61 protein-coding genes, 1 tRNA gene, 1 riboswitch and 1 other annotated feature (2 of these 64 cut by a window edge) are annotated in these 57,671 nt (G+C 32.6%); of the genes, 3 read left to right on the forward strand and 59 right to left on the reverse strand.

The window, feature by feature from the left end:
- The 24 genes from fmt to miaA form a co-directional block, all read right to left on the reverse strand.
- Nucleotides 1-31, reverse strand: partial view of a methionyl-tRNA formyltransferase gene (fmt, locus tag AC3B6G_RS00585; protein ID WP_489848521.1) — the beginning only. The gene continues 923 nt to the left of window position 1, outside the view; only the first 31 of its 954 coding nucleotides appear in the window; the start codon lies at nucleotides 29-31; its stop codon lies beyond the left edge, outside the window.
- Between the two features lie 12 nt (nucleotides 32-43).
- Entirely contained in the window at nucleotides 44-2,449 is a 2,406-nt protein-coding gene (gene priA / locus AC3B6G_RS00590; RefSeq protein WP_489848522.1) for a primosomal protein N', read from the reverse strand.
- Nucleotides 2,450-2,463: 14 nt separating this feature from the next.
- On the reverse strand, nucleotides 2,464-3,666 hold the full coding sequence (gene coaBC / locus AC3B6G_RS00595) for a bifunctional phosphopantothenoylcysteine decarboxylase/phosphopantothenate--cysteine ligase CoaBC (protein WP_489848523.1): 1,203 nt from the start codon (nucleotides 3,664-3,666) through the stop codon (nucleotides 2,464-2,466).
- Between the two features lie 70 nt (nucleotides 3,667-3,736).
- The gene (gene rpoZ / locus AC3B6G_RS00600; RefSeq protein WP_489848524.1) at nucleotides 3,737-3,931 is read right to left on the reverse strand and encodes a DNA-directed RNA polymerase subunit omega; all 195 of its coding nucleotides are present in this window, start codon (nucleotides 3,929-3,931) and stop codon (nucleotides 3,737-3,739) included.
- Entirely contained in the window at nucleotides 3,931-4,548 is a 618-nt protein-coding gene (gmk, locus tag AC3B6G_RS00605; protein WP_489849547.1) for a guanylate kinase, read from the reverse strand. Before gmk ends, rpoZ begins: the two co-directional genes overlap by 1 nt.
- 74 nt (nucleotides 4,549-4,622) lie before the next feature.
- Nucleotides 4,623-6,317, reverse strand: a complete 1,695-nt coding sequence (gene recN / locus AC3B6G_RS00610; RefSeq protein WP_489848525.1) for a DNA repair protein RecN — start codon at nucleotides 6,315-6,317, stop codon at nucleotides 4,623-4,625.
- Nucleotides 6,318-6,338: 21 nt separating this feature from the next.
- The gene (locus AC3B6G_RS00615) at nucleotides 6,339-7,157 is read right to left on the reverse strand and encodes a TlyA family RNA methyltransferase (protein ID WP_489848526.1); all 819 of its coding nucleotides are present in this window, start codon (nucleotides 7,155-7,157) and stop codon (nucleotides 6,339-6,341) included.
- Between the two features lie 16 nt (nucleotides 7,158-7,173).
- Complete coding sequence (locus AC3B6G_RS00620; protein ID WP_489848527.1) at nucleotides 7,174-8,061, reverse strand: polyprenyl synthetase family protein; 888 nt, start codon at nucleotides 8,059-8,061, stop codon at nucleotides 7,174-7,176.
- The gene (locus AC3B6G_RS00625; protein ID WP_489848528.1) at nucleotides 8,051-8,287 is read right to left on the reverse strand and encodes an exodeoxyribonuclease VII small subunit; all 237 of its coding nucleotides are present in this window, start codon (nucleotides 8,285-8,287) and stop codon (nucleotides 8,051-8,053) included. The genes AC3B6G_RS00620 and AC3B6G_RS00625 overlap by 11 nt, the downstream gene beginning before the upstream one ends.
- The gene (xseA, locus tag AC3B6G_RS00630; RefSeq protein WP_489848529.1) at nucleotides 8,287-9,630 is read right to left on the reverse strand and encodes an exodeoxyribonuclease VII large subunit; all 1,344 of its coding nucleotides are present in this window, start codon (nucleotides 9,628-9,630) and stop codon (nucleotides 8,287-8,289) included. Before xseA ends, AC3B6G_RS00625 begins: the two co-directional genes overlap by 1 nt.
- Nucleotides 9,630-10,490 (reverse strand): bifunctional 5,10-methylenetetrahydrofolate dehydrogenase/5,10-methenyltetrahydrofolate cyclohydrolase, encoded by an 861-nt coding sequence (locus tag AC3B6G_RS00635; RefSeq protein ID WP_489848530.1) that lies wholly within the window; start codon nucleotides 10,488-10,490, stop codon nucleotides 9,630-9,632. Before AC3B6G_RS00635 ends, xseA begins: the two co-directional genes overlap by 1 nt.
- A gap of 45 nt (nucleotides 10,491-10,535) precedes the next feature.
- Nucleotides 10,536-10,955 (reverse strand): transcription antitermination factor NusB, encoded by a 420-nt coding sequence (gene nusB / locus AC3B6G_RS00640; protein WP_489848531.1) that lies wholly within the window; start codon nucleotides 10,953-10,955, stop codon nucleotides 10,536-10,538.
- Nucleotides 10,956-10,978: 23 nt separating this feature from the next.
- Nucleotides 10,979-11,353: an Asp23/Gls24 family envelope stress response protein gene (locus AC3B6G_RS00645; RefSeq protein ID WP_489848532.1), complete on the reverse strand. Its 375-nt coding sequence runs from the start codon at nucleotides 11,351-11,353 to the stop codon at nucleotides 10,979-10,981.
- Nucleotides 11,354-11,378: 25 nt separating this feature from the next.
- A complete protein-coding gene (gene efp / locus AC3B6G_RS00650) occupies nucleotides 11,379-11,942 on the reverse strand; it encodes an elongation factor P (RefSeq protein WP_489848533.1) in 564 nt (187 codons plus the stop codon).
- 106 nt (nucleotides 11,943-12,048) lie between these two features.
- The gene (gene rpmA, locus AC3B6G_RS00655; RefSeq protein ID WP_489848534.1) at nucleotides 12,049-12,345 is read right to left on the reverse strand and encodes a 50S ribosomal protein L27; all 297 of its coding nucleotides are present in this window, start codon (nucleotides 12,343-12,345) and stop codon (nucleotides 12,049-12,051) included.
- 25 nt (nucleotides 12,346-12,370) lie between these two features.
- Nucleotides 12,371-12,706: a ribosomal-processing cysteine protease Prp gene (locus AC3B6G_RS00660; protein ID WP_489848535.1), complete on the reverse strand. Its 336-nt coding sequence runs from the start codon at nucleotides 12,704-12,706 to the stop codon at nucleotides 12,371-12,373.
- 2 nt (nucleotides 12,707-12,708) lie between these two features.
- Nucleotides 12,709-13,017: a 50S ribosomal protein L21 gene (gene rplU, locus AC3B6G_RS00665; RefSeq protein WP_489848536.1), complete on the reverse strand. Its 309-nt coding sequence runs from the start codon at nucleotides 13,015-13,017 to the stop codon at nucleotides 12,709-12,711.
- A 19-nt stretch (nucleotides 13,018-13,036) separates the two neighbouring features.
- Nucleotides 13,037-13,111 (reverse strand) — a sequence feature (ribosomal protein L21 leader region).
- A 99-nt stretch (nucleotides 13,112-13,210) separates the two neighbouring features.
- Nucleotides 13,211-13,284 (reverse strand) — tRNA-Arg (locus AC3B6G_RS00670).
- Nucleotides 13,285-13,336: 52 nt separating this feature from the next.
- Nucleotides 13,337-13,828: a hypothetical protein gene (locus AC3B6G_RS00675; protein WP_489848537.1), complete on the reverse strand. Its 492-nt coding sequence runs from the start codon at nucleotides 13,826-13,828 to the stop codon at nucleotides 13,337-13,339.
- A 13-nt stretch (nucleotides 13,829-13,841) separates the two neighbouring features.
- A complete protein-coding gene (locus AC3B6G_RS00680) occupies nucleotides 13,842-14,750 on the reverse strand; it encodes a hypothetical protein (RefSeq protein ID WP_489848538.1) in 909 nt (302 codons plus the stop codon).
- Nucleotides 14,743-15,624, reverse strand: a complete 882-nt coding sequence (locus AC3B6G_RS00685; protein WP_489848539.1) for an exonuclease SbcC — start codon at nucleotides 15,622-15,624, stop codon at nucleotides 14,743-14,745. Before AC3B6G_RS00685 ends, AC3B6G_RS00680 begins: the two co-directional genes overlap by 8 nt.
- A gap of 148 nt (nucleotides 15,625-15,772) precedes the next feature.
- On the reverse strand, nucleotides 15,773-17,116 hold the full coding sequence (glnA, locus tag AC3B6G_RS00690; RefSeq protein ID WP_489848540.1) for a type I glutamate--ammonia ligase: 1,344 nt from the start codon (nucleotides 17,114-17,116) through the stop codon (nucleotides 15,773-15,775).
- A gap of 41 nt (nucleotides 17,117-17,157) precedes the next feature.
- Nucleotides 17,158-17,529, reverse strand: coding sequence for a MerR family transcriptional regulator (locus tag AC3B6G_RS00695; protein ID WP_489848541.1), 372 nt, complete (start codon nucleotides 17,527-17,529; stop codon nucleotides 17,158-17,160).
- Nucleotides 17,530-17,623: 94 nt separating this feature from the next.
- Nucleotides 17,624-18,547, reverse strand: a complete 924-nt coding sequence (gene miaA, locus AC3B6G_RS00700; RefSeq protein WP_489848542.1) for a tRNA (adenosine(37)-N6)-dimethylallyltransferase MiaA — start codon at nucleotides 18,545-18,547, stop codon at nucleotides 17,624-17,626.
- A 103-nt stretch (nucleotides 18,548-18,650) separates the two neighbouring features.
- Between miaA and AC3B6G_RS00705 the strand changes: the two genes are divergently transcribed.
- Nucleotides 18,651-18,827, forward strand: a complete 177-nt coding sequence (locus tag AC3B6G_RS00705; protein ID WP_489848543.1) for a DUF3042 family protein — start codon at nucleotides 18,651-18,653, stop codon at nucleotides 18,825-18,827.
- Between the two features lie 32 nt (nucleotides 18,828-18,859).
- Here AC3B6G_RS00705 and AC3B6G_RS00710 read toward each other — a convergent pair whose 3' ends face one another.
- The 7 genes from AC3B6G_RS00710 to AC3B6G_RS00740 form a co-directional block, all read right to left on the reverse strand.
- Nucleotides 18,860-19,246 (reverse strand): rhodanese-like domain-containing protein, encoded by a 387-nt coding sequence (locus AC3B6G_RS00710; protein WP_489848544.1) that lies wholly within the window; start codon nucleotides 19,244-19,246, stop codon nucleotides 18,860-18,862.
- 21 nt (nucleotides 19,247-19,267) lie between these two features.
- Nucleotides 19,268-20,242: an ROK family glucokinase gene (locus tag AC3B6G_RS00715; RefSeq protein WP_489848545.1), complete on the reverse strand. Its 975-nt coding sequence runs from the start codon at nucleotides 20,240-20,242 to the stop codon at nucleotides 19,268-19,270.
- A 1-nt stretch (nucleotide 20,243) separates the two neighbouring features.
- Entirely contained in the window at nucleotides 20,244-20,462 is a 219-nt protein-coding gene (locus tag AC3B6G_RS00720; protein WP_489848546.1) for a YqgQ family protein, read from the reverse strand.
- A gap of 43 nt (nucleotides 20,463-20,505) precedes the next feature.
- Nucleotides 20,506-21,087: a rhomboid family intramembrane serine protease gene (locus AC3B6G_RS00725; RefSeq protein ID WP_489848547.1), complete on the reverse strand. Its 582-nt coding sequence runs from the start codon at nucleotides 21,085-21,087 to the stop codon at nucleotides 20,506-20,508.
- An 86-nt stretch (nucleotides 21,088-21,173) separates the two neighbouring features.
- Entirely contained in the window at nucleotides 21,174-21,701 is a 528-nt protein-coding gene (locus tag AC3B6G_RS00730; RefSeq protein WP_489848548.1) for a 5-formyltetrahydrofolate cyclo-ligase, read from the reverse strand.
- A gap of 47 nt (nucleotides 21,702-21,748) precedes the next feature.
- Entirely contained in the window at nucleotides 21,749-21,898 is a 150-nt protein-coding gene (gene rpmG, locus AC3B6G_RS00735) for a 50S ribosomal protein L33 (protein ID WP_219054531.1), read from the reverse strand.
- 138 nt (nucleotides 21,899-22,036) lie between these two features.
- Nucleotides 22,037-24,076 carry a peptidoglycan D,D-transpeptidase FtsI family protein gene (locus AC3B6G_RS00740; protein WP_489848549.1) on the reverse strand — a complete coding sequence of 680 codons (2,040 nt, stop codon included), beginning with the start codon at nucleotides 24,074-24,076 and terminating at the stop codon, nucleotides 22,037-22,039.
- A gap of 127 nt (nucleotides 24,077-24,203) precedes the next feature.
- Between AC3B6G_RS00740 and AC3B6G_RS00745 the strand changes: the two genes are divergently transcribed.
- Nucleotides 24,204-26,810: a YfhO family protein gene (locus tag AC3B6G_RS00745; RefSeq protein ID WP_489848550.1), complete on the forward strand. Its 2,607-nt coding sequence runs from the start codon at nucleotides 24,204-24,206 to the stop codon at nucleotides 26,808-26,810.
- 23 nt (nucleotides 26,811-26,833) lie between these two features.
- Here the strand turns inward: AC3B6G_RS00745 and AC3B6G_RS00750 are convergent, their stop codons facing one another.
- The 12 genes from AC3B6G_RS00750 to AC3B6G_RS00805 all read right to left on the reverse strand — a co-directional run bounded on the left by AC3B6G_RS00750 (nucleotide 26,834) and on the right by AC3B6G_RS00805 (nucleotide 39,364).
- Entirely contained in the window at nucleotides 26,834-27,709 is an 876-nt protein-coding gene (locus tag AC3B6G_RS00750; RefSeq protein ID WP_489848551.1) for an aldose 1-epimerase family protein, read from the reverse strand.
- Between the two features lie 30 nt (nucleotides 27,710-27,739).
- Complete coding sequence (gene hslU / locus AC3B6G_RS00755; protein ID WP_489848552.1) at nucleotides 27,740-29,185, reverse strand: ATP-dependent protease ATPase subunit HslU; 1,446 nt, start codon at nucleotides 29,183-29,185, stop codon at nucleotides 27,740-27,742.
- Between the two features lie 18 nt (nucleotides 29,186-29,203).
- Nucleotides 29,204-29,746 carry an ATP-dependent protease subunit HslV gene (gene hslV, locus AC3B6G_RS00760; protein ID WP_489848553.1) on the reverse strand — a complete coding sequence of 181 codons (543 nt, stop codon included), beginning with the start codon at nucleotides 29,744-29,746 and terminating at the stop codon, nucleotides 29,204-29,206.
- Nucleotides 29,747-29,762: 16 nt separating this feature from the next.
- Nucleotides 29,763-31,883 (reverse strand): type I DNA topoisomerase, encoded by a 2,121-nt coding sequence (topA, locus tag AC3B6G_RS00765; protein WP_489848554.1) that lies wholly within the window; start codon nucleotides 31,881-31,883, stop codon nucleotides 29,763-29,765.
- Between the two features lie 68 nt (nucleotides 31,884-31,951).
- Nucleotides 31,952-32,830, reverse strand: a complete 879-nt coding sequence (dprA, locus tag AC3B6G_RS00770; RefSeq protein WP_489848555.1) for a DNA-processing protein DprA — start codon at nucleotides 32,828-32,830, stop codon at nucleotides 31,952-31,954.
- 39 nt (nucleotides 32,831-32,869) lie between these two features.
- Complete coding sequence (rnhB, locus tag AC3B6G_RS00775; RefSeq protein WP_489848556.1) at nucleotides 32,870-33,634, reverse strand: ribonuclease HII; 765 nt, start codon at nucleotides 33,632-33,634, stop codon at nucleotides 32,870-32,872.
- Nucleotides 33,624-34,496, reverse strand: coding sequence for a ribosome biogenesis GTPase YlqF (ylqF, locus tag AC3B6G_RS00780; protein ID WP_489848557.1), 873 nt, complete (start codon nucleotides 34,494-34,496; stop codon nucleotides 33,624-33,626). The genes rnhB and ylqF overlap by 11 nt, the downstream gene beginning before the upstream one ends.
- A gap of 11 nt (nucleotides 34,497-34,507) precedes the next feature.
- Nucleotides 34,508-34,732 (reverse strand): YozE family protein, encoded by a 225-nt coding sequence (locus AC3B6G_RS00785; protein WP_489848558.1) that lies wholly within the window; start codon nucleotides 34,730-34,732, stop codon nucleotides 34,508-34,510.
- 39 nt (nucleotides 34,733-34,771) lie between these two features.
- Entirely contained in the window at nucleotides 34,772-35,272 is a 501-nt protein-coding gene (locus AC3B6G_RS00790; RefSeq protein ID WP_489848559.1) for a dihydrofolate reductase, read from the reverse strand.
- Between the two features lie 11 nt (nucleotides 35,273-35,283).
- Nucleotides 35,284-36,234, reverse strand: coding sequence for a thymidylate synthase (locus AC3B6G_RS00795; RefSeq protein ID WP_489848560.1), 951 nt, complete (start codon nucleotides 36,232-36,234; stop codon nucleotides 35,284-35,286).
- 12 nt (nucleotides 36,235-36,246) lie between these two features.
- Nucleotides 36,247-38,145 carry an ABC-F family ATP-binding cassette domain-containing protein gene (locus tag AC3B6G_RS00800; protein WP_489848561.1) on the reverse strand — a complete coding sequence of 633 codons (1,899 nt, stop codon included), beginning with the start codon at nucleotides 38,143-38,145 and terminating at the stop codon, nucleotides 36,247-36,249.
- Between the two features lie 13 nt (nucleotides 38,146-38,158).
- Entirely contained in the window at nucleotides 38,159-39,364 is a 1,206-nt protein-coding gene (locus AC3B6G_RS00805; protein ID WP_489848562.1) for a CCA tRNA nucleotidyltransferase, read from the reverse strand.
- Nucleotides 39,365-39,493: 129 nt separating this feature from the next.
- Between AC3B6G_RS00805 and AC3B6G_RS00810 the strand changes: the two genes are divergently transcribed.
- Nucleotides 39,494-40,327, forward strand: a complete 834-nt coding sequence (locus AC3B6G_RS00810) for a phage integrase N-terminal SAM-like domain-containing protein (protein WP_489848563.1) — start codon at nucleotides 39,494-39,496, stop codon at nucleotides 40,325-40,327.
- On the opposite strand, the gene AC3B6G_RS00815 is transcribed toward AC3B6G_RS00810, so the two are convergent.
- The 16 genes from AC3B6G_RS00815 to dnaE all read right to left on the reverse strand — a co-directional run.
- On the reverse strand, nucleotides 40,324-41,580 hold the full coding sequence (locus AC3B6G_RS00815) for a tetratricopeptide repeat protein (RefSeq protein WP_489848564.1): 1,257 nt from the start codon (nucleotides 41,578-41,580) through the stop codon (nucleotides 40,324-40,326). The two genes, AC3B6G_RS00810 and AC3B6G_RS00815, sit on opposite strands and share 4 nt — an antisense overlap.
- Nucleotides 41,581-41,638: 58 nt before the next feature.
- Nucleotides 41,639-41,914 carry an HU family DNA-binding protein gene (locus AC3B6G_RS00820; RefSeq protein ID WP_489848565.1) on the reverse strand — a complete coding sequence of 92 codons (276 nt, stop codon included), beginning with the start codon at nucleotides 41,912-41,914 and terminating at the stop codon, nucleotides 41,639-41,641.
- 159 nt (nucleotides 41,915-42,073) lie between these two features.
- Nucleotides 42,074-43,381 (reverse strand): ribosome biogenesis GTPase Der, encoded by a 1,308-nt coding sequence (der, locus tag AC3B6G_RS00825; protein ID WP_489848566.1) that lies wholly within the window; start codon nucleotides 43,379-43,381, stop codon nucleotides 42,074-42,076.
- A 91-nt stretch (nucleotides 43,382-43,472) separates the two neighbouring features.
- Nucleotides 43,473-44,711 carry a 30S ribosomal protein S1 gene (gene rpsA / locus AC3B6G_RS00830; RefSeq protein ID WP_489848567.1) on the reverse strand — a complete coding sequence of 413 codons (1,239 nt, stop codon included), beginning with the start codon at nucleotides 44,709-44,711 and terminating at the stop codon, nucleotides 43,473-43,475.
- A 79-nt stretch (nucleotides 44,712-44,790) separates the two neighbouring features.
- Nucleotides 44,791-45,459, reverse strand: a complete 669-nt coding sequence (gene cmk / locus AC3B6G_RS00835) for a (d)CMP kinase (RefSeq protein WP_489848568.1) — start codon at nucleotides 45,457-45,459, stop codon at nucleotides 44,791-44,793.
- A 23-nt stretch (nucleotides 45,460-45,482) separates the two neighbouring features.
- Entirely contained in the window at nucleotides 45,483-46,070 is a 588-nt protein-coding gene (locus tag AC3B6G_RS00840) for a LysM peptidoglycan-binding domain-containing protein (RefSeq protein WP_489848569.1), read from the reverse strand.
- A gap of 56 nt (nucleotides 46,071-46,126) precedes the next feature.
- Nucleotides 46,127-47,578: a RecQ family ATP-dependent DNA helicase gene (locus AC3B6G_RS00845; RefSeq protein WP_489848570.1), complete on the reverse strand. Its 1,452-nt coding sequence runs from the start codon at nucleotides 47,576-47,578 to the stop codon at nucleotides 46,127-46,129.
- Nucleotides 47,571-48,614: a helix-turn-helix domain-containing protein gene (locus tag AC3B6G_RS00850; protein WP_489848571.1), complete on the reverse strand. Its 1,044-nt coding sequence runs from the start codon at nucleotides 48,612-48,614 to the stop codon at nucleotides 47,571-47,573. Before AC3B6G_RS00850 ends, AC3B6G_RS00845 begins: the two co-directional genes overlap by 8 nt.
- A gap of 18 nt (nucleotides 48,615-48,632) precedes the next feature.
- Nucleotides 48,633-49,196, reverse strand: coding sequence for an ECF transporter S component (locus tag AC3B6G_RS00855; protein WP_489848572.1), 564 nt, complete (start codon nucleotides 49,194-49,196; stop codon nucleotides 48,633-48,635).
- Nucleotides 49,197-49,287: 91 nt separating this feature from the next.
- Nucleotides 49,288-49,407, reverse strand: a riboswitch (FMN riboswitch).
- A gap of 40 nt (nucleotides 49,408-49,447) precedes the next feature.
- Complete coding sequence (locus AC3B6G_RS00860) at nucleotides 49,448-50,194, reverse strand: pseudouridine synthase (RefSeq protein ID WP_489848573.1); 747 nt, start codon at nucleotides 50,192-50,194, stop codon at nucleotides 49,448-49,450.
- The gene (gene scpB / locus AC3B6G_RS00865) at nucleotides 50,172-50,708 is read right to left on the reverse strand and encodes an SMC-Scp complex subunit ScpB (RefSeq protein WP_489848574.1); all 537 of its coding nucleotides are present in this window, start codon (nucleotides 50,706-50,708) and stop codon (nucleotides 50,172-50,174) included. The genes AC3B6G_RS00860 and scpB overlap by 23 nt, the downstream gene beginning before the upstream one ends.
- 4 nt (nucleotides 50,709-50,712) lie before the next feature.
- Nucleotides 50,713-51,435 (reverse strand): segregation and condensation protein A, encoded by a 723-nt coding sequence (locus AC3B6G_RS00870; RefSeq protein ID WP_489848575.1) that lies wholly within the window; start codon nucleotides 51,433-51,435, stop codon nucleotides 50,713-50,715.
- Nucleotides 51,422-51,787 (reverse strand): hypothetical protein, encoded by a 366-nt coding sequence (locus AC3B6G_RS00875; RefSeq protein WP_489848576.1) that lies wholly within the window; start codon nucleotides 51,785-51,787, stop codon nucleotides 51,422-51,424. Before AC3B6G_RS00875 ends, AC3B6G_RS00870 begins: the two co-directional genes overlap by 14 nt.
- A gap of 17 nt (nucleotides 51,788-51,804) precedes the next feature.
- On the reverse strand, nucleotides 51,805-52,683 hold the full coding sequence (locus AC3B6G_RS00880) for a CvfB family protein (RefSeq protein WP_489848577.1): 879 nt from the start codon (nucleotides 52,681-52,683) through the stop codon (nucleotides 51,805-51,807).
- Nucleotides 52,684-52,798: 115 nt separating this feature from the next.
- The gene (pyk, locus tag AC3B6G_RS00885) at nucleotides 52,799-54,556 is read right to left on the reverse strand and encodes a pyruvate kinase (RefSeq protein WP_489848578.1); all 1,758 of its coding nucleotides are present in this window, start codon (nucleotides 54,554-54,556) and stop codon (nucleotides 52,799-52,801) included.
- A gap of 154 nt (nucleotides 54,557-54,710) precedes the next feature.
- Nucleotides 54,711-57,671, reverse strand: the 3' portion of a protein-coding gene (gene dnaE, locus AC3B6G_RS00890; protein WP_489848579.1) for a DNA polymerase III subunit alpha. Its footprint extends 387 nt past the window's final position; only the last 2,961 of its 3,348 coding nucleotides appear in the window; its start codon lies beyond the right edge, outside the window; the stop codon is at nucleotides 54,711-54,713.

A 57,671-nucleotide genomic window follows, 5' to 3' on the forward strand; every position in this document is an offset into this window, starting at 1 on the left:
AGGGGGTTCCCATAAATACAATTGATGGCATAATAATATCTCCTTACATAAAACTAACTGGATTTGAATCTATCGAGATGTAAACACCGTATCGATTAGCACTTTGATATTCATTTAAAATATGATCTAATGCATTGGATAAATCTGGTTCATGTTTATATTTTAACAGAATTTGGTAATAATACTGATTTTTAATCCTAGCAATTGCGCCAGGCGTAGGACCTAATATAATGACATTTTGAGATAGTTTATTTTCCAAATATTTCTTTATTTCAAATATCTTGGAAGCTGCTAAACGTTCCTTAGTTGAAGTTGCGGTTATTCGGACCGTGTAAAAATATGGTGGATAATTAGTTGCATGACGAACTTGCATTTCTTGACGATAAAAACGTTCGTAATCTTGTTTTTGAGCTAACTGGATTGCGTAATTATCAGGATTAAATGTTTGAACATAAACCTCACCCTTTTTTTCCGCACGTCCCGCTCGACCACTAACCTGAGTTAATAATTGAAATGTCCGCTCACTAGAACGAAAATCGGGCAATTCAAGTGTCGTATCAGCATTCAAAACTCCTACTAAAGTAATATTAGGAAAATCCAGTCCCTTAGCAATCATTTGCGTCCCTAGTAAAATGTCTGCTTCATGATTACCAAATTTATCTAGAATTCGTTCATGGGCACCCTTTCGACGGGTCGTATCAACATCCATTCTAAGAACTCTTGCATTAGGTAATCGGCGTTTTAATTCCATTTCTACTTTTTGAGTTCCCGTTCCAAAATAACGAATATCGTGTTGATGACAATTAGGACAAGTATTTGGGATTGGTTCTTCATGCCCACAATAATGACATTTCATCATGTGATTATCCATATGCAACGTTAATGAAATATCACAATTTGGACATTTTAAAACAAAGCCACAATCACGACACATTACAAATGAAGAATAACCACGTCTGTTTAACATCAAGACGATTTGTTCATTTTGTTTAATTCTTTCTTGAATAGCATTCATTAATTCATCGGAAAAATTGCTTTCTGCATGTTTAGTGATTTCTTCTCGCATATCAATAATCTTAACTTCAGGCAATGACTGGTTATTAATTCGATAAGGCATTTTTAACAACTCATAAACCATCTTTCCTGCTCGAGCACGTGATTCAAGCGATGGGGTTGCACTTCCTAAAACAACTGGACAATTAAATACCTTTCCACGTTGTTTAGCTACTTCTCTGGTATTATATCGAGGCGTATCTTCCTGTTTATAACTATCGTCATGTTCCTCGTCCATGATAATTATACCGATATTTTTTAATGGTGCAAAAATGGCAGAACGAGTTCCAACAACAACCTTAGCTTCTCCATTTTTAATTCTGTTCCATTCATCGTACCGTTCACCTTTAGATAGTCCACTGTTCAGCATCGCCACTAAATCACCAAATCTTCCCTTGACTCTTTGAACAATTTGTGGGGTTAAAGCAATTTCAGGAACTAACATTAAAGCCGTTTTATTTTCGACCAATGCTTTTTGAATCGTTTGAAGATATACTTCCGTTTTTCCTGAACCAGTGACTCCTTCAAGTAAAAACACCTTATTTTGACTATTCTTTACAGCATTATCAATTTTATCTACTGCATTCTTTTGTTCTTCATTTAATTGTAACGGATAATTTCGTTCGACCTTTTTTTTATATGGATCACGTCTAATTGGCATTTTACCAACTTTTATCCATCCCTTTTCAGAAGCAGTATTAATAACTGAAGCACTTATATTAAATCTTTTGACTAATTCACGTTGTAAAATTTCAGTTTGAGGATTTTCAATTAACCAGTCTAATAACTCAAGTTGTTTTTTTGCATTTGAACTGATATTTGATTTAATTTCTTTTAATTTATCTGAAGTTAATGCTGCTTGAATAGATTTAGCAACCTTTTCTTTGGCATTATCACTTACTTTATATTCAACTTCAACTAAACCCAATTTTTTTAATTTCAATAATTTTCTTAATGTTTCAGGACTATGATCATCATCCAGAGAAATTCTCCTTTGGTTACCAAATAAAGACTTAACGTCATCATTATTTTCATCAATTGGAACAACATACTTTTCAGTCTTAGAACGCATAATCGATGGTAACATCGTCCAAATACAATTGATCCTAAAAGAATAAGTATTCTTAGCAAGCCAATCTGATAAATTCATCAACTCATTATCTAAAACAGGGCTCAAATCCATTAGTGAAATAATTGATTTCATTTCTCCATCAAAGTCATTTTGGTCAGTAAGATTTAAAACAATTCCTTGAACTTTTCGGTCAGCCTTACCAAATGGAACAATTACCCTCATTCCAATTGCAATTTGATTTTCCAAAGCATCAGGAATCAAATAGGTAAAAGGGCGATCTGTTTGCATTGTTGGGACATCAACTAAAACTTCTGCAAATTGCAATTTAGCATCTCCTTTTATAAATCAAGTTGGATTTGTTCTATTAATAACTCTGCAATCTTATTTTTAGTCATCATTTGACTATTAACTGGGGTTTGATTGGGTTTTAAAAAAGTTACCTGATTCTGATCACTACCAAAACCAATATCACTTCGGCTGACATCATTAGCAACTAATAAGTTAAGGTGTTTACTTTTAAGTTTTGTTTGAGCATTTTTAAGTAGTTCATTTGTTTCAGCAGCGAAACCAACCGTATACTGATCAGGACGCTTTATTTTAGCTACTTCTTTTAATATATCAGGAGCAAATTTAAATTTAAAGCTAATTTCATTTTGACCAGTTTGTTTTTTTATTTTTTTATTAGATGGATGATCAGTGACAAAATCTGCTACTGCTGCACTCATAATCAAAATATCATTTTGTGGAAATTCTTTCATTACTGCTGATAACATTTCTTCGGTGGTCACCACATTTATCAATTTTACATTTTGTGGAGCAGGTAGTCTAACAGGTCCAGAAATTAAAGTTACTTCTGCTCCATATTTTTGAACAGCTTGCGCAATTGCATATCCCATTTTACCGGATGACTTATTACCAATATAACGAACAGGATCAATTGGCTCTCGGGTTCCCCCAGCTGTTACGAGAACCTTTTTCCCCTTTAGCAATTTTTTAAAGTCTTGAGTACCTTTATCTAGACGCTCAATAATTTCACTTGGTTCAATCATTCTACCAATTCCAGAGTATCCTTCAGCTAATTTTCCTGTTGTTGGCAGTAATACTCGGATATTATCTTTTTTTAATTGGTGAATGTTTCTTTGGGTTGCTGGATTAAGCCACATTTGATCATTCATGGCTGGAATAACAATTTTAGGGGCCGATGTAGCTAGTAATGTTGTTAGCGGAAGACTATCTGAAATACCATTCACCATTTTCGCAATAAAATTAGCACTAGCGGGAACAACAATTGCTAACTGCGTCCACTGAGCAGCTTCAATATGCGTTAATTGATTATCCATCATCCCTTTTGTTTCATCAGTTAAAACAAAATTATGAGATAAAGATTCAAAAGTTAAAGGTGCAACAAAAGTAGTTGCTGATTTAGTCATCGCAACCCTAACAATTGCCCCTTTTTTTTGTAATAAACGCATTAACATAATGGCTTTATATGCTGCAACGCTTCCGGTCACGTATATCATGATGTGCTTATCCTTTAACATTTTTTCACCTCAGTAAAATAATATAAAAAAAGCCTTTGTGAAATTCACAAAGGTTGATTTATAAAAATAGTTATCTTTGTGGCTTAACAAGGCCTGCTTCAATTTCTTCAAAAGCTTTTCCAATTGATTTCTTAGATTTGTAACTATCCAATAATGGCTTAGCACCTTCATCTAATTCATGAGCACGCTTACTAGCTAACATAACTAAAAGATAACGAGAATTAACATGGGTTAATAATTTATCAACTGATGGATAAAGTAACATTAAAGTTCATCTCCTAACATAGATAGATAATCGGGCATTACGCGGTTTACTCGAAGTCGTTCACTTTGAACGATAGTCTTGATTCTTTTAACAGCATTAGGAACTTCATCATTTAAAACGGCATAATCATAATTACGCATCATTTTAATTTCTGTAGCAGCCTTCTTAATTCTCTTTTCAATCACAGCCATATCGTCAGTTCCACGTCCAACAAGTCGTTTCTTTAAAGCGACTAAGTCTGGGGGCGTTAGAAAAACAAAAACACCTTCTGGCCAATTAGCTCGAACCTGCATAGCACCCTTAACTTCAATTTCTAAGAAAACATCGTGTCCTGCATTCAACATTTCCTTAACATATTTTAATGGGGTTCCATAATAATTATCAACATACTTTGCATATTCTAACATTTCACCATCAGCAATATTTTGTTCAAACTGTTCTTTAGAAACAAAATAATAATCAACCCCATTTTTTTCACCCTTACGAGGCTTACGGGTAGTCATGGAAATTGAATATTTAAAATCAACTGCTGGATCTTCAAATAGTGCTTTTCTGACTGTTCCTTTACCTACTCCAGAAGGTCCAGAAAGAACAATTAACATTCCTTTTTTTGACATCAATAAGAATCCCTTCGCATAAATAATATATTACTATTATCACTTTTTTAACAAAATTTATCAAGCTTTTATTCCTAACTTGATTGATTTGAATGTGCCATTCTTAACATTTCACTGGCATGTTCCAATGTTAAATCCGTTAACTTAGGTCCAGAAATCATCCTTGCTAGTTCTTTTACCTGTTGTTCATGGTTTAATTTTTCAATTTTGGTTTCAGTACGACCACCAGAAATTAATTTTGAAACAAAATCATGATGATCAGCAATTGCCGCAACTTGTGCTAGATGGGTGATACATAGAACTTGGATATCTGTAGCGATGCTACTAATTTTCTCAGCAATTGCTTGAGCAACACGTCCACTCACTCCAGTATCTACTTCGTCAAAAATAATTGTTTCAACACCTTGTAAATGAGCAAAAATGGTTTTTAGAGCTAACATAATTCTAGATAACTCACCACCAGAAGCAATCCGCGACAATGGATTAAAACCTTCGCCAGGATTAGTTTGGAGATAAAACTCCACTAACTCATTTCCATTGTTATTAAATTTATTAGGACCCAGGGAACTAAAATGAACACTGAATCTTGTTTTGTTCATGTATAGTGCTGATAATTGCTGATGAACTAATTCTTCTAATTTTTTTGCTGAAGTATGTCTAATCTTGCTTAGTTCATTTGCCATCGTAGATAATCTCTTAATGGTTGAATCTAATTGTTCTTTTAAATCATTTCCGTTTTCCTGATCAGCTTGCATTTCAGATAATTCTTGATTTATTTTTTGACTGTACGCTAAAATATCTTGAATCGTATTCCCATATTTACGCTTTAAATCATAGATTAAGCTTAATCTACTCTCAATTTCAGATAATCGTTCTTCATCGTATCCCTGGACATCTAATTGATTTGAAATTTCATTAGCAGCATCTTGCAAACTATAATAAGCATCTCGAATTCCATCACTAATTCCCTGAAATTCTTCGCCATACTTTTCAATATTTTGCATTTTATTCATGGCATCCCCAATCATATCAATTGGCATTATTGTTCCATCACCATTAATATCATTAAGACTTTCAGTCAAAGATTCAGCAATTTCTTGATGATTTTTAATTTGTTCTCTTTCGTGATTTAATTCTTCTTCTTCATCAATTTTTAAATTAGCATTTTCAATTTCATCAGCTTGAAAATTAAGCATATCAAGACGTTGAGCCCATAATTGTTGATTATTATTTTTTTGATCATTTAAACTCTTTAATTTTAAATACTTTGAATATTCGTTTTGGTAATCTTCTTTTAAACTTGTAATCTTATTGCCAATAAATTGATCCAATAAAAAAATATGAGAATCTGGATTTAATAATTCTTGATGGTCATGTTGCCCCTCAATATCAACCATCATCGAACCTAATTCTTTTAGAGTATTTGTATTAACTAACATTCCATTTACTCGACATGTGTTTCGACCATTTGATAAAATTTCTCTTTGAATGATAACATTCTTATCACTATGATCAATTCCAAGTTCCTCTAATTTCTTATAGATTAAATTATTTTTTTGGAAAACAAATAAGCCCTGTAAAGTTAATTTATCACTTCCAGAACGTAAATATTGTTTTGAACCACGACCACCGGTTAATAAGCCAACTGCATCCATGATAATAGACTTTCCGGCTCCAGTTTCACCAGTAAGGACGGTCATCCCACTACTGAAATTAACTTTTAATTTTTCAATAATCGCTAAATTTTGAATATCTAATTCTTGAAGCATAAAACACCTTTCCTTAAATGCTTATTTAGTTGCATTCAAAATCTTATCGGCACGTTTTAGGGTTTCTTCCGCAGAAACATTAGGATTGATTTTAGGATCATCATCAGCTTCTAATTCAATAAGAAATTCAATATTTCCCTCTCCACCTTTAATTGGTGAAAAGTCCAGATTCAAGATTGAATATCCATTTTCCGAAGCAAAATTAATAATTTTATTTAATACATCCAAATGAACTTGATGATCACGAACAATTCCTTTTTTGCCAACATTTTCTTTTCCTGCTTCAAATTGTGGCTTAATCAATGCCACAACTTTTCCTCCAGCTTTAATAATTGATCTCAAAGGAGGTAGAATCAAGGTTAGCGAAATAAACGACACATCAATTGAAGCAAATTCAGGAATTCCATTGGTAAAATCTTCTGGTTTGCTATATCTAAAATTAGTGTGTTCCATAACAACTACTCGTGGATCATTTCTTAATTTCCAAACGAGTTGATTACTTCCCACATCTAAAGCATAACTTAATTTAGCACCATTTTGTAACATCACATCAGTGAAACCACCAGTAGATGAACCGATATCTAAAACAACCTTATCCCTCACGCTAATGTTAAATACACGTAATGCTTTTTCTAATTTTAATCCACCACGACTAACATATCGCAATCCTTTTCCTTTGATTCTTAACTTCGTATCAACAGGAATTTTAGTTCCGGGTTTATCAATGCGTTCATCATTTTTACCAAGAACCTCACCAGCCATTACAGCTCTTTTGGCTCGTTCTCTAGAATCAAATAACCCTTGAGCTACTAATAACACATCAACTCGTTGCTTTTCCAAGATCAAGACGCCTCACTTAAATTTTAAAATATGAAAAAAATGAATCCAATAAATTAATATTAAAACCGAATTCCTTATTGAATTGTTTTAATTCTTTTTTACCGTCATTAATAACATCAGATAACAATTGATATGACCTATCTAATCCAACTAAATTAGGATAAGTATTTTTATTTTGATCTTGATGGACGGGTTTACCAAGGGTCTTTTCATTTCCAACAACATCTAAAATATCATCATAAATTTGAAAAGCTAACCCAAAATCATCAGCAAACATCAATAAATGACTACTTTCTTTTTCAGAAAGATCTGCTAAAATAATTCCAGCATTTACCGCATAATGAATTAAATCACCAGTTTTATGCTTATGCAAAATACGCAGCTTATTTAAGGAAAGTTTTTGATTTTCAAATTGAATATCATCAGCTTGACCAGCTACCATTCCACTCGGTCCAGCATTTCGTGATAATGATAATGTTAATCTAACCCTTTGAGAGTCTGGCAATTCATTATCAGTTAACCATTGAAAAGCCAAAGTCAATAATCCATCACCTGCTAGGGTTGCCATTCCAGCCCCAAATTTAACATGATTTGTTAGCATTCCACGTCTTAAATCATCATTATCCATTGCTGGTAAATCATCATGAATCAAGGAATAGGTATGAAGTAATTCTAATGCACAAATTGCCTTCATTCGGTTAGAATTTAATGAAACATTCAGTGTTTTTAGGATTGCAATTGTTAGTAACGGTCTTAATCTCTTTCCACCAGCTAAAAGCGAATATCTCATTGAATGCAATAATTCAATTTGACTGACATCTTTATTAACTTGATTAAACAAGAAATCATTAATTTTCTTTCGATTTTCATTTTCAAAAATTATTAACAGATTATTATTCATCATTATTTCCTGAATCACGTTCAAATTGTTGTTCTTGACCACTATCATCAATAATCTTAGTTAATTTAGTATCAGCATTTTGCAATGTTGCTTTTAATTCTTTGCTAATCTTCATTCCCTTTTGAAAATTGTTTAACGCATCTTCAAGTGGAATATTTCCCTGTTCAAGTTCTTTTACAATTTGATCTAATTGAGCCATATTTTCTTCAAAAGTAGGTTTCTTTGGCATTATTTTTTATCCTTTCTAATTTTACTAACAATCACGTCTACTTCACCATCAGGTAAATTTAATGTAATTACATCTTTATCATTCAAGACATCAACACTTTTAATAACATGCCCATCTTTAGTAACGTATGAATATCCACGTTCCATAATTTGATGTGGACTTAAATGATTTAGAGATTCTAATAATTGATGACATTTATCCTTTTCAAATCTCATTCTATTATTCATAACGTTCAATAATCTTTGCTCTAATAAATTAAGCTGATTAATATGAGAAGTTATTAAATTATGGGGATTAAACTCTCGTAAATGATAATTAAGTTGTTGATACTTTGTGTTTTGTTGATTCAATAGATTATTTAACAAATGACCTAACTTTTCACTTGCAATATCAACCTTTTGAACATAATTTTCATAAAGTCGACTTGGATTTTGAAAAACATATGAATGACTTAAATTATACCAACGTTGCTTTTGATAGCTCAAAATACCATTAAAATAATGAACTAATTCGTTTTGACGTTCATTGATCTGCATAATTACATCTGATAGTTTAGGGACTGATAATTCAGCTGCTGCAGTAGGGGTTACAGCTTTATAATCTGCAACATAATCTGCAATCGTAGTATCTGTTCCATGACCTACCGAAGATATCAATGGAATAGGGCAATCATAGATAGCCTTGGCAACTCTTTCTTCATTGAAGGGCCATAAATCTTCAATAGAGCCCCCACCACGGCCAACAATCATCGTATCAAAATTACCAATTTCAGTAGCTCTTTCAATTTGTCTTACGATATCATCAGCAGCTTTATCTCCTTGAACAACAGTCGGAAATAAAACCACCTGGGCAATTGGATAGCGGCGACGAACTGTTTTAATAATATCTTTAATAACCGCCCCACTTGGAGAAGTAATGACAGCTATTCTTTTCGGAAATTTAGGTAAGAATTTTTTGTGGTTTTGGTCAAAAAGACCTTCTCTTTGAAGTTTTTGCTTTAATTGTTCTAAAGCTTGATAAAGTTGTCCAACACCATCTGGTTCCATCTTGTCAATATACATTTGATATTGACCTGAAACTGGATAAGTTGAAACATGACCGCAAACAAGAACTTTCATGCCTTCTTCAGGCTCAAATTTAATCTTATTAAAAGCTCCTTTAAACATTACAACACTAATTTTGCTATGATCATCTTTTAAACTAAAATACTGATGGGTCGGTCTTCTTCTAAAATTAGAAATTTCACCAGTTAAAAAAACTTGTTTATTTAAATAAGGATCTCGATCAAATTTTTGTTGAATATAATTATTTAAAGCAGTAACTGTCAGATATTTATCTTCCATTATATTTTTGCATTCCATTCCGCCAAATCAACAGTTTGACGCATTAATGTTGCAATTGTCATTGGACCAACACCACCAGGAACAGGTGTAATTGCCCCTGCTTTTTCGATAACGTCATCGTAGTCAATGTCACCAACTAATTTACCAGCTTCATTTAAATTTTGTCCAACATCGATTAAAATGGCTCCTGGTTTAATGTCATCTGCTGAAATTACATGTAATTTACCTACCGCTGAAATAATAATATCAGCATCTCTAGTATATTCACTAATTGAAGGCGTGTGATGATTTAGTACAGTTACAGTAGCATTTGCATTAATCAATAATGCTGCCATTGGGCGACCAACAATCGTACTTCTTCCAATTACGACTGCTTTTTTTCCAGTCAAATCAATATTATATTCTTCAAACATGTTCATAATTCCCCGAGGAGTACATGAAACAGGATAATTAGTTTTACTATCAATAAACAATTGCCCCATATTCATGGGATGAAAACCGTCAACATCTTTTTTAGGATCAATAATTGAATCAATGTAACTTTCATCAATTTGCTTGGGAAGTGGTGATTGAACTAGAATTCCATGAATTGAAGGATCTTGATTATATTCTTTAATTAAGTCTACTAATTCATCTTGGGTAGTTTCTTCAGGCATTTTAGTAACCAATGAATACATTCCTAATTCTTCTGCTTTACGATGTTTACTTCGAACATAACGAGCACTTGCTTGATCATTACCAACCAAAACAACAGCAATTCCAGGATTAATTCCTTGTTGTTTTAATTTTTCAACTCTTTTTTGAGTATCTGCATTAGTCTTTTTAGCCAATTTACGGCCATCAATAATTGTTGCTGTCATTTTTATTATCTCCTTATATAGCACAAAAAGGATTCACAATAAATGTTAATCCTTTTTGTTAGTATTATTGATTGTATTTGCTAAAATACCATTGATGAACTTTCTAGAATGATCATCACTGTATTTCTTAGCTAACTGCAAAGCTTCATTAACGGCAACCTTATCAGGAATGTCATTTACAAAGTCATGTTCAAAAAAAGCAATTCTTAAAATAATTAGGTCCGTTTTGGCAATTCGATCAATTGACCAAGTCTTTCCTAAATATTTTTTGATTTGATCATCAAGTTGTGATTGGTGTTCAGTTACACCGTCAACAAGTTGATTAAGATATTGAGGATATTCGGTACTGTCATCAGTTTTAGTAACAGCATGATAAAAGCCGACTTTATCAGTCTCACTATTAGCATTCATTGCAAATAGCGTTTGAAAAGCTATTTCACGAATTCGATGTCTCGTTAATTCCATTATTTCACCCTCACAATTACTTATTATTTAGAATGAACAATTCCCTCAATATGAACATTAACTGCACCAACACTTAATTCAGTCATAAAGAGTAATTGTTGCTTGACTTTTTCTTGGATTTCTAATGCAGTCTTTGGCACAGAAACTCCATAATCTAAATATACGTAAATATCGACAATTAATTTTCCATCAGCGAAGGCTAATTTAATTCCTTTTCCAAGATCCTTGCGACCAATAAGTTGATTCATGCTTGTGGAAAAAGAGTTACTCATTCGACTAACTCCTTCAACTTCCTCTGAAGCAACGCTAGAAATGATTTCTAACACTTGGGGAGCCATCTTAATGTTACCAAGACTAGAATCATTTGACTTTAAAGTTAAAATGCCATTATCTGCCAAAATATCACCCTTCCTTAACTAAAAACTATGCTCGTGAAATGTAACTACCATCTTGAGTATTAATTTCAAGTTTGTCGCCTTCATTAACAAATAAAGGAACTTGTAATACTAAACCAGTTTCCATAGTAGCAGATTTAGAACCACCAGAAACAGTATTTCCCTTGATGCCAGGTTCAGTTTCAGTAACTGTCAATACAACAGTATTAGGTAAATCAACCCCTAAAACTTCGTTTTGGTATTGAACAATTTGAACTTCCATATTTTCTTTAAGATATTTAGCTGCATGCTTTAAATGATCAGCAGGAATTGAAATTTGTTCGTAAGTATCCATATCCATAAAAATGTAACCTGTTGGATCTGAATAAAGATATTGCATCTTCTTAGTATCAATTGCAGCTTGTTCCATTTTAGCACCAGAACGGAAAGTTTTTTCTTGAACTGCATCAGTTCTAAGGTTTCTTAATTTAGTTCTAACAAAAGCGCTTCCTTTACCAGGTTTAACGTGTTGAAAACTAATGATTCTCCAAATAGCGTTGTCCACTTCAATGGTTAGGCCATTCTTAAATTGAGCAGTAGAAATAGTTGCCATGAATAATTCCTCCAAAAAGAATTTGTTACTTTTATTATATCATAATTATAAAATTTATCAGGATAATAAAAAAAGGCCTCAAATGAGGCCCTTAATTGTAGTCGTCCTACTTACTTGCAGTTTCTGATACTGGGTATACGGAAACTTGGCGACGGTCACGACCTAAACGTTCGAAACGAACGATACCATCTACAAGTGCAAATAAAGTATCATCGTTAGCTCTCTTAACGTTCTTACCTGGGTAAATGTGAGTACCGCGTTGACGGTAAAGAATTGAACCAGTAGTAACCTTTGATCCATCACCAGTCTTAGTACCTAAACGACGACCAGCGGAATCACGACCATTAGAAGTAGATCCACCACCTTTATGGTGAGAGAAGAATTGTAAATTCATTGATAACATAGTGAACACCTCCAAATATATTTTTTTATTGCTTAATAGTTAAATTTAAGAATTGTGCGTAGTTTTCAGAAACATCTTTTAAACCGTTTTGAAAACTTAGCAATAAGGTTTGTGATTTTAACTGTTTAACTGAATCAGTATCTAATGGAATGACAACCTTTAAATATCCACCTTCAGTTTTATTTTGTTCAACATCTGGCTTTAAACCAGCAACCTGGCTTAAAGCATTAACGGTCGTAATTGAGAGTACTGAAACAGCCGCGCAAACAATATCTTGTCCATATGGCCCAGAATCAGCATGTCCTGTAATTTTAAACTCATCAATTAAGTCGTTATGATAATGAATAACAGCTTGAATCATTATTATGCCTTGATAGAATCAATCTTAACCTTAGTGTAAGGTTGTCTGTGACCCTTTTTAGATTGGGCACCCTTCTTGGGCTTGTAACGGAAGATAGTAATCTTCTTTTGACGACCTTGTTTTTCGATAGTTCCTTCAACTGAAGCACCATCAACTAATGGAGAACCAACTTTAACGTTATCCCCACCAACAAAAACAACCTTATCAAAAGTAACCTTGTCACCATCGTTACCATTCAACTTTTCAACGTAAATGGATTCACCTTCGGTAACCTTGTATTGCTTACCACCTGTAATAATCATTGCGTACATCTATGTGCACCTCCTTATAAAATTTGCTTAGACTCGCCGAACTAAGTGACTCGAAAGTACTTATGAACTTAGTGACGTGCGGTTGTAGCTGTGGAAGTCCACAAATACAACAAATTAATTATATCTAAATAATTAACCCAAGTCAAGATAATAAAAAAGGATCAGTCTTACTGATCCGATAATATTATTATAATGTCGCAAGAGGGACTCGAACCCTCAACCTACGGTTTAGAAGACCGTTGCTCTATCCAGTTGGGCTATTGCGACATTCACAACAACATTTACTAATTATAAGTAACTTTCTATTATAAGTCAACCATTATTTCTGCATCTGTTTTGTAAAATGATCAACAATTTCATCCCATTTAAATCCTAAATCAACAATTCCGAGTTTGATAAAAGATTTAAATGCATATAAAAAATCATTATGCTGGTGACTAAAATACACATTATATAACATTTTTTTAATGATTAAATAAACAGTGGTTAAATCCTTATCCTTCTTTGTTTGACTAATTTTACTAATATCAAGTTCACCAATGTTGATCAGTTTATTATAATTTTGTAAATTAGCATAAGTTAAGAAATTTTTTAAAGTTAAACAATAATCTGACATCAATTTTTCAGAATCATTTTTATTTTTTAATCTTGGATCATACCAACCTATTTGGTTAGCTAATTTAGCTAAACTCAAATCCAAATTCAAAAAAGACTGCTTACTACGTTCATCTGTTTTATAGACGATCTGATTTTTTTGTTCCATTCGACGTGAATAACTTACAGCTAACGAAATCATTTCTGACATTGCCATTGTTTACATCTCCTTACGAAAAGATTAAATCATTTATACCAACTTCTAAAACATTTAAATTGTTTAAATACCATTGACGAAGGAAATCATACTTCAATAACATTTCAATCAATGAAACATCGTTATTTTTATCAATAATTTTCATTCCCCATTGATCGTTGTTATTTTGAAAAATATCAATCGTAACGTCATCTACAGTTAATTGAGCACCATTTTCCTCATATGATTTAAGCATATAATTATGCTCAGCAGCAATAATAAACAATTTATCTAATGCTTCTTTAGAAATTTGTTTAGAAACGAATTCATAAAAATGATAATTTGATTTTGCAACTAAACTAAAGTCAACCTTAAAATCATAATCCTTAACTAAATAATCACCAAATTGATGTAAAATATTAATACTCTTTAGCAATCCTTCTAGTTCAAAGTCACCATATAAACGAGTTAAAAACAAATGCGTTAATTCGCGACTATTAAAGCTTAAAAATTTTTTGTTCAGATTTAAATAAAGTATTGGTTGTTCTGAATGAGTCGCATAATAAAAAGCACCACCATTTTCATTATCATTCATTTTAAAATAAAAACCTATATTCTGACCTAATGCAACAATTTGTTGCAATAACCCTTTAATTTCAACGTCATTAGCAACTGATAATTCGGCTCCTTCATTATGTTGTTCAAACAATCTATTTATGAACAATAAATAATAATCTTGTTGGCTATATTGTTGTGGATAAGTTAGGTACTGGTTATTTAATTTCCAAGAACCTAATTTTTGAGATGATTCTAGCAAAACATCCTTATCGTCAGTTTGAACGAGCTTTTCTAAAACATCTGTATAGTTAATTCCCTCATTCAAGGATTTTTTTAATTCTTGATTATATCTAGAAAGCATCTCTTTAGTACTTTGATTAGTCATTAGATTCGCCATCCTTACCGTGAATTAATGTAGTTAGATAATCATTATATAAATTATTTTGAACATTTAAGAAATCATTAAAGGTTCCAAAAGTATCTCTAATGCTTTGTTTTTCATAGCTAAGAATTGTATCCTGTTTGGTTAAATTAATGATTTTTTTCTTAATATCTTCAATTTCTTCATTGGCATGGGCAGCTTCATCATTTTCTGTTTCAATATCGGAAATTTGATTTTTTAGCCGTTCTTTAGCTTCTTTTAATTTCCCACTTTCCCAAGGCATAGTTCCCTTTGAGTTAGTATCACGCAACTGTTCCTGCAAAACTAATAATTTAGCATCTCTCTTACTTTGATTATCTCGTAGAGTTTGGTACTTCTGAATTTGTGAAGACAATTCTGTAATTTTGTCTGAATGAACATTTTTATCATCTTTTTCTAATTCAAAAGATGTCTTTAAACTATCTAATTCATCTTGATTAAAACGAAACTTAACATTCAATACATCAAGGTTTCCAAATAATCTATGATCCCACCAATTTCCAAAATAAATATTAAAGCGACCATTTTCATATTCATTGTAGTAGAAAAATGGATACTTATTACCAAGATATTTAATTAAATTGTCGCTTAAATGATGACTAATTTCCGGTTTTAAATCTGAAATTAAAAAAGTAAATTGGGTAGAATTTGCTATTTTAACAGTTGGATTAGCAAATTGATTATAATTTTCAGAGTTAATCAACTTATACAATTTTAAATCATCATTATCAATCAATGCATTTCTTACAGTCGTTAAATAGTTAATTTTATCGTTAATTTGTTGTTTTAGTTCAACATTATTTTTTAAATTTTCTTGAGACTTATCTTTATTATTCATTTTGAAATCATCCTCAGTCAAAGTGTACTTATGTAATAACTATATATTACTTATATTATCATAAATCACTTATAATAACTTTCATTTAGCAAATAAAAAAGCAATGAACCCAACGGGAAACATTGCTTTTACAAATTATTAAATTTAATTAGTAACGAGACATGTATTGTTTACGTTCCCATTCAGAAACTTGAACTTTGTATGAGTCATATTCAAGATGTTTAGCAGTTTCAAAACTACTGTAAAGTTTTGGACCGATTGCTGATTTAATAACTTCATCCTTAGCTAATTCATCTAAAGCTTCATGAAGGGTTTCAGGTAAACTAACAATATTATTTTCAGCACGTTCTTCATCATTCATGCGGTAAACGTTTCTAGTAGTTTCTTCACCAGGATCAGTTTCATTCTTTAATCCATCTAACCCAGCTTCTAACAATGAAGCGGCTAATAGATAAGGATTAGCAGTAGGATCAGCACTACGTAATTCAACACGAGTAGCAACCCCACGAATTGCAGGAATCCGAACTAATGGCGAACGATTTGAAGCTGACCAAGCAACGTATACAGGAGCTTCATAACCTGGTACCAAACGTTTGTATGAATTAACAGTTGGATTTCCAATTGCAGCAATGGCACGAGCATGCTTTAGAACCCCACCTAAGAAGTGATATGCATCACTAGATAATTTCAATTTACCGTTTTCATCATAAAATGCGTTCCCTTTGTCATGGAATAATGACATATTCATGTGCATTCCAGAACCATTAATTCCACTTAATGGTTTAGGCATGAATGTAGCGTAAAGTCCATGTTTCTTTGCAATTGTTTTAACAACCATTTTAAAGGTTTGAATATTATCAGCAGTATTGACTGCATCAGAATATTTAAAGTCAACTTCATGTTGACCAGGAGCAACTTCGTGATGGGCAGCTTCAACATCGAAACCAATTTTTTCAAGAGAAAGGACGATGTCACGACGACAATCGGCACCTTCATCCATTGAATCTAAATCAAAGTAACTTTCGTTATCATTTAGTTTCAACGTTGGCTTACCTTCATCATCTAATTTAAATAGGAAGAATTCAGGTTCAGGACCAATATCAAATGAAGTAAAGCCAGCTTTCTTCATTTTTTCTACAACACGGATAAGGTTATTTCTAGGATCTCCTTCAAATAAGCTACCATCAGATTTATGAACTGAACAAATAACACGAGCAACCTTACCGTGATTAGTATCCCAAGGTAATACAGCCCAAGTTGAAATATCTGGGTATAAGTACATGTCACTTTCTTCAATTCTTACAAAACCTTCAATTGATGAACCATCAAACATAACTTTATCATCTAATAATTCATCTAATTGACTAATTGGAATTTCTACATCCTTATTAGTTCCAAATAAATCAGTAAACATTAGTCTTAAGAAGCTAACATTTTCTTCTTTTGCCATTTTACGAATATCTGCTTTACTATAGTTATGTCTTGTTGCCATTGAGAATTCCTCCTTAAAGTTAAGAACAATTGCGAAAAAGTTTAAAAGGGATTATTATCATCAGGAGTTTCTAAGCCACCCATATTCATCAATTCATCTTGAAGTAATTTCCTAGCTTCATCATCAGAAACACGACCCTTTTTAGAAGATTGTGATGCTTCCAATTCCTTTTGATGTTTGTAAACTGCTTTTATTTTAGCAATATTCAAACCCTCATCTAAATAATCCTTTATATCTAGAATTCGATCAACATCATTTAAAGAATACATCCGGCGATTACCATCATTTCTTTTAGGGGAAACTAGTTCTTGCTCCTCATAATAACGAATTTGGCGTGCTGATAAATTAGTCAACTTCATCACTGTTCCAATTGGTAACACTGATAAAGAACGACGTAATTCCTTTTCTCTCATAATGACTAACTCCTTTTGCTTATGTTATATATGTTAACATGAAATGAATAAATGTCAACTTTTAATGTTATGTTTTTTTACATCTAGTTTATAATTATGAATTTAACCACTTTTCCACTTCAATATCAATAGTGTTAAGTTCATTTTTATTTTGAATAATGTTATACCATCTGACATTAAGTTTATTACGAAACCAAGTTAATTGTCTTTTTGCATAATGTCTTGAGTCTTTTTTTATTTCAGATATTGCTTGTTTTAATGAAATTTGCTTTTTAAAATAAGGATCTAATTCACGATAACCAATCCCTTTTCCTGCTGGTAATTCTATGGAACCTTGATTGAATAACCATCTTGCTTCATTAAGTAAACCATTTTTAATCATATTATCAACGCGCTTATTAATTCTATCGTATAGTAGTGAACGATCAGTATTTAATCCAATAATCAAAGCATTAAATTTAGGAATCATTTTATCATCCTGCTCTGAAAATAACGTTCCTGTCTTTTTAAACACCTCAATTGCTCTAATAATTCGACGGCGATTCTGTACTGGAATATTCTTAGCAGCTTTTACATCAATGTCTTTTAATTTCTTCCATAATTCATAATTCCCATTAATATCAGCAAAATGATTTAATCGTTGACGAATAGAATCATCATTATCATCGTCACCACCTAAATTAAGGCCATATAAAAGAGCTTGAATATAAAAACCAGTCCCTCCAACAATAATTGGTAATTTGTTTCGTCTCGTTATATCCTCAATCTGCTTATTTGCTAAATTACAAAAATCAGCAACTGTGAAACGTTGATCAACATCTCTTATATTGATTAAATGATGAATTATTCCCTTCATTTCTTCTTTTGTAACTTTGGCAGTTCCAATATCTAATTTTCGATACACTTGCATTGAGTCACCGGAAATTATTTCCCCATTATATTTTTTAGCTAACTGAATTGATAGACTAGTTTTACCAACTGCTGTTGGTCCAACAATGAACATTACTTTTGCTTTCATTTGCTTACTTCCTAAAATTAATAAAATTATTTATCTTTTGGCTGGATATATGATTATAAATCAAGCATAATAGACATAACGAATTAAAAAGGGGGCTTTCTTTATGAGTAAATTTGGAAAGGGATTTTTCACTGGTGTTGTTACAGCTTCATTATGTGCAGCAGGTGCTTTATTATCTTTCAAAAAAACAGTTGTTGATCCAATTGAAGATCAAGAAGCCAAATTTGAAGCAAACCGGAAACGATCTCTTCGAAAAAGTCGTTCTGTCCACATGGGTTAAAAAATATCATTTAAAAAAGAGATGCTTGGTAATTAAGCATCTCTTTTTTTAGTTTTACCATTCCATTTTCGATAACCATCTTTTAGAATAAAGATTTGATTATAACCATGCTTACTTAAAAAGAATGCAGCACGCATACTAACTGCTTTAGCTTGATCATAAAGAAAAACTGGTTTATCTTTACGAATTTGTTTATAAAACGTCTTGAACGTGGAATACGGAATATTACGAGCTCCCAAGATATGTCCTGAATCAAAGTCTCTTGCTTCACGGACATCAATTACTTGGGCAGTTCTCTTTCCTGCTTCAAATTCTTGATTATTAAGATATTTTGCAACTTTTTTTATCCGAATTTGATTATATAAATTCCAACATAGTAGTCCTAATAAAATTACCACTAATGCAATTATTAAAGCCATTGATTTCAGTCCTTTTTGAAATTATTTCTTAAACTTAAGGGCTAATGAAGCAGCTCCAATAACACCAGCATCATTACCTAATTGGGCTAATTTCAAACGAGTAGAATCACGAACTGGCTTAAATGCATTTTCTTGGAAATATCTAGTTGTAGGTTGTAATAAAGTATTTCCGGCATTTGAAACCCCACCACCAATAATAATATCAGCTGGGTTAAAAATATTACCAATGTTTGCTAATGCTAAACCAAGGTATGAACATACTCGATCAACAACTTGAGTAGCTAAAATATCACCATTATCTGCTAAGTAAAATACCATCTTTGAAGTAACTTCTTCACCAGCATCTTCAAGTTCTTTCAAACGAGAAGTCCCTGTAAATTCATCTGCTAAATCCTTAGCAACATGAACAACTCCAGTCGCAGAAGCGTATTGTTCCAAACAACCCTTCTTACCACAAGTACATAAGTAACCATCTGGTTTAACAGTCATGTGACCAATTTCACCAGCAGCTCCATTCACACCATGTAATAAATTACCATCAGCGATGATCCCACCACCAACTCCAGTACCTAAAGTAACAAGAACAACGTCTTTTTCTTTACTTCCGGCACCTTTCCAATATTCACCCATAGCGGCAGAATTAGCATCATTATCCAATAAGAAAGGTAAACCAACACCCTTTTCAATTTGTTCTCTTACATTTTGTGTGTCGACCCAATTTAAGTTGTAGGCACCATGAACTGTTCCTTCTTTAATATTAACAGTTCCTGGAGTTCCCATTCCAATTCCAATGAAATCTTCTTTAACATGGTTCGCATTTTCCATATTTTCATTGATTGACTTAATAATATTAGGAACGATATTTTTACCACCATCACTAATATCGGTATCAATACTCCATTTATCTAAAATGTTACCTTCATCATCTAAGAAAGCTAATTTAGTGGTAGTACCACCTAAATCAATTCCAATTAATTTATGTCCTTGTCCTGACATGTTAAATCCCCCTACTATTGTTCGTTTTTTCTTCTTCAATGTGATGCTCATGTTTCAAAACAACTTTAGCATTGATAAATTCCTGTTTAGTAATTACATGAGACTTATAAAGATTATCAAGTTCTAAAGCCATAACTTCAATATCCCAAAGTCTCTTACCAACATAAACATAAATACCAAATCTTTTTAATAATTGTTGAACATCATATAACGTTTTCATTGTCCCACATCCTTACAGAAAATGCACTAATAAATTTATAAATTTAACCAAATCCAACATGAATTTCAACAATTAATAAAATAATTATTGTCAATAACGCTAGTCCTCTTTTAACATTATTTCCTCTTGCACTTGGAATTCCAATAATATAAGCAGTTAAAAAACCGGCGACTAATCCACCTATATGACCTTGAATATCAATTCCAGCTGTAAATAAATCTGTTCCTAAATTTAACAAAATGAATAATAGGAAATTTTTGGTTAATAATTTAATCTGTGGATTTTCCCAATACTGTTCACCAATCATCAGAAAGGCTCCAAAGAGTCCAAAGATAACGGTACTTGCCCCAGCAGATAAATCAGTATTAAAAGCGAAACTAGTTAAATTACCACCAATACTTGAAATAATGAACAGCACTAAATATCGCCAGTGACCAAAAATCATTTCTATTTGATTTCCAATATAAAACAATGTAATTCCATTCAATAAGATATGAGTGAAACTTAAATGCAAAAATGCAGGTGTGAATAATCGCCAATACTGTCCAGCTAAAATCAATTGATTATCCTTAGCTCCAAAATTTATTAACGTGACTGGATTATTCGCCCCACCATTTATAGACATTAATAAATACACAATAATCATTATAATAATCATTAAATAATTAAAATAAGGTTTATGCTGTAATTTACTGATTAAAGATCAGCTCCTTACTCAAAAATGATTTTTTGAACTTTAACATCAAAAAAATCGACACCCCAAATTGGATAATCAAATTGTTGTTCGTTAATAGCTAATGCAATTGTTTTTCCAGGATATTTTTTTAAATAACGATCATAATATCCGCCACCAAAACCTAATCGATCATTCTGTGTACTAAAAGCAACTCCAGGAACAATTATCAAATCAATATCTTTCGGGGCAAAAACATTTCCTGTAACCGGTTCCATAACTTTAAAAGAAGAAAGTTGAAACTGACTTTGATCATCAATTTCAACAAACTCCATCTGGCGTTTTGGTAAAACCCGTGGCACCAAGACATGTTTTTTTTCTTGCCATGCTCTATTTATAATTGGTTTAGTATCTAACTCAACAGAAGTACTTAAAGTTACTGCAACTGTTTGTGCATTCTTCCATTCAACTGAGTCAAATAACCTTTGATATAAATCAACATGTTGACGATTAATTTTTGCTAAATTATTTAACGTTTGCTTTCTAAAATTGTTTTTATCAATCATGATAAATTACCAACTTAGTAAAAAAGGTTTGGGAAATTCCCCAAACCTTATTTAGTTTCACGATGTAAAGTTACTTTACGATCACGTGGACAGTACTTCTTTAATTCTAGACGATCGGGGTTGTTCCGACGATTCTTACTAGATAAGTAGTTACGTTCGTGACATTCAGTACATTCTAATGTAATGTGTACGCGCATTTTTATCCCCCCAAGATTTTATTTAATTTATTAATCCATAAACCATTTAACTCTTAATATATTATCATTTTTTTATTAAAGTTGCTAGTCTTTTTATCAGATTGTTAAGGAAAATTACTTAACAGCTAAAAAATACTATTAATATCCAGATGAAGATTGAACATATTTCCAATAAGCTGCATAAATTTGTTTTGCCAAATTCGTATTATTATCTTCAGCATTATCAGGTAAATTAGGAATTGCCAAAGCAACTACAACTTGAGGATCATCTGAAGGTGCATAAGACGCTAAACTTAATGTAACAGTTTGTTGACCCTTGTAAAAGGTTTGAGCAGTACCAGTCTTAGCTGATATTTCTGGATGAATTGTGTTTAAATTAATTCCAGTTTTATATTGATTAGAACCATGAACAACATCATACAATCCCTGTTTAACAACATTTTTTTGTGCTGGAGTCATTGGAATTTCATTTAATACATTAGGCGTAAATTGATACTTAACAGGTCCAATTCCGCCATCCGGATCACTACCACGAATGGATTGAACAACATGCGGTTGTAAACGATAACCACCATTAGCAATCGTTGACATATATTGAGCAACTTGCATTGTCGTATAACCATCATAGTTACCAAATGAAAGGTCTAATGCGTGACCAATTTGACTTGCTCCACTAGCACCGGTAATCCCTGCAGTTTCTCCAGGAATATCAATTCCCGTCTTAACTCCTAACCCAAATTCATTGAAGTATCCTCTTAATTTACTGAATACATCAGGACTCATGTTTAAAGGTCCGTTTTGGACATAATTAAATTTAGCCTCTTTCATTGCTAATTGCATCATATAAGTATTGGAAGATACTTCCAATGCAGTTGAAGCATTTAATGCCATATCAGCACTACCATTCTTATTGAACCATGAAGTCTTTTTAATTCCACCAGCAATAATTGGTTTTTCTTCTAAGACATTATTAGTTGGTGTAATGACTCCGTCCATCAAGGCTCCTGAAACGGTTGCTCCCTTAACAACGGATCCCATTGTAATTGAGCTATTGATAGTTCCTAAAGCGTTCGGAGTAACCTTACCTGTTTTAGGATTCCTATTAACCCCTGCCATTCCAATAATTCCTCCAGTATGAGGATTCATAACAACAGCATAAGCTCCAGTTGAATTACCAACGCTCCCGGTTTCAGCACCCTTAACTAATTCTTGTAGCTTATTTTGAAAAGCATTATTAATGGTTAATTGAAGATTATCTCCCTTTTGACCGCCATACTTTTTAATTTCTTTTTGAACTTTAGTATTATTTAAAACTTCAACCTGTGTTTGTGATTTAGTTCCACTTAAAGTTGGTTCATATTGTTGTTCCAAGTAACTTTGTCCAACACTATCATTTCTGGAATATCCTTCTGATAACAATTCATTAATTCGATCAACAGGTAATCCCGTTTTTTCAGAAGAAACCGTTCCGATAATACTTTGAATGGCATTTCCTTGAGGATAGATTCGCGACCAGCTACTTCCAATTTGAATTCCGTTCATTTCCGATAAATGTTCACCAACTTCAGCTACTTCTTTATTAGAAACATTATCGTTCTTAATATAAGTAGTAGATAATTGATAAGCTCCATTCATCTTAGTATAAATCATAGCCGCACTTTTCATTGCGCTAGTGAACTTAACATGGGAAAGAACATATGCAATTTCTTTATCTTGCATATTCGCCTCAGTATACTTACCAATACGTTGTAAAATGTTTTTTGAATTTTCAGTACTAGCAATATAATAACTAGCGGCTTGTTTTTTAGTTAGTTGGTCAGTTGATACTGTAATGTATTTGTTTAACTGATTAGCAATATTATACATATCATTACTAGTAACGTTAATTCCCTTAGTATAAGTAATGGCACGATGATTCTTATTTCCAACCAATACTCTACCAGTTGAATCAAGAATCATCCCTCTTTGAACATTGCCAGTTTTAATCGTATTATCAGAACGATTTACTAATGCTTTAAATTGAGCTCCCTGCATAACTTGTAAATACGCTAATTGTCCAATTAATACGATGAACAAAACTCCAGCAATAATAAAAATTAAATTTAATCGAAATGGAATTTTATAATCATTATTATTTTCATTTTGGTGATGAAAAATTTTCTTTAAGAAGTTATTCAAAATCTTACTCTCCCTTTTAACGAACATAATTGAACTAAGCTTATTTATTTCATTCCTAATTCAATGTACAATATTAACTATATTATCAAATTTTTAACCAAATTACACCTAAGGTGGGAACAAAATAATGTTTTTTAAGAAGTATATTAGCCGCAATTTATCTTTATGGCTAAGTTTTATTTTACCTATTGCTATTATGACAGTTTATTTTGCTTATCGCAATATGGCACCATTTGGAAACAGTAGTATTTTAACAGTTGACCTTGGTCAGCAATACATTGATTTCTTTGCTTATTTTAAACATGCTCTTTTCAACGATCCAAATAGCTTTTTTTATTCGTTTTCCAAAGCCTTTGGCGGCGAAATGGTCGGCGTTTGGGCATATTATTTAATGAGTCCATTTAATTTATTGTTATTGTTATTTCCAATTAAATCATTGCCAAGCGCTATTTTAATTATTCTAATTTTTAAGTATGGTTTTGCTGGACTTTCATTTAGCTATCTATTAAAAAAGTCATTTTCTTTGAATCAATGGTTAATAGCTGGATTATCCACAGCATATGCTCTTAATGGTTGGATAATTGCTAACCAATTAAATATCATTTGGCTAGATTGTATGATTTTATTACCGCTTATAATTTTAGGAGTAAATAACCTATTTAAGTTAAAACAAACTAAATTGTACGTCATTTCACTAACAGCAATGTTAATCATTAATTACTACATGGCCTATATGATATGCTTATTCATTATTTTATATGTCTGTTATAAAGCAATTAATGAGTATCAAAATTTCAAACGAACTTTTAACATTTTAAAAAAATGGAGTTTAGCTTCTCTTTTGAGCGGCGGACTTGCAGCTTTCTTGTTATTGCCAACCTTTGCAGCTCTTAAAGCTAGTAAGGGAGCATACACCATAACCCATTATCATTGGAAATTTGAATACGCTCCTTATAAATTTATTGCTAAATTTTTTAATGGATCGTTCAACTTTTCTCAAATGCCGAATGGAACCCCAAATATATTTGTTGGCAGTATCGTCTTAGTTGCTTTCTTAGCATTCTTTTTTAATTCAAAAGTAAATATAAAAACTAAAATTACGACCGGTTCTTTAACCATTATTTTAATTTTATCAATGATGTTAGAACCGCTTGATCTTTTATGGCATGCAATGCAATTCCCGATTTGGTATCCATATCGATTCTCATTTATTTTTTGTTTTTGGTTGATTTTTATTGCTGCTAAAAGCATATCAATTGGTTTTAATAATGTAAGTTTACTTAGTAAAATATTAATTATCATTATTTTATTTGGCGGTATTTTAACGATTATAATCAATAAAAATCAATTTAACTTTTTAACGAATAGTAATATCATCATTGGAATAATAATTTTATTCATTTCAGTTATTACCCTTTTATTTTTCAAACAATCATCTTCATACATTATTTCAACAATTTTATTATTAATAATTGGTGAATTTAGCCTTAATACCTTCAATTCACTTAATAATATTTCATATGTTACTAATCAAAATTATGTTAATTACACCCTTAACTTAAAACGAGCCGTTAACAACATTAATGAACATGATTCTAGTTTCTTCAGATTAGGCAAAACATTTTATAGAACAAAGGATGACCCATTTGAAGCTAACTATAATGGTGGAGAAAATTTTTCATCAACTTTCGAAGCTAACACCCCTAACTTTATGGATCGAATTGGTGAACCTGACGGAGATGGATTTATTGAATATTCAAACGGAACTTTGATCACTGATTCATTATTAGGTTTTAAATATTTTCTACATCAAGAAAATGCCTCTCCTCAACAATATCTGCAAGCTTTAACTGATAAGCCAGACTTAAATCAATACGCCTTAATTAATACAAATCATAATATTCAAACTTATCGTAATCCATATGCCTTACCAGTTGCTTTTGCTGGTAGTGATGATATTTTCAATAAAAATGATTCAACTGATCCAATGCATTATCAGTCTAATTTATATAACCAATTAGCAGGACAATCCATTCGAAAGAATATGTTCACGCCTGTTAATTTCGCATCATCAGCATTTATCAATACTGGAAATCAAAATACTATCACAGGAAGCATGTTTAGAAAAAATAACTTATTAAAACCTGCTCACATTATTTTGAATTTTACCCCTAAAAATAACAATTCTTACTATTTAACATTGGGAAGTAATATTACAGATAAAAACGCGCTGATTACCATCAATGGCAAAAAATTAAACCAATATAACGTTTATAGAAATACTGTTGCTGCTAATGTTGGAAGTAATATTAAAAATAAACATATTAGAATTGACATTAGTTTATTAAAGGGCAATTTGTGGTTACAAAACTTAACTCTTTATCAACTAAATAATCAAGAATTTAAGAGGACTGCTGAAAAATTATTGAAGCAACCAATGGTTATTAAAAATCACACTAATCGCTATTTTAACGGTACAATTAATATTAAACAAAAACATAGAGCATTAGTTACAACGATTCCTTACGAAAATGGGTGGCATATTATTGCGAACGGAAAACAAGTTCATATTCAAAAATGGGCAAACATGTTTATTGCTGCTAAATTAAATCCGGGAAAATATAAAATTCACATTTTCTATTGGCCACCACTTTTTAATCTTGGAATTATTATTACCCTCATTTCACTTTTAATCATAATCATTAAATGGATATGGATAAAAATAAAGAAATAAAAAAATCCGCTTAGGCGGATTTTTTATTTGATTTTAATTGAGAAACTAGCGTTAAATTCTTTCTTTGGTTCTAGCTCTTGAATTGCAACTTTACTCTTATAATTACCATCAGAATTAACATCATCAGCTAATCCCCACCATGGTTCTATACATACAAAATTCCCAGTCTTAGGATACTGAGACCAGACTCCCACATATGGGGCTTTATCAACAAATAACTCGATTCCTTTATCATTTGATGGATTAACAATTGAAATTGTTGTTGCTTGTCCATTTAATTTAAAGATTTGAGCATCGTCTTTAAAAAGATCATGACTAAGGTCAATCGGTTTCGCTAAGTCTCTTGAATGAGCATCTTTTGGATCAATATATGAATTGACCAGTGGAATTTGTTCGTAATTCTTAGCTGGCAAAAATGACAATTGATAATCAGAATAATTCTCATCATCTAAAACTGGAATCTTAAATCCAGGATGAGCTCCTACAGAAAACCAAATTTTAGAATTCTGATCATTAATGACTCTTAAATTAATACTAATAGTATCTTTAAGGATTCGGTACTCAACTTGAAATTTAAAATCATATGGATACTTTTCTTTTGTTTCAGAGTTTGAATCGAGTTCCAAGGTTATTTGATCATCACTTTCTAAAACCTTATGAAATTCCATATCACGAGCAAAACCATGTTGACCAAGTGAATATTCCTTGCCATCTAATGAGTACTTATTATTCATTACTTTCCCAACAATTGGAAATAGAACCGGCGCATGTCTCCCCCACACGTCAGGATTAGCTTGCCATAATCTTTCATTGTTGTCACGGTCTTTAATACTGTTCAATTCAGCACCCTTAGAATTAATTTTTACAGTTAAAAACTGATTTGCTAAAGTATATAACAAATTATCATCCTCCGAATTAGTTATTTTAAACTATAAAATGAACTGTGATAAATTATGATCCTTAGCTAAATTACCAACCTTATCTTCCACATACTGTTCGGTAATTGTAATATCGCCCATTTCCATATCTGGACCTTCGTATAACAAATCTTCAAGTAATTTTTCAAGAATGGTGTGTAAACGTCTAGCACCAATATTTTCAGTGTCACGATTAACATCATAAGCAATTTCAGAGATTTTCTTAATTGCTTCAATCGTAAATGTTACTTTAATATTATCCGTTCCAATTAATGCAATATACTGTTTAATTAATGCATTATTAGGCTCTGTTAAAATTTTAACAAAATCATCACTTGTTAAATCGTTCAACTCTACTCGAATTGGAAATCTTCCCTGTAATTCTGCAATTAAATCGCTTGGTTTACTCTCTGCAAAGGCTCCTGATCCAATGAATAAAATATGACTAGTATCTACTAGACCATATTTAGTTTTAATTTTTGAACCTTCAACAATTGGTAAAATATCTCTTTGAACTCCTTCACGAGAAACCTCACCCTTAGATTGGTTATTGCTATTTGCAGAATGAGTAATTTTATCAATTTCATCAATAAAAATAATTCCGGCATTTTCAGCCTTATTGATTGCTTCTTGATAAATATCAGCATCATTAACTAACTTCTCTGACTCTTGTTGAATCAAAATTTTACGAGCATCTCGAACTGACATTTTACGTGTTACTTTACGTTTTGGCATTAAATTACCAAGCGTATCATTCAAATCGATTCCCATCTGACCAAGCATGTTATTTTGTTCGGTCATCATTTGCTTAGGATCATCCATTTGAATAGTTACTTCTTTATCTTCTAAGAAGCCCTTCTCTAATTTATCTAACGTTGAGCGACGTTCTTCTTTAACACTTTCACTAACGTTTTCTTGTTGATTTTCAAAAGGATTGATGTTTTGTGAAGGCGTTTTTCCAACTTTAATATCGTTCCACATTGCCAACAAATCTTTCATCTGGTCGTTTTCTTGTTGTTGCTGTTCTTGCTTAGATTTAGCAGGTACTAACATTCTCGCAATTTGTTGATTAGCATTTTTTTCCGCATCATTTCTAACTAATTCAAATTGATGTTGTTTTTCAGTTTGAACAGCGTTTTCAACTAAATCTCGAACCATTGATTCAACATCACCACCAACGTAACCAACTTCAGTAAATTTAGTAGCCTCTACTTTCACAAATGGAGCATGAACTATTTTTGCTAATCTTCTCGCAATTTCTGTTTTTCCAACTCCAGTTGGCCCTATCATTAATAGATTCTTAGGGGTAACGTCTTCTTGCATTTCTTTTGAAAGATTCATTCGTCGATAACGATTTCTTAATGCAACTGCAACTGCTTTTTTAGCATCATTTTGACCAATAATATATTGATCTAGTTCTTTTACAATTTGTTTAGGGGTCTTATCCATCGGATCCATTTCAATTCCTCCTAGTAATTATAACTCTTCGGAAATAATATTATGATTAGTAAAGATATCAATACTTCCAGCAATATCAATTGCTGCAGTAGCAATTTCTTTAGCACTCATATCTGGGGCATGATGCAACATTCCAGTCGCTGCAGCTAATGCAAAGTTACCACCAGAACCTATTGCTAAAATATTATCATCAGGTTCAATCACTTCTCCTGAACCCGAAACTAATAACAAATCATCATGATTAGCAACTATCAACAAAGCTTCAAGTTTTTGAAGTGCTGAATCACCACGCCATTCTTGAGCTAATTTAACGGCCGCATGTTTTAAATTCCCACTATTTGCTTTTAATTGACGTTCAAATTTTTCTTCTAGTGTAAAAGCATCTGCTACACTTCCTGCAAATCCAACTGCAACTTGACCATTATATATTTTTCGAACTTTATGAGCAGTCCCTTTCATAATAACTTTTTCACCCATAGTAACTTGACCATCACCAGCAAGGGCAATATGACCATTATGACGAACTGCACAAATTGTTGTTGCTTCAAATTTAATTGGCATTTATTCCACCTCTTGACTATTTTTGAACTGCTTCTTCATAATCTCCGTTTGGACAAATAACTTGAACTCCACCACGGATTTTCTTCTCAACAAGATAATGTCCATCTTTTGGACAATTTCGACCAATTGGACGATTCCAAGAAACAAAATCACATTCAGGATATCTTGAACAGCCATAAAAAATCCGGTTCCGTTTGGATTTTCTTTCAATCACATCGCCTTTATGACACTTAGGACATTCGACTCCAATTTTCTTGACAATTGCTTGAGTATTTCGACAATCAGGAAATCTGGAACAAGCATAGAATTTACCATACTTTCCCATCTTTATAACCATTGGAGCACCACAAATTTCACAATTAAAGCCTGCAGGTTCATCTTTAATCTGGACATTTTTCATGGTCTCTTCCGCATGTTTAACTTCCTTAGAAAATGGATTATAGAACTTGCTTACCACATCGACCCAATTTAACTTGTCAACCTCAATCTCATCTAATTCAGATTCTAAATCAGCTGTAAAATCAATGTTAATAATATCTGGAAAGTAGTCTTCAATAATTCCATTAACAATTTCACCTAACTCAGTAGGTTCAAAACGCCGACCTACTAACTTAACATAATAACGTTTTTGAATCGTACTAAGTGTTGGCGCATATGTTGATGGCCGTCCAACACCATTGGTTTCTAAAGTATGAATCAAATTAGCTTCACTGTAACGTGCAGGTGGTTGGGTAAAATGTTGATCTGGATTAGCTTTTTTGAGCTTCACTTCATCATCGGCTGCTAAATCAGGTAATTCTAAATCTTTCTCACGATTTCCATACAATTTAAGGAATCCTGGGAACTTTAGTTTAGAACCATTTGAACGGAAATTAACGCCATTTTGTTCAATCTCAACAGTCATGGTGTCCATAATTGCTGGGGTCATTTGGCTCGCCATAAATCTAGACCAAATTAATTGATATAAACGAAATTGATCACGATTTAAATACTTTTTGATACTTTCAGGGGTTCTAGTAACATCAGAAGGACGAATCGCTTCGTGGGCATCTTGAGCTCCAGCTGGAATTTTACCAGTGTAAGGTTTGTTAGCAGCATATTCAGCCCCTAAGTTTTCATGAAGGTACTTAGAAGCCCCGTGCTTAGCAATTGCAGCAATTCGTGTTGAATCAGTTCGCATATAAGTAATTAGCCCTTGATTACCAGCACTACCCAATTTAATTCCTTCATACAACTGTTGAGCCGTCATCATTGTTTTAACAGTTTTAAAATTCAATTGTCTATTAGCAACCTGTTGCATCGTACTTGTAGTAAATGGCTGAGGCGGCATTCGTTTTCGTTCTCTTTTTTTAACACTTTGAATTGTGAACGGCTTAGTTTTATCAATTTTCTTTAAAACGTTTTGCACATCATCATTATTACTTAAAACCGCTTTTTTTCCATCTAAACCATAAAATGATGCTTTAAATGATTTTCTTGACTTATTAAAATCAACGTCAATCGTCCAATATTCTTCAGGCTTAAATTTTTTAATCTCACGTTCTTTTTGAATGATCAACCATAATGCAATTGACTGAACCCGTCCAGCACTAAGTCCCTTTTTCACCTTTTTCCATAATAATGGTGAGATTGAGTATCCAACTAAACGGTCTAATACTCTTCGAGCTTGTTGTGCATCAACAAGATTCATGTCTATTTTACGAGGCGTTTTAAAGGATTCTTTAACGGCATCCTTTGTAATTTCATGAAAAGCAACCCGATTATTATCATTTACATCCAATCCTAAAAGATGAGATAAATGCCAAGCAATTGATTCTCCCTCACGATCCGGGTCAGAAGCCAGATAGATTGCTTTTGCTTTTTTAGCTTCTGTTCTTAACATCTTAATCGTTTCACCCTTACCACGAATGGAGATGTAGTGGGGTTCAAAATTATGTTCAATATCGACCCCCATTTTACTTTTTGGTAAATCACGAATGTGACCCTTGCTTGCAACTACTTTATAAGTCCGCCCTAAATATTTTTCAATCGTCCGAGCTTTAGTTGGTGATTCAACAATTACCAACTTCTTTTGCGTTTTACGCCGACTGCGTTTTTTAGTTGTCGACTTAGTAGTTTGTTTCGTTTTTGTTGTCATTCATTTATCCCTCAATTACATAAGTCAATTTCAATATCTTAATCTACCATATAATATGGCTATTAATATCAAAATGTCAAATCAAAGAACTGATTTAAAATATCCTGCGCACATAAAATCGGTTGTGCTCCTTCTTTTATCAACTCGTTACATCCCACAGATAAAGAACTATTAATTGGTCCTGGAACTGCCAAAACATTGCGGTTAAAATCAAGTGCTAGGTCTGCAGTAATTAAACTACCCGATTTTTTCTTTGCTTCTGTAATCAAAACATTTTCCACTAAGCCAGCAATGATTCTATTTCTCTCTGGAAAGTGATATTTTCGAACCCCTGTACCAAGTGGATATTCACTGATCAGCAATTGATTAGATGCAATATACCGCTGTAATTTTTGATTTTCTTTTGGATAATATTGGTCTAAACCTGTTCCAATTATCGCGATAGTGTGACCGCCATTTTGAAGCGTAACTTTATGTGCAATATAATCCACACCCTTTGCTAATCCAGACACTACACAGATTCCCTTATTAACGACCATTGGTAAAATTCCTTTTAAGACGTGATTTGTATATATTGTATTTTGACGAGCACCAACCACCGCCAATTTTCTTCGCTTCATTAGTTCCCAATTTCCTAAATAAAATAAAACTAATGGTGGATTATTAATTTCTCGCAAGAGAGCTGGATAATCAACATCGAATATGGTTATCCAATGAACATTCTTGATATTGTATTTAATGAGATTGATCGTCTCTGGACTATTAAATGATGTTTTAAATCTTTTTTGACAATTAAATTTAATTTTAGCAATCTTAATAATATCATTAGTGGACAATGGTCGCTTCATTTCCGGATTTTTAATTAGCCATTGATAGACTAAATTTTCTCCCCTGAAACTAATTCCATCGCATAACCTCAGTTTTAATAATAATAATTTTTTCTGCATACGTATCCCTCTCTTTTATGATAAATACGTAATTAAAAATTATTTAAATGTCAATTTTGCAACAGGATTAAAACTTCGACGATGGATCGGAGTTGCTCCATATTTAACTAAAGCTGCTAAATGTTTTTTTGTTCCATATCCGGCATTATGTTTAAAATCATATTCTGGATATATTTCAGCATATTGATCCATCAAATGATCTCGATAAACCTTTGCAACAATACTTGCAGCTCCAACTGTGACACTCTTAGCATCCCCATGAAATAATTTAGTTTGAGGAATATCAGTATCAATATGCATTGCATCAACCAATAGACTATCAGGTCTTACCTTTAAATTTTTTACCGCATCTGCCATTGCTAATTCGGTAGCATGATAAATATTCTCCTTATCAATTTTTTGACTACTAGAAACACCAATGCTGACAGCAACCGCTTGATCTAGAATTTGATAATATAATTTACTTCTTTTCTGAGGTGATAATTGCTTAGAATCATTAACATCAATCAACGAAAAATCGTGGGGCAAAATGACAGCACAAGTTACAACTGGTCCTGCTAATGGTCCTCGACCAACCTCATCTACTCCAGCAACATTTTCAATTTGTCCTTGCCAGTACTGTTTTTCATAACTCAAACGTCGTTCAAAATCATTTAGCTTTTCTTGATGTTGCTTTAAATGTCTAAGCTTTTGTGCAACTAATTTTTGCACTCCCTTACGTGAATCTTGTTTTAAATCAATCAGTAATTGATCATTGGGATCATTAACCTGCTCTAAAACAACTTTAATTTCTTTAATCTTCATTATCTTCAGAGCCTAGGACAATCTTAGGATCATCTAGGGTAAAACGCCCTAATTTGCCCTTTCTTACATCATTAATAATTCGAATTGAACCCTTTTCATAATCTGTTCGCATTCCAACATTTTTAGTTATCTTCAATAATAAATCAACATTGGAAAGTTCTTTGTCCTCATCATTTAATCGATAACGGCTAGCCAATGCATCCCAGTGGTATTTTCTAAAGTATCCAACAGCAAATAAAGCAACGTCATCATTATGATAAATACCAGCTTTAATTGAGTCAGCTAATGCTAACTTATTAGCAATTTCTTGATTTTGAAATTTAGGCCATAAAATTCCTGGCGTATCTAATAATTCCAATTCGGAACTAGCTCGTAGCCATTGTTGGGATTTAGTAACCCCAGGAGTATTCCCAACCCGAGCTGATCGTTTATTAACTAATCGATTCAATAGTGTTGATTTCCCAACGTTTGGAACCCCCACACAAATCGCTTTAATTTGTTGGTTGGAAAAACCCTTATTTTCTTGAACAGATAACTTGTCCTTTAAAATCGTGCGAGCAGCCTTTACAATTTGTTTAGTTGTCACATTTTGTTTAGAATCAATCGCAATGGCGGCATTTCCCTTTTCTTTGAAATAATTTAACCATTGATTAGTTAAATTAGGATCAGCTAAGTCTTTTTTAGTTAAAATTACTAGGCTAGGTTTGTCACTAGCAATTTTTTTAATTTCTGGATTAATTGAGCTGTATGGTAATCTTGCATCAACTAATTCAAATACAATGTCTACTAAATGAATATTTTCCTCGAATTGGCGAATAGCTTTAGCCATGTGTCCAGGAAACCATTGAATATTTACACCCATAATTTTCTCCTTTAATCCCGATAATCTAAGTACTTCTTCCAAGCATCGTCAAAAACGACCATCGAAGTTACATAATTTCCATTCGTCTCTAAATAGTTAGAAATCTCATCAAAATCAGTGGATTGTTTGGGAAATCCATGATCTAAAAAGACGTTATTCGCTAATTCAGCGAGTTCACTATAACTTTTGGGATTTCTTTCTGTCATTAAATATTCGTAAAATGTCTTTTGTTCCAATTATTATTCTCCTATACAAAAAAAGGTTAAAGAAGATCTTTAACCACGTTCTCGACGTCTAAAGATTCGAAAACTATAATCATATTTATTTTTTTCGTCAGCCTTAAAATGATTCTCTTTGACCATTTCAAATTTTTGATAATCAATCGGAATCATTTTAGTGTCACCATCAACGTTTGCATCAATCTTAGTCTGATATAAATAATCTACATTTGGCAATAGTTGTTGATATAATTGTGCTCCACCAACTACAAATACTTTCTTATTATCATTATGATGATAAAAATCAATAAATTGATCAATTGAATTGAAAACATTAACATCTGCTGGAAATTCGGCAGCAGCATGGTGAGTAATCACACAATTAACTCGTTTTGGTAATGGTTTTCCAAACGATAAATACGTTGTTCTTCCCGCAACAATAATGTGATTCAAGGTCGTTGTTTTAAAATAATGCATATCGGCTGGGAGGTTCCATGGTAAATGACCGTTTTTACCAATAAAACCATTTTTACTTTCTGCCCATAAAAATGCTAACATTTAAATACCTCCTAAACAGCCACTGGTGCTTTAATTGCAGGATAATGTTCATAGTCTTTAATTTTAATATCATCCATATCATAATCAAAAATACTATTTTTGTCAGGATTTAACCAAAGTTTCGGAGCAGGTTTTGGTTTCCGTTTTAACTGTTCCTTTACTTGGTCTACATGATTCAAATAGATATGAGCATCACCTAAAGTATGGATAAATTCGCCAGGTTCTAAATTACATTCTTTTGCAATTAAGCAGACTAGTAATGAATAACTAGCAATGTTGAAAGGAACCCCTAAAAAGATATCTCCACTTCTTTGATAAAGTTGGCAACTTAATTTACCATCATTAACATAAAATTGAAACATGGTATGACATGGTGGTAAAGCCATTGAAGGAATATCCTCTGGATTCCAAGCTGAAACAATTAATCTTCTCGAATTAGGAGTCGTTTTAATTTTATCAATCACATTTTTAATTTGATCAATAAAGCCACCATCTCGTTTTTTCCAATGACGCCACTGACTTCCATAGACATCTCCCAAATTACCGTATTTTTGGGCAAAAGCATCATCATCTAATACTTTTTCACAAAATAGCTTTTTCTGAGCTTGATATTCGTGATTGAATTTTTCATCCTTCAATCGACGATTCCCAAAATCAGTCATATCAGGGCCATGGTAGTCAGAAGAATTAACATAATTTTTAAATGCCCATTCATCCCAAATGTGATTGTTATTTTCTAATAAATAGCGAATATTAGTGTCACCATGTAAAAACCAAAGCAATTCACTTTTAATCAACCGGAAAGGCACACTTTTAGTAGTTAAAAGCGGAAACCCTTTTGAAAGATCAAAACGCATTTGATACCCAAACGTACTAATCGTTCCCGTTCCCGTTCGATCACTTTTGGTATGCCCATTTTCTAAAACATACTTTGCTAAATTTAGATATGCGTCTTCTAACAATCCAATCTCTCCTTATTCATCAACAAATTGGCTGAGGTATTCCCACCGTTTCATCTTTTCATCGGCTTCTTTTTCTACCTTTTCCAACTGTAATTGTAATTCTCTTATTTTATCATAATCTGTACTATTTTGAGCCATTTCATCTTCGATTTGACTCTTTTGATGATCTAACGCATCAATTTGGTCTTCTAACTTGTCCCATTCCATACTTTCCGCATAAGTTAATTTAGTCTTTTGCTTTTTTGGTGCTTCAGCTTTTGATTTATTGGATTCAGCTTTTTTAACTTTATTAGTAGCGTTCGACTTGTCCTGATTTTTTTGTTCAGATTCCAAAAAGTCTGTAAATCTTCCAACGTGACTTTCAATCTTACCATCACCATCAAAAATCAATAAGTGATCAGCAACTTTATCCAAAAAGTACCGATCATGAGAAACCGTAATAACTGTTCCACTGAAATGATCAATATAATCTTCCAAAACGGTTAATGTGCTAATGTCCAAATCATTAGTTGGTTCATCTAATAGGAGCACATTGGGTGCCTGCATCAATAATTTTAATAAATATAACCGTCTTTTTTCTCCACCTGATAATTTACGAATTAGAGTTCCATGCATAAATCGAGGAAATAAGAATTTTTCAAGAAGTTGGGTAACACTGACATCGTTACCGTCTTTATCAGTAACATGATGTCCAACATCACTAAGATAACTTATGATTCGCTTATCTTCTGGAATTGGTTCCATTTGTTGCGTATAATATGCCATCTTAACGGTTTCTCCTATGATTAGGGTACCGCTATCCAAGGGCAATTTACCAGCAATTACGTTCAATAAACTACTCTTTCCTGCCCCGTTTTCACCACTGATCCCAACTCGATCATTTCTTTGCACTAAAAGATTAAAATCTTTTAGAATTGTTTTATCAGCAATCTTTAAATTAGCATCTTTCAATTGAATGACTTTTTTTCCAAGGCGTTGTTGACCAAGTGAAATGTCAACATCATCCTCTGTTTTAAGATGATTAATGCTCCCCTTTAATTCATTAAAACGGTTGATTCGACCCTGTTGTTTTGTAGAACGGGCCTTAGCTCCTGTTCTCATCCAAGCTAATTCATGTTTATACAATTGTTGCTGTTTATGTTCTTCTTGAGCAGCCATTTCAGTCCGTTCAGCTTTTTGACGAACATAGTCTTGATAATTTCCTTCATACATATAAAGCTTTCCAAACGAAAGTTCCCAAATATTATTAACGACCCGATCTAGGAAGTACCGATCATGGGTAACCAATACTAGAGCCCCTTTATATTGAGCTAAGTATTGTTCCAACCAATTGATAGAGCTAAAGTCCAAATGATTCGTTGGTTCATCTAATAATAGTAAATCTGGTGATTGAATTAAAACTTGAGCTAAAGCCACCCGTCTCTTTTGCCCCCCAGAAAGACTGGCAACTTTTTGATTCATATCAGTAATTTTAAGCTGAGTTAAAATAGTTTTAACATCACTTTCAGCATTCCAAGCATCAGCTTCGTTCATTTGAGCTTCTGCTTTCATATATTGATTTTGAACTTTTTCATCTTCAGGATTTTTAGAATATCGATCTAATACGGATTCATAATGGCGAATAATTTTAAAAACCTCTTGACTCCCCGAAAAAACAGCATCTAAAATTGTTAAGTCTCCGTTAAACTCTGGATGTTGCTTTAAATAACCAATGGAATACTTTTTAGGTGTTTCAATCGATCCGGTAGATTCGCCGATTCCATCAAGTGTATTTAGAAGAGATGTCTTTCCACTTCCATTCACTCCAATTAATCCAATTCGATCTTTTTCCTTAATATCGAAAGTTAAATGATCAAAAATCGTTTTTTCACCATAGTTACGTGTTAAGTTTTCAGCTTTTAATGTTTGCATTTTTACCCCACACTTAATTCTTTAAATTTTGCGCAGCTTCAAGTAAATCACTTTCTGTATTGTTGATTTTTCCTGAAACAACTTTGGTTTCTAATTCCTTAAGAATCTGTCCTAGTTGAGGTCCCGGTTTCACAACCCCAGCTTTTATTAATACTTTACCATTAGTTTTTAAATCATGTTTAGAATGAATTGCTAATCGATCGTTAAGAAGATTAATTTGCTGACTTAAATCAGCATGACCTAATTGAATGGCAATTTGGTTAGCAACCATCATATCATCAATTCCAGTTCGATAAACTAACATTGAATCAACAGTATTTTTTTCAATCGATATCAAAGCTTCATTAACTAATTGTGTTGATTTAATAATTTCATTTGCTGATTTCCACGCTTTTAAAAACTTGCTAATATCATTTTTATTAAAACCAAATTGATATGATAATAATCCCCAAACCGCAACTTCATTTTTTAATTCCAAATGTTTTAATTTACTAATTTGTTCCAAAGAATCAATATGCTCCTTAAACATTGGAACATAATCAGTTAGATTAGTTTCGATCATATCCTTGATTCCTCTGCATGGATCTTGACCAAGCATCATTTTAACAAATTCTTCGTGAATCCGTTCCACTGCAATTTTTGCTAATAATTTACTATGTCGTTTAATTGCTTTGAAAGTATTTTCTTCAATTCGAAAATCTAGCTTACTTGCAAATCGAACTGCTCGCATCATTCGGAGGGCATCTTCATTAAAACGAACATTTGCATCGCCAACAGCTTTAATAATTTTGGCATGCAAATCATCAATCCCATGAAACAAATCAATGACGTCCCCATTTTCACGCATTGCCAAGGCATTAATTGTAAAATCGCGTCGTTTCAAATCTTCTTCTAATGAACGAACGAACGTTACCTTATCAGGACGACGATAATCTTGGTAACCAGATTCAGTTCGAAATGTCGTAATTTCATAACTATGTTTATGATCCATCACCATTACCGTTCCATGTTCAATTCCAGTATCAATCGTCTTGTTAAAAATGCTCTTAATTTCAGCTGGGTATGCACTTGAAGCGATATCAACATCGTGAATCGGTAATCCCAAAATGGTATCACGAACACTTCCCCCAACAAAATAAGCTTCAAAACCAGCTTGTTCAATTTGTTGCATAACTGATCGAGCATCTTCGAATTCTTTAGGTAAATTATTAATGTGCATTTTTACACTCTCCGTTCAACTTCTTACTAAAATAATAATAACAAATATTACATCTTTAAGGAATTTTTTATGGCTTTTTGTTATGATATAATAATAGTTAAAGTAACACATAACAAAGGAGCCTTGAAAATGGAGAAACAATTATATCCATATCAATCAGCATTTGAAAAACATCTTCAAAAGGAAGGGTTAGCTGATACCACCATTAATGAATATCAAATTAGTTTAATTGATCTTTTTAATTATCTTTCTAATTTTAACTTAGGATATCAAAATGACCATCGAGTTAGTCAATTGTTTGACCGTGATATTGAAAATTACTTACAGATGTTAGTTAATAATCGTGAAATTGCTGATTTAACTTACAATAAGGTTCTCTCCCATTTGAACGTTTATTTTAAATTCTTGTTCCAAAATAATTGGAATCAAAATCTACCGACATTATCAATAAAAGGAAAAGGCCGTGCAACTACTAAGCCAATCACAACGAAGTGGCTCGACACATTGCCCGACCTATTATTAAACTCAGATTTACACTATTACACGCGATTAACTTTACTATTGATCAGTCATGGGTATGGGGAAAAAGAATTTCTTCAGCCTAATTTTTACCGTGTCTTTAATTCTATTTCCTGGCAACCATTTGAAAAAGAATTCATTAAAAACTTCATGCAGTTTTTAAAACCCGTTCAAATCAAACAACAAAGTTCTGATATTTTCTTGAAACAACGATTTAGTAATGATCCTCATATTACATTACCTGGGTTGCATAAGTATCTTCGCCCGGATCAAGAAATTCTAGGATTTTCTTTAAGTCCATCCCGGTTATTACAAAGCTATATGATTCATTTTATTACAACTCATAATGATTGGAGTGTAAGTAAACTATCAGATAAACTAAATTTGGAGCCAGCTTCGATTTTATACTACCAAAGTCTACTTCAGAGACATCTTTTAAATTAGTTTTCGTTTACCATTTCAGCAATTGTTGAATCGGTCGGAACGATTTTAAGATATTTCTTTAACAAATCGATTCCTTTTTCTAACTGCCCACTCATTCTAAAGAAGAGTCCGGCTTCTTTCAAAAAGTCACCATCATTAGAGAAGTTTGGCAATGCCGCATCATAGTATTTCGTAGCTAAATCAATCTGATCTAATTGATCATATGAAAATGCAAGGTTCCACATTAATTGTGGATCCAAAGCATCCATTTGATGACTATTTGTAACCAATTTAACATTTTCATCGTATTGTTGTCTTTGTAAATAATAATTAGATGCTTTTAATAAAGCTTGAACATCATCAGGATCAAGTTCAACTGCTTTTAAATATTCTTGTTCAGCATCATCAAATTGTTGTAATTCTGCTGACAAATCAGCCGCTTTTAACCATAATTTCTCGTTAAATTCATCAACACTAAGTCCTTCTTGAAATACACGAAGGGCTTTTTCTTTTTGATTTTCATGAATCAAGGCCTCACCTAAATATGGATATAGTGTTGAGTAATCATGGTCGCTTTCTCGCAATGATTCGAACAATTCAATTGCCTTTTTGTAATCTGCCAATTGTAAATAAGTAAATGCCGTTTCAAATTTTACATCTGGAGTCATGTCCAATGGTTTAATTTGTTTTAAATATCCAATTGCATGTTCAAAACGACCATCATTAGCGTAAGCAACACCAATTCGTTCTACTAAATTAACAGAACTATACTTAGGAATTCCCTGCTTAATTAAGGAAAGATATAACGGAATCGCCTTGGCAAATTCATTCATCGTAAAATATAACTCTGCTAATGCAAAGGTAATTACATTTTCGTCTGGAGCTAACTTCTGTGCTAATAGTAATTTTTGTTGACTAACATCCAATAATCCTTGTGTCTGATAAAGATCCGCAGCAACCATTAGTGATTGAACATAGTTTGGTGAAGTTTCTGTAACTTGGCTAAGGTAGTTCAAAGCTTGGTCATCATCACCATCACTAATTAAAGCCTCCGCCAAATTAATCTTCAGTTCATCCTCAGATGGAAATTTAGTTAATAATTGCCGGTAAATATCTTCTGTATCATGATTAAACCCTAACGAGTATAATTCCTCTGCTAATGAATATAACATATCAGGATCATCATTTTTTAATGCTTTCTGATATAAGTCATGATATTGATCAATTTTCCCATTTTCTAATTCATCTAACGCACGTTCTGAATAGCTTGCCATTTTAAAAACCTCCAAAAATAAAAAACCAGTCCGTTAACCGGACTGGTAATTTTTAGGATTACTTAACAGCATCCTTTAATGCTTTACCTGGCTTGAAGGCAGGAACCTTACTTGCTGGAATTTGAATTTCAGCACCAGTTTGTGGGTTACGACCCTTACGAGCGGCACGGTTACGAACTTCGAAGTTACCAAAGCCAATTAATTGAACTTTTTCACCGTCTGCTAACTTTTCTTGAATAGTACTGAATACAGCATCAACTGCAGCAGTAGCATCCTTTTTAGTTAAATCAGTACGTTCTGCAACACCGTTTACTAATTCTGATTTGTTTGCCATTTTAACTTCACCTCCCAGTTAAATTGAAAAAGAGTCATAGTCATTTAATAACTATGACAATTAGCATTATAGCATGATTAATGCTTGTAATACTAACATCCTTAAAACATTACCTTATAAAATTATCATATTATATTTAAAACTGCAATCTTTTTATGATTATTTTCTAGTTCTTACCAAAAATTTAATCGGTGTGCCCGTAAAGTCAAAGTTTTGACGAATTTGGTTTTCTAAATAACGTAAATAGGAAAAATGCATTAATTTAACATCATTTACAAAACAAACAAATGTTGGCGGACCTACAGTAACCTGTGTAACATAGTAAATCCTAAGCCGTTGTCCTTTCATACTTGGGGTAGGAGTCATTGCAACTGCATTCATAATTACATTGTTCAATTCTGAAGAGCCAATGCGAATTTTATGATTTCGTTCAACTTCTTCAACTAAATTAATCAACTTATCTAATCTCTGATGAGTTTTAGCTGAAACAAAAATAATGGGAGCATATTGTAAATATCTAAATTCTTGCCGGATTACTAATTCAAATTGATGTTGAGTTTGATTATCTTTTTTCAAAGTATCCCATTTATTTACAACAATAATAATCCCACGACCTGCTTCATGTGCATATCCAGCAATTCTTTTATCTTGTTCACGGATTCCTTCTTCAGCATTTAGAACCATTAAAACAACATCACTATTATCAATTGCTTTCATTGCCCGCATTACACTATATCGCTCAGTATTTTCATACACTTTTCCACGTTTACGCAATCCAGCAGTATCAACCATTGTAAATTCATGGTCATCATACTCGAAACTTGTATTAATTGCATCTCGAGTAGTTCCTGCAATGTCAGAAACAATGACCCGATGTTCTCCTAAAATAGCATTAACAAGTGATGATTTACCAACATTTGGTCTACCAATCAAACTAAAATTAATTGAATCTGTCTTTTCGGTTTCTGCACCTTCTGGAAACAGAGACACAACCTTATCAAGTAAATCACCTAATCCGATTCCGTGAGCACCTGAAATTGCATATGGATCACCAAAACCTAATGCATAAAAATCATAAATGTTAGCTCTCATTTCAAAATTATCAATTTTATTTACTGCTAAAACAACTGGTTTATCCGATTTATATAATATTTTAGCAATTTTTTCATCAGCTGCTGTAACATTGTCCTTACCATTAACCATAAAAATAATTACATCAGCTTCATCAATTGCTACCTCAGCCTGAGCAGTAATTTGCTTTAAAAACGGTTCATCACCGATATCAATTCCACCAGTATCAATAATGTTAAAGAAGTGCCCAAGCCATTCTCCATGAGAATAAATTCGATCACGAGTAACACCTGGTTTATCTTCAACGATGGAAATTCGTTCTCCCGCAATTCGATTAAAAATTGTCGATTTTCCAACATTTGGTCTTCCAACAATTGCGACTGTTGCTTGACTCATGTTATTCGCCTCCTATATTAAATTTTGAAAATAAAAAATTATCCTTCAGTAACTTGAAGGATAATTTTATCAAATTTTGTTAATTAAATAATTACTTCTTAAGGTCTTCTTCGTCCTTCTTCAAAGCGTTTCCAACCATATCACCTAAAGTAAAACCACTTTCTTCTTCAGGTGCGTTTTGAGTTGAACGATCATTTACAGCACGACGAGATGGCTTCTTTTCGCCTTTATTATTATCAGCAGGTTCTGGTTCAAGAGCCTTCATAGATAATGCTAAACGATGTTGTTCAGGATCAACGGAAAGAACCTTAACCTTAATTTGTTGACCTACTTCTAAGACATCCTTAGGAGTATCAATGTGCTTATGAGAAATTTGTGAGATGTGAACTAATCCTTCAACACCAGGGAATACTTCAACAAATGCACCAAAATCAACTAAACGTTTAACAGTCCCTTCTAAGACACTGCCTTCTGGAGCTTTTTCTTCAATATCATCCCATGGTTGAGGTAAAGTTTGTTTAATTGATAAACCAATCCGATCACGATCAGCATCAATGTTAATAACCTTAACTTTAACTTCTTGTCCAACTTTTAAAACGTCAGAAGGTTTAGCAACACGGTCATATGAAATTTCAGAAACATGAACTAAACCATCCATGCCACCTAAATCAATGAAGGCACCAAAGTTAGTCAAACGAGCAACTTTTCCTTCAATCACATCACCAACGCTTAACTTACTCATAATTTCTTCACGAGCAGCTTTACGTTCTTTTTCAACAACTTCACGGTGAGAAAGGATTAAACGATTTTCTGCTGGGATAACTTCAACAATCTTACATACCATCTTTTGGTCTTTAAATTGATTTAATTTGTCAACAAAATGGTCAGTAATCATTGAGGCTGGAATAAATCCACGAACACCGGCATTTACAACTAAACCGCCTCGAACAGCTCTTTCAACTGTAACTTCGATGGTTTCGCCTTTTTCAGCCTTTTCTTTGATTTCTTCCCATACTTTTTGAGCTTGAAGACGACGAACGGATAATAAGTAGCTACCGTTTTCCTTATCATCACCAATCTTGGAAATAACGACAACTTTAATCTTGTCACCAATCTTAAATTGGGATTTAACATCGTCAATAGGTTGTGGTGATAATTCATGACGAGGAATAACCCCTTCAACACCGGAACCTTCAATACCAACGATAACTTGATCTTTATCATCAATATCTAAAATTTCACCTTCAACAACATCCCCAACTTCAACAGGTTTTACACTATCTAAAGCTGCTAATAAATCTTTATTTTCGTTTCCATCATTTGCACTCATTCGAATACATCCTCCTTGCAACAACAATTCAACTACTATTCTATCTTATGTTTACAATAAAAGCTAGTAATTGAACTATCTATTTTTTAAATTTTTTTATAATTTCACTAATTTTTTTAACAACTTCATCAATATCTAAATACGTGGTATCAATTTCAATTGCATCTTTAGCTTTTACTAGTGGTGAAACAGAACGATGAGAATCCTTATAATCTCGTTCTTCAATTTCTTTTTGCAAGATGTCTAATGGGATATGAATCCCCTTTTCTGCATTATCAGCTAATCTTCTCATTGCACGTTGTTTAGCACTCGCTACTAAAAATATCTTTACTTCTGCATCTGGTAAAACGGTCGTTCCAATATCTCGGCCATCCATCACAACATTGTTAGTATTAGCAATATCACGTTGTCGCTTTACTAACTCACTTCTGATTCCCTTTAAAGCTGCAACAGTTGATACAGAATTAGTGACGTCTTCTTGTCTAATATCATTTGTTACATCTTGGTCATTGATCAAAACCCTTTGCGGATTTCCTGGTTTAAAACTGATTTTAGTGTGATTTAATAAAGCTACCATCTCAGTTTCATTACTTAAATCAGCATTTGCTCTGATTCCAGCAAGTGTAATTGAACGATACATTGCTCCTGTATCACAATAAATAAAGCCAAAGTTATTTGCTACAATCTTAGCTACCGTGCTCTTTCCAGCAGATGCTGGTCCATCAATAGCAACTTGAATTTGTTCCATTCTAATCTTCCTAACGATCTATATTATTTTATTCTTAACTTTTGACCAGGTTTTAGGTGCGAAGCCGTTGTCAATCCATTCAATTTTAATAATTGTTGTTCAGAAATTCCAGCATTCGTTGCGACCCGATATAATCCTTGGCCAGCTTGAACGGTAGTATAATTACCATTTGAAGCACTTGTTTTTTCACTACTAGTAGAGCTTTGTTTTGCTTTGGAACTAGTATCTTTTTTAACACTACTACTTTCAGAACGACTCTTTTTAACAGTACTATCATTCTTTTCAGAAATCATAGCTGCTTTGGAACTACTCTTTGCTTTATTCGAATGTTTGGGTTTTTTTTTGCTATCAGTTGATTCTGAAGTTGCTTTTTCAACTTTAGTACTGCTAATACTCTTTGAAGAACTATTGCTTCCATTATTATTTCCGCTAGACATTCCCATGATCAAAGCAACAATCGCAATTAATAGAATTGCTCCGACTAGAATCATTGTAATCAAACTATTATTGTGATTTTGCTTTTTTAACTTAACTCTTGAAAGTTGACCATCACTATCTTTAGCATCATCAAATTTTTGATTCCATGGATTTTTTTCTTTCTTGTCTGCCATTAAGCATCCCCCTTAATCATATTAAACATTCTACATTAATAATCAATTTTTTTCCATTATTGATTAAATAATTGTTTTAATTTTTTATCCCAGTTTTTTTCAATTTGATCAACATGATGATGATCAACAAAAAGATTTAATTTTGATAAAGATAAAGCTGTTCCCAATCCATTACAACATTTTTCATTATGCTCAACCATTCGATCATTAAAATATTTTAATACTAAACGACGCCGACACTGATTGGTTTGAACATACTCTTTCATTCTTGTTAAATTATATTGTTTCAAAGTTGCTAACTGTTCAAATTTTTGAATTAGTTCATTTTCATTTATTTTTCGATGCCAATAAAAATTAATGATTCTTGCTTTTTCATCATCCTGGTGAATCAATTTTGCCATGATATTAGGATGTCGATATGCAATCTTTATTTCTTCTGGGGTGGCTAAACTATTTACTACTAAGTTTAATGGTATCATCTCATCACCATTTCGATATAAAATAATTGCAACACTTTGTTTACCATCCCGACCTGCTCTACCCATTTCTTGAACATATGATTCCAAATCTGACGATAGATGATAATGAATAACATAACGAATATCATTCTTATCAATTCCCATTCCAAAAGCACTAGTAGCACATATCAAATCTAATTGATCATTCATAAATTGATGTTGAATCTTATACTTTTCATCATTATTTAATCCAGAATGAAAAGCAGCGGTCTTCAAATGACATTCTTCTGAAATTAATCGTGCAATTTGATTCGCAATTTTTCGACTTGAAAAATAAATAATTCCTGGAGATTTTAAGTGGGCAACTATTTGCAATAATCTTTCATCTTTCTCTTTATCATTATTTACTTTTTCGACTGCTAAAAAAATATTCTTGCGATCCATTGAATAATTAATAATATTAATTTGTTTTGGAACAATATTTAAAATGCTTAAAATATCTTTTTGGGTATTTATAGATGCCGTTGCCGTTAATAACAATAGTTTTGGTTGATTCAATAACTTTCTTATCCTACCTAAATCTAAATATTCTGGTCGAAAATCATGCCCCCATTGAGAAATGCAATGGGCCTCATCAATAACGAATAATCCCCAATAAATTCTTTTAATGTACTTTAACACGTTAGGCATTGATATCATTTCAGGTGAGATAAAAATAAACTGGTAATGATTTAGATTTCTTAAAATATGATAACGTTCTTCATTCGATACTAATGAATTTATTGCAGCTACATTTTTAAAACCAAGATATTGCATCCTTGATACTTGATCAGACATCAATGCTAATAAAGGAGAGACAACCAAAATTGGTTGTCGAACCATTAATCCATACAACTGATACAGTAAAGTTTTTCCTGATCCAGTTGGCATGATTGCAAATGTATTTTGATTTTGAAATAAACTTTTCATGACTTTTTTTTGCCCAGGACGAAATTCATCAAAATTAAAATATCGTTTTAATGCTTGATATAATTTACCATCATCAATCATTACTATTACTCCTTATTATCTGGTACAGCCTAAATTCAAAGAAGGTAAGTCCATTAATTTTTTCTTTTAGCTTTGCATACTGCCATTGATCTATTTTATTATCAGGAAGTAATTTTTGAAATTGTTCAAAATGATCTCTTTCAATAAATTGTTGATAGTTAATATTCAACTGTGGCATTAAAATGGCTGCTTCTAGAATATGTTCCTTAACCGTAGAAATTTTTAAATGCCGTTGTCTCATAATCGTATTAAAGTCTTTTCCATTCATCAAACTTACCATTGTTTTATGGGCACTTTGACTTAATAATGACTTTTGAATTCCGTGAAGTAATAAACTAAAAATCGATAGGTCTGATGAATCAATAAAACTAATTAATTGATTCATTAATAATCGTTGTCTTAATTTTAAAATTTCCACAGGAAGATTTAATTTTTCAGATTGTTGAACTAAAGTAGCACCAATTTGATTATGCCCAACCATTTCATCAACAAATTGATCTGCCAAATTGTTTGCTGGCAGTTGATTCAAAAATGTATGTAACCCCTCATACCACTGCGAAACAATTTGATCATGCTTATTTTCGTGAAACCAGCGTTTAACAAAAGCGCTTTCCTGCCAATCAACGTTTAACGGATAATAATTATTTTGATGATAACTATATTCCGAAATTACTTGATTAGCTAAAGAAAAGCGCTCTATAAATTTATTAACGTCATAAAATTGATTTGCATTATAATTAAAGTCCAAATTATAGAACCTATTTAAAACAGTAAATTGACTTTGTCCATTGTTAGTTAATCTAAATTGGTCTTTATCACTAGGAATGAGTAACTTATCATTTACTAATTCATTTAATGAATCACCATTAAAAAGATTAGGGAGTTCTTTAAAAGTATGGAAAACACTAAGTAGATCATATCTCATTCCCCAAAAAAGAGTTGAAACGGTTCGTTTCCCAATGAGTAAATTTTGAATTACTCGGATTCTTCGATTTTGTTGACCATTAAAGAATAATAACAAAGGTCGTTCTGACAATTTAATCGCTCCAATTAATTATTTTAAGCGTTTGATCAACCGTCCATTAATTAGCATGAAAACTCCACCAATTACAATTCCCTTAATCACATTAAAAGGCACGATAAATGATAACACGTATTTACTAACAGGCATTCCAATTTTCAACCCAATTAAATTAATGTACAATGGTGTAATTAAAAATAAATTTAGAATTCCCAAGACAATTACCAAAGTAATCGTCTCAATGATGACAATCATAATCTTCCGAGCAATACCAGTATTATGACCACGTTTCTTTAATCCAAAATAGATTGGATATAGCATCGAAATCGAAGCTGCAAATGATGCAAATACACCAATTAAACTTGGTAAAGAAGCTCCAAAAGTTACCCAATAGAGGAGTACTTTGATAAGTGCAATAATTACCCCACCAATTGGTCCAAATAAAATGGTTCCAATTAGAATTGGGAGATCACTAAAATCCAACTTCAAAAATGGAGCAAAGGGTAAAATCGGAAAAGAAAAGAACATCAACACATAAGATACCGCAGCTAAAAGTGATAACTGAACTAATTGAACAACTCGAAACTTTTGTTTCATAATAAAAAACCAACCCTTAAAAATTATTTAATAAGGCTTTGGGCATCAAAAACAAAACCCCTACTGAATATATTCAGTAGGGGCATTCGCACTATGTCTTCTTTATACCAGACTTTACTGTCGGCTTTGGAATTTAACCAAATCAACCATCAAATGATGGGTCGTGGGCTGTACCACCGGTTGGGAATTACACCCTGCCCCGAAGACTTATTATAAAATTATTATATCATAATCATTCTAAAAAATGAACATTATTTTTCAGAGATGTTTTTTAATTTTTCAATTTCAAATTTCTTTAATGGTCGATATTCCCCTGGCTTTAACCTTCCTAAATTCAAAAAACTGTATGCTATCCGTTGTAATTTCTGAACTGGATGACCAACTGCTTTAAATAAATTCTTTACTTCGTGATTTCGTCCTTCATGAATTGTAATTTCAATCACAGAATTCTTTAGACGATTCTTTTCACTTGGAACCTCAAGAACTTTTGTTTTTGCCGGAGCAGTCTTTTTGCCATCAATTATAATTCCATGCCGAATCCTTTGAAAATCTTTATTATCCAAAACTCCCGTAACTTTTGCCACATATACCTTGTTAATTTCATATTTAGGGTGAGTTAGGGAATTATCAAAGTCACCATCATTTGTCATTATTAATAATCCAGAAGTATCATAATCTAGACGTCCAACAGGATAAATTCTTTCGCTAACATCTGGAAAATAATCTAGGACTGTCGTTCTGCCCTTATCATCATTAACAGTCGAAATTACTCCTCTTGGTTTATAGAATAAATAATAAACTAGTTGTTCCTTACTGATTGGCACCCCATCAACTTCAACTTGATCACTCACGTTGACCTTCGTCCCTAATTCTTTAACGACGACTCCATTAACCTTTACTCGGCCTTGTGTAATAATTTTTTCTGAAGCTCGTCGAGATGCAACTCCTGCTTTAGCCATCACTTTTTGTAATCGCTCACTCAATATCTTCACCTTCATCCTTCAATTCTTCAATTGGTGGTAACTCTTTAAGATCTTTTAAGCCAAATAAGTCTAAGAAATTATCCGTCGTTACGTATAAATATGGATCTCCTGGAACTTTCTTTCGACCATTGGTTTTAATTAAATCTTGTTTAACTAATTTTTGAATGATTGAAGAGCTGTTAACTCCTCGAATATCATCCACTTCAATTCTAGTCACTGGTTGATTATAGGCAATAATAGTGACGGTTTCTAGTGCTGCTGCAGTTAACAACTTATCTTTATTATCACTAAATAATATATCAATGTCTTTATTTAGTTCATTTTTGGTTGCCAAGCGATATTTATCACCATATTCAACAATTTGAAAAGCTGAATCATCATTATTATCATAATTATTCTTTAACTTAGTAACAATTTTTGCAACTGCTTCTTCATTCATGGATAAAACATCAGCTAATTCTTGCTTACTTATCCCTTGATCTCCCGTAACATAAATCAAACCCTCAATTTTGGCTAAATTATTCAGCATTATATCACCCATTACTTTTTAAAATAATTTGATTTTTAACTTCAATAATCTTAAGTTCACCTTGTTTAGCCATTTCTAAAATTGCTAAAAACGTTGTTATTAATTCTTCAATTTGGGCATGCTGTTCCAAAAAACTAATCAAATTCAATTCAGGTTCTGAAATCAATGTTTGCTTAACAATTTCAATTTGATCTTGAATTGAAAATTCCCATTTATGAATATTTACAGTTGGCTCTTCAAAATTATTTTTTTCTATTACTCGATGAAAAGCAGTTTTTAACAACTTAACACTCATTTGAATATTTTGATAGTCATGATTTTCTTTAGTAGGAATGATAATACTTCTACTATGCACCTGTTGACGTTCTAATAATCTTTGATTCAAGTTTTGAGCTGTATCTTGATACTGTTGATAAACTAGAAGACGATGCACTAAATCAGCTCTAGGATCATCAGCATCTTCTTCATCATCAATTATTTCTGGTTGTGGTAATAACATTTTAGACTTAATGGCCATTAAATCAGCTGCCAAAACAAAATACTCCCCAGCTAATTCAAAATTTAATTTTTTTAAATGCTCCAAATAACTTAAATATTGATCAGTAATTTGAGTTATTTTAATATCATAAATGTTCATTTCAGATTTTTTTATCAATTCATATAGTAATGATAGTGGACCATTAAATTCACTTAAATGTAATTCGAACGTTTCATCATGATTGTTCATTATTTTCCTCTTGCCACTCTCTAAAGAAATGAACCGTTTCCAGGGAACTAACGATTCGCTTATCATTATAATTATTAGCGAGTTGATCTAGCATTGCACAATAATTAGCCTTTGAAGCGGAACCAGGAGTTAAGACCATCAGTCTAACAACGACATTTTTTGCATCTTCTTCTACCCCAATCAAACCAGTCCAATTTTCACCATTATTTCGCCATAAGTATAGTTCTCGACTATCATCATTTTGATACCATTGAAACTCAGCTTTAAGGCGGTCCATTCTATCCATGCTGGGTAATAACGACAACATATCTAAAGCAATTTTTTGATATTCATCACGATATTTAAAAAGCATTTAAAATCCACCAATCATTAATCTTTATCCTGGGATTTATTGACCAATTGAACACCACTAGAGTCTTGAACAATCAATCTTTCCTTCATTAAATGACCAAGCGCCCGTTTAAATTGCCCCTTACTAATTCCAAAGTAGGTTTTAATATCAACTGGGTTACTCTTATCATTATAAGGAATTTTTCCATCACTAGTATGTTTTAATACTTCCAAAATCATCTTAGCGTCTGGAGAAATTGCTTCATATCCTCTTAAACGCATTGATAGATTCAAAGTATTATCAGGATGAACATCAATCACCCTAACTTTAACATGTTGACCTAGTCTCGGTTCTTGATCTCGTTCACTTGGATGAATAAATCCTAAATAGTATTCATCAGTAATAACCTTTGTTCCTGCTAATTTGTTTTGAATTACAGTTGCTTTCATATCGTAATTCTTCATTCTTTTAGCAGCTGGAACTTGAATTGCTGTAAAAATGTCTGAATCGGCTAGTTCACCCCAAAGACGACCCTTTTTATCTACCTTCAATGCTATCATTAATTTATCACCACGTTGAGGCCATAAAGACGTCATTTTAGGTAAATCATCAATTGATACGGCAATATCTTTATTAGGTAAGCCAATATCAACGAATACTCCTAAACCGAATTTACTATTGACAACAGTTCCCCAATCATAATGATCTATCTGAACACTAGGAGCATTTCGCGTAATTTGTAAATCATGATTTTCATTTTCATAAGTAAAGCCCTTAAATTGACTACCAAGATGGAGGGGGCTCTTGATTTCACTTTTATCTAAAGTAAAAGTAATTCCGTCAATTTGAACAAAATAACTGTGTTCGTTTTCATCAGTTACCTTTCCCTTTACAATTCGACCAATAATATTATTCAATAGTTAGTCCTCCCTTTTAGTATTACTAATTATACGCTAAATAAAAGATAAAAAAAAGATACGCCCCTGCAGGAAGACGTATCTTTTAAAATTACAAACTAGTTTTTAATGAAGATTACATTGCGCTTGAAGCACCATTGTAAACAATACCACGACGAGCATCAACAGTAATAACTTCACCGTCTGAAACTTTTTCAGTAGCTTTATCAGCACTAACAACAACTGGAATTCCCATAGAAATACCAACTACAGCAGCGTGTGAAGTTAAGCCACCTTCTTCAACAACGATTGCACTTGCCTTCTTAATAGCAGGTAAGTAATCCTTGTTAGTGCTCTTAGCAACAAGAATACTACCTTCAGTAGCCTTCTTGTTAGCTTCATCAGCACTATTAGCAACTACGGCCTTACCGATAACAGTCTTATCACCGATACCTTGACCTTGAGTTAACTTAGATCCAATTAATTGAACCTTCATTAAGTTAGTAGTACCTTTATCGCCAACTGGAACTCCAGCAACGATCAATACTAAGTCGCCTTCCTTAGCTAAGCCAGATTCAACAGCTTTGTTAGCTGCCATTTCGAACATTGCATCAGTACTTGTTGGCTTATTAACAACCATTGGGTGTACACCCCAGTTGATAGTTAATCCACGACGAGTAGTATCATCAAAAGTAAGAGCTAAAATGTCAGCATCTGGATGGTACTTAGAAATCATACGAGCAGTGTAACCACTATCAGTAACTGCAACAACAGTCTTGATTCCTAAATCTTGAACCATACGTTGTACAGAATCAGCGATTGATTCAGTAACATCACCCTTGTCAAATTGAACACGAGGACGACCGTATAATTCAAATGCATGTTCAGCCTTGATGTTAAGCTTGTTCATAGCCTTAACAGCTTCTACAGGGTAGTCACCATTAGCACTTTCACCAGAAAGCATAGTAGCATCAGTACCATCCCAAACAGCGTTTTCAACATCGGTCATTTCAGCACGTGTAGGACGTGGGTTTTCGATCATTGAATCAAGCATTTGAGTAGTAGTGATAACTGGCTTACCCATTTCATTACATCTTTGAATCAAGTATTTTTGAACAACAGGAACATTTTCATAAGGGATTTCAACGGCCATGTCACCACGAGCAATCATTAAACCATCAGAAACCTTCATGATGTCTTCAAAGTTGTCAATACCTTCTTGAGATTCGATCTTAGGGAAGATTTGAACACTTTCTGCATGTTCTTCTTCAAGTAACTTACGGATGTCTAAGACATCTTGTGGCTTACGAACGAAGGAAGCAGAAATAAGAGTGATACCGTGTTGGCAACCAAAACGAATGTCATCAGTATCTTTTTCAGTGATACCTGGTAAGTTAATAGATACACCAGGAACATCACAAGTCTTACGTGAACCTAATACAGCATTGTTTTGTGATTTAACAACTAATTCTTTATTAGCTTCATCTTTTTCTTCAACAACAGCATCTAAAATACCATCATCAAATAAGATGTGAGTACCAACATGTACATCATCAAATAAACCAGGGTAACTAACTGCTACCTTGTCATGAGTACTATCGATATCGCCATCCATAGAAATACGGAATTCGTCACCAGTGTGATATTCAGCCTTACCATCTTTTTGAGCAGTAGTTCTGATTTCAGCACCTTTGGTATCTAAATCAATACCCATAGTCATTCCTAATTCCTTTTCTGCTTGATGAACCATCTTCATACGACCAAGATGTTCTGGGTGGTCACCATGTGAAAAGTTAAAACGGAAAACGTTAGCTCCAGCTTTCATTAAACCTTTGATAGTATCAAGATCATTACTAGCAGGACCTAAAGTACTTACGATTTTTGTTTTCTTCATAAGTTAAACTCTCTCCTTTGATTTTGTGAAGTTATTCAAGGGCAGAATAACCTCACTTTTTTAAATTCCACTTGTATTGTATCACTTTTAAAAAAGCTTGTCTGCTATTTATATTCTTTTTTAACAAAGATTTAGCGATAAAAATAAATTGGATTTATTTAAGAATCACATTCCCTGCTCCTAACAATAATTTCAATTTATTAATTACATCTGTTGTATTTTTAATTCTGTATTCATTGCTCAAGATTTGCTTACTGTCATTATCAGAATCAAAAATTAATATTTGTGTATTCCCCTTATTTTCTCTAATCAACCTAAAAAGATATCTTTTAGTTTCTAAATTGGAATGATCTGTATCAAGTCTTAAATAACAACGTTGCAGGTTTTGATTATCCATTTTAGCTTGAACACTTGTTGCAGATTGAACTTTATTAGCAATAATTTGAACTCCACGGCTAGAATCAAACTTCCCGTAAACTAATATTACCATTTGAGAATGCAACCATTGTTCCACTTGTCGAAAAACCTGAGGAAATAAAACTAAATCTATCTCACCATTTTCATCACTACCACTGACAAAGGCCATGGCATCACCCTTCTTAGTAGTAATCTTTTTAATCTTATTAACATACAATAAAATATTAAAATTACCAACAACCCCAGTCAATTGACTTGTATCAATTGCGTTGGTCCTCATCTTAACATCATCAAATTCCTGAATTGGATATTTAGACAAATAAACACCTAAAACGGCTTTTTCTTTTTCAAGGATTTTTCCAATTGACCATTCCGCCATTTTTTTAACCCGTGGACGAAGAGCTTGAAAAAGTTCAATAGAATTCCCGCTTAGATTAATATATTCAATATAGTCATCAAGAGCAGCAGATAACTCCGAACGATGTGCCCCAAAACAATCTAGAGCCCCTGAATCAATTAATGGTTGAATTAGCTTACTCTTTCTAAATTTACCATCAATTCTTTGAAGAAAATTATCAAATGACTTAAATTCACCATTGGCTTTTCTTATTGTAATAATTTCAGTTATAAAATCACTTCTTAGGCCACGAATACTGTTAAAGCCAAACAATAATTGATGTTTATATATAGAAAAATCCTTTAAACTACAATTAATATTTGGTGATAAAATAGAAATTTTTCGTTTCTTAATTTCTTGAATATAAATTCGAAGTTTATTATCATTTCCTAAAACTCCGTTTAGAATTTCAGTATAGAAAGGCATACTATAATGAGTTTTTAAATAAGCTAACTCGAAAGCCATTTTACTATAAGCAACTGCATGGGATTTATTAAAACCGTAACTAGCAAATTGATCAATATAATCAAAGGTCTGGTGGGCAACTTGGCTACTAAATCCACGTTTTTCAGCTCCCGCCATAAATTTATCACCCATTGCATCCATGACAGCATGTTTCTTTTTACTCATTGCCCGTCGTAAAATATCGGCCTGCCCTAAGCTAAAACCACCCATAACAGAAGCAACCTGCATTACTTGCTCTTGGTAGACAATAATTCCAAAAGTTGAAGCTAAAATTGGTTTTAATTCTGGAGCTGGATAAGTTACCCGTTCCTCTCCTTTTTTTCGTTTAATGAATGTATCAATATTATGCATTGGTCCAGGACGATAAAGAGCATCAACAGCTGCCACTAAACCAAAATTATCGGGATGTAATTCTCGTAAAACGCGTTTAATTCCGCTTGATTCGAATTGGAAAACACCGTTTGTATCGCCATTTTGAAATAGTTCTAGTGTTTGTGGGTCGTTCAAATCAATATCACTAATCTTAAAATCAGGTTGGTCTTGATTAACGATTTTAACAATATTAGCAAGAGTTGACAGATTACGAAGACCAAGAAAATCAATTTTTAATAGTCCCACTTCCTCGGCATAATTTTTTGAATACTGGGTCATTAACATATTATCATTTCCTGGCTGTAAAGGGGTCATTTCAACTAATGGAACTGCACTTAAAATCAATCCTGCAGCATGGGTACCAAAATGACGTGGTAATCCTTCTAACTTAAGGGCAACCTTAAAAATTAATTGATTTAGTTTTTCATCTTCAATTATATTTTGCAAGGGTTTTGACTTTTGATATGCTGACTTTAATGTGATGTTCAGCTCACTTGGGACAGTTTTACTAATTTTATTAATTTGTTGTGGGTTCATCCCAAAAACTCGTCCCACATCACGGAGACCTTGTTTAGCACCAAATGTTCCAAAGGTTATAATTTGTGCAACTCGGTCATCACCATATTTATCATGAACATATTTTAAAATAACGTCTCTTTTATCATCTGGAATATCTAAATCAATATCAGGCATTTGGGCTCTTTCAGGATTTAAAAATCTTTCAAAAAGTAAATCATAATGAATCGGATCAACATCAGTAATGAATAAAGTATAGGATACTAATGACCCAGCAGCTGAACCTCTTCCCGGACCAGTCATTATCCCTACTTGATGGGCATAATTAATAATGTCCCAAACGATCAAGAAATAATCATTGAACCCCATTTCATCAATGATTTTCAATTCATGCATCAATCTTTCTTGATATTTATCAAAAGCTTGATTATTGATTTGATGAGCAGCAATTCTTTGTTTTAAACCATTTTGACACAATTGAATCAAATAATCTTTTGAAGAAATTTTTTCTTTGTTTTCAAAATGTGGCAACTGCGTTGGACGTTTTTCAATCTTGACTTGGCAATTTTCACTCAATGTAACTGTTGATTGGAGTGCTTTATCCAACCCATTTCTTGAAAAATCACTTATTATCTTATCAATTGGTTTAAGCCATTGTGGTCCAACATGACGACTTTCTTCAATCGGACTAACGATTTTACTTCCGCTTTCAATTGATTCCATTACTTTGCAAACAAATTCATCTTCTGGATTCAAATACTTAATCGGATCAAGAGCAATTAATTGATTCCCAGTCCGCGTAATTAATTCTTTTAATTTCGATAATACATTATCGTTTTCATGGGCACTGATTCCAAAAAATTGTGAATCAAAGTTTGCGGAAGCCATGATATTACAATATTGAATTAATTCAGAATTATTGTTAAGTTGTATTAACTCTCTAATTTC

It is taken from the genome of Nicoliella sp. ESL1149 (assembly GCF_058107265.1).

What these genes read in the sequence shown, in the direction of transcription:
- coaBC (WP_489848523.1), bottom strand. Translation starts at nt 3,666, where the DNA reads ATGTTAAAGGATAAGCACATCATGATATACGTGACCGGAAGCGTTGCA.
- rpoZ (WP_489848524.1), bottom strand. Translation starts at nt 3,931, where the DNA reads ATGTTACTTTATCCATCAGTTGATAAATTATTAACCCATGTTAATTCT.
- gmk (WP_489849547.1), bottom strand. Translation starts at nt 4,548, where the DNA reads ATGTCAAAAAAAGGAATGTTAATTGTTCTTTCTGGACCTTCTGGAGTA.
- recN (WP_489848525.1), bottom strand. Translation starts at nt 6,317, where the DNA reads ATGCTTCAAGAATTAGATATTCAAAATTTAGCGATTATTGAAAAATTA.
- AC3B6G_RS00620 (WP_489848527.1), bottom strand. Translation starts at nt 8,061, where the DNA reads ATGATGAATAATAATCTGTTAATAATTTTTGAAAATGAAAATCGAAAG.
- AC3B6G_RS00625 (WP_489848528.1), bottom strand. Translation starts at nt 8,287, where the DNA reads ATGCCAAAGAAACCTACTTTTGAAGAAAATATGGCTCAATTAGATCAA.
- xseA (WP_489848529.1), bottom strand. Translation starts at nt 9,630, where the DNA reads ATGGAAGATAAATATCTGACAGTTACTGCTTTAAATAATTATATTCAA.
- AC3B6G_RS00635 (WP_489848530.1), bottom strand. Translation starts at nt 10,490, where the DNA reads ATGACAGCAACAATTATTGATGGCCGTAAATTGGCTAAAAAGACTAAT.
- nusB (WP_489848531.1), bottom strand. Translation starts at nt 10,955, where the DNA reads ATGGAATTAACGAGACATCGAATTCGTGAAATAGCTTTTCAAACGCTA.
- efp (WP_489848533.1), bottom strand. Translation starts at nt 11,942, where the DNA reads ATGGCAACTATTTCTACTGCTCAATTTAAGAATGGCCTAACCATTGAA.
- rpmA (WP_489848534.1), bottom strand. Translation starts at nt 12,345, where the DNA reads ATGTTATCAATGAATTTACAATTCTTCTCTCACCATAAAGGTGGTGGA.
- AC3B6G_RS00660 (WP_489848535.1), bottom strand. Translation starts at nt 12,706, where the DNA reads ATGATTCAAGCTGTTATTCATTATCATAACGACTTAATTGATGAGTTT.
- rplU (WP_489848536.1), bottom strand. Translation starts at nt 13,017, where the DNA reads ATGTACGCAATGATTATTACAGGTGGTAAGCAATACAAGGTTACCGAA.
- AC3B6G_RS00675 (WP_489848537.1), bottom strand. Translation starts at nt 13,828, where the DNA reads ATGGCAATGTCAGAAATGATTTCGTTAGCTGTAAGTTATTCACGTCGA.
- AC3B6G_RS00680 (WP_489848538.1), bottom strand. Translation starts at nt 14,750, where the DNA reads ATGACTAATCAAAGTACTAAAGAGATGCTTTCTAGATATAATCAAGAA.
- AC3B6G_RS00685 (WP_489848539.1), bottom strand. Translation starts at nt 15,624, where the DNA reads ATGAATAATAAAGATAAGTCTCAAGAAAATTTAAAAAATAATGTTGAA.
- glnA (WP_489848540.1), bottom strand. Translation starts at nt 17,116, where the DNA reads ATGGCAACAAGACATAACTATAGTAAAGCAGATATTCGTAAAATGGCA.
- AC3B6G_RS00695 (WP_489848541.1), bottom strand. Translation starts at nt 17,529, where the DNA reads ATGAGAGAAAAGGAATTACGTCGTTCTTTATCAGTGTTACCAATTGGA.
- miaA (WP_489848542.1), bottom strand. Translation starts at nt 18,547, where the DNA reads ATGAAAGCAAAAGTAATGTTCATTGTTGGACCAACAGCAGTTGGTAAA.
- AC3B6G_RS00705 (WP_489848543.1), top strand. Translation starts at nt 18,651, where the DNA reads ATGAGTAAATTTGGAAAGGGATTTTTCACTGGTGTTGTTACAGCTTCA.
- AC3B6G_RS00710 (WP_489848544.1), bottom strand. Translation starts at nt 19,246, where the DNA reads ATGGCTTTAATAATTGCATTAGTGGTAATTTTATTAGGACTACTATGT.
- AC3B6G_RS00715 (WP_489848545.1), bottom strand. Translation starts at nt 20,242, where the DNA reads ATGTCAGGACAAGGACATAAATTAATTGGAATTGATTTAGGTGGTACT.
- AC3B6G_RS00720 (WP_489848546.1), bottom strand. Translation starts at nt 20,462, where the DNA reads ATGAAAACGTTATATGATGTTCAACAATTATTAAAAAGATTTGGTATT.
- AC3B6G_RS00725 (WP_489848547.1), bottom strand. Translation starts at nt 21,087, where the DNA reads ATGTCTATAAATGGTGGGGCGAATAATCCAGTCACGTTAATAAATTTT.
- AC3B6G_RS00730 (WP_489848548.1), bottom strand. Translation starts at nt 21,701, where the DNA reads ATGATTGATAAAAACAATTTTAGAAAGCAAACGTTAAATAATTTAGCA.
- rpmG (WP_219054531.1), bottom strand. Translation starts at nt 21,898, where the DNA reads ATGCGCGTACACATTACATTAGAATGTACTGAATGTCACGAACGTAAC.
- AC3B6G_RS00745 (WP_489848550.1), top strand. Translation starts at nt 24,204, where the DNA reads ATGTTTTTTAAGAAGTATATTAGCCGCAATTTATCTTTATGGCTAAGT.
- hslU (WP_489848552.1), bottom strand. Translation starts at nt 29,185, where the DNA reads ATGGATCCGATGGATAAGACCCCTAAACAAATTGTAAAAGAACTAGAT.
- hslV (WP_489848553.1), bottom strand. Translation starts at nt 29,746, where the DNA reads ATGCCAATTAAATTTGAAGCAACAACAATTTGTGCAGTTCGTCATAAT.
- topA (WP_489848554.1), bottom strand. Translation starts at nt 31,883, where the DNA reads ATGACAACAAAAACGAAACAAACTACTAAGTCGACAACTAAAAAACGC.
- dprA (WP_489848555.1), bottom strand. Translation starts at nt 32,830, where the DNA reads ATGCAGAAAAAATTATTATTATTAAAACTGAGGTTATGCGATGGAATT.
- rnhB (WP_489848556.1), bottom strand. Translation starts at nt 33,634, where the DNA reads ATGAAGATTAAAGAAATTAAAGTTGTTTTAGAGCAGGTTAATGATCCC.
- ylqF (WP_489848557.1), bottom strand. Translation starts at nt 34,496, where the DNA reads ATGGGTGTAAATATTCAATGGTTTCCTGGACACATGGCTAAAGCTATT.
- AC3B6G_RS00790 (WP_489848559.1), bottom strand. Translation starts at nt 35,272, where the DNA reads ATGTTAGCATTTTTATGGGCAGAAAGTAAAAATGGTTTTATTGGTAAA.
- AC3B6G_RS00800 (WP_489848561.1), bottom strand. Translation starts at nt 38,145, where the DNA reads ATGCAAACATTAAAAGCTGAAAACTTAACACGTAACTATGGTGAAAAA.
- AC3B6G_RS00805 (WP_489848562.1), bottom strand. Translation starts at nt 39,364, where the DNA reads ATGCACATTAATAATTTACCTAAAGAATTCGAAGATGCTCGATCAGTT.
- AC3B6G_RS00810 (WP_489848563.1), top strand. Translation starts at nt 39,494, where the DNA reads ATGGAGAAACAATTATATCCATATCAATCAGCATTTGAAAAACATCTT.
- AC3B6G_RS00815 (WP_489848564.1), bottom strand. Translation starts at nt 41,580, where the DNA reads ATGGCAAGCTATTCAGAACGTGCGTTAGATGAATTAGAAAATGGGAAA.
- AC3B6G_RS00820 (WP_489848565.1), bottom strand. Translation starts at nt 41,914, where the DNA reads ATGGCAAACAAATCAGAATTAGTAAACGGTGTTGCAGAACGTACTGAT.
- der (WP_489848566.1), bottom strand. Translation starts at nt 43,381, where the DNA reads ATGAGTCAAGCAACAGTCGCAATTGTTGGAAGACCAAATGTTGGAAAA.
- rpsA (WP_489848567.1), bottom strand. Translation starts at nt 44,711, where the DNA reads ATGAGTGCAAATGATGGAAACGAAAATAAAGATTTATTAGCAGCTTTA.
- cmk (WP_489848568.1), bottom strand. Translation starts at nt 45,459, where the DNA reads ATGGAACAAATTCAAGTTGCTATTGATGGACCAGCATCTGCTGGAAAG.
- AC3B6G_RS00840 (WP_489848569.1), bottom strand. Translation starts at nt 46,070, where the DNA reads ATGGCAGACAAGAAAGAAAAAAATCCATGGAATCAAAAATTTGATGAT.
- AC3B6G_RS00845 (WP_489848570.1), bottom strand. Translation starts at nt 47,578, where the DNA reads ATGATTGATGATGGTAAATTATATCAAGCATTAAAACGATATTTTAAT.
- AC3B6G_RS00855 (WP_489848572.1), bottom strand. Translation starts at nt 49,196, where the DNA reads ATGAAACAAAAGTTTCGAGTTGTTCAATTAGTTCAGTTATCACTTTTA.
- AC3B6G_RS00860 (WP_489848573.1), bottom strand. Translation starts at nt 50,194, where the DNA reads ATGAAGGTGAAGATATTGAGTGAGCGATTACAAAAAGTGATGGCTAAA.
- scpB (WP_489848574.1), bottom strand. Translation starts at nt 50,708, where the DNA reads ATGCTGAATAATTTAGCCAAAATTGAGGGTTTGATTTATGTTACGGGA.
- AC3B6G_RS00870 (WP_489848575.1), bottom strand. Translation starts at nt 51,435, where the DNA reads ATGAACAATCATGATGAAACGTTCGAATTACATTTAAGTGAATTTAAT.
- AC3B6G_RS00875 (WP_489848576.1), bottom strand. Translation starts at nt 51,787, where the DNA reads ATGCTTTTTAAATATCGTGATGAATATCAAAAAATTGCTTTAGATATG.
- pyk (WP_489848578.1), bottom strand. Translation starts at nt 54,556, where the DNA reads ATGAAGAAAACAAAAATCGTAAGTACTTTAGGTCCTGCTAGTAATGAT.